Origin of the sequence: Rhodococcus sp. OK302 (assembly GCF_002245895.1) — a bacterium.
GTDB lineage: Bacteria > Actinomycetota > Actinomycetes > Mycobacteriales > Mycobacteriaceae > Rhodococcus_F.
Genome location: NZ_NPJZ01000001.1, coordinates 5205112 through 5262782, shown reverse-complemented (window position 1 = coordinate 5262782; position 57671 = coordinate 5205112). Strand labels below are relative to the sequence as shown.

The 57671-nt window shown below is 62.2% G+C and carries 45 protein-coding genes, 5 tRNA genes and 1 pseudogene (2 of these 51 only partly in view); 26 read left to right on the top strand and 25 right to left on the bottom strand.

Features of this window, described 5'->3' with window-relative positions:
- The 3 genes in view from BDB13_RS24125 to BDB13_RS24115 are tightly spaced (at most 9 nt apart) and all read right to left on the bottom strand, a layout consistent with a single transcriptional unit that may run on beyond the window.
- On the bottom strand, positions 1-1856 hold the 5' portion of the coding sequence (locus tag BDB13_RS24125; RefSeq protein ID WP_094274030.1) for an ATP-dependent DNA helicase. 193 nt of this gene lie to the left of the window's left edge; the window shows 1856 of its 2049 coding nt (coding positions 1-1856); the start codon lies at positions 1854-1856; its stop codon lies beyond the left edge, outside the window.
- Between the two features lie 9 nt (positions 1857-1865).
- Positions 1866-2480, bottom strand: coding sequence for a nicotinamidase (locus tag BDB13_RS24120; protein WP_094274029.1), 615 nt, complete (start codon positions 2478-2480; stop codon positions 1866-1868).
- Complete coding sequence (locus BDB13_RS24115) at positions 2480-3814, bottom strand: nicotinate phosphoribosyltransferase (RefSeq protein WP_176459660.1); 1335 nt, start codon at positions 3812-3814, stop codon at positions 2480-2482. Before BDB13_RS24115 ends, BDB13_RS24120 begins: the two co-directional genes overlap by 1 nt.
- Before the next feature lie 121 nt (positions 3815-3935).
- Here BDB13_RS24115 and clpS point away from each other — a divergent pair, with 121 nt between their 5' ends.
- The 7 genes from clpS to rdgB all read left to right on the top strand — a co-directional run bounded on the left by clpS (position 3936) and on the right by rdgB (position 8972).
- Positions 3936-4247 (top strand): ATP-dependent Clp protease adapter ClpS, encoded by a 312-nt coding sequence (gene clpS, locus BDB13_RS24110; protein ID WP_243619220.1) that lies wholly within the window; start codon positions 3936-3938, stop codon positions 4245-4247.
- Between the two features lie 53 nt (positions 4248-4300).
- Entirely contained in the window at positions 4301-4891 is a 591-nt protein-coding gene (gene aosR / locus BDB13_RS24105; RefSeq protein WP_094275163.1) for an oxidative stress transcriptional regulator AosR, read from the top strand.
- Positions 4888-5955, top strand: coding sequence for a P1 family peptidase (locus tag BDB13_RS24100; protein WP_094274026.1), 1068 nt, complete (start codon positions 4888-4890; stop codon positions 5953-5955). The genes aosR and BDB13_RS24100 overlap by 4 nt, the downstream gene beginning before the upstream one ends.
- Positions 5956-6024: 69 nt before the next feature.
- A complete protein-coding gene (locus tag BDB13_RS24095) occupies positions 6025-6669 on the top strand; it encodes a rhomboid family intramembrane serine protease (RefSeq protein ID WP_094274025.1) in 645 nt (214 codons plus the stop codon).
- Positions 6670-6781: 112 nt separating this feature from the next.
- A complete protein-coding gene (locus BDB13_RS24090; protein WP_169634653.1) occupies positions 6782-7540 on the top strand; it encodes a cyclic nucleotide-degrading phosphodiesterase in 759 nt (252 codons plus the stop codon).
- A gap of 34 nt (positions 7541-7574) precedes the next feature.
- Positions 7575-8360 carry a ribonuclease PH gene (gene rph / locus BDB13_RS24085; protein WP_094274023.1) on the top strand — a complete coding sequence of 262 codons (786 nt, stop codon included), beginning with the start codon at positions 7575-7577 and terminating at the stop codon, positions 8358-8360.
- Positions 8361-8363: 3 nt separating this feature from the next.
- On the top strand, positions 8364-8972 hold the full coding sequence (gene rdgB, locus BDB13_RS24080) for an RdgB/HAM1 family non-canonical purine NTP pyrophosphatase (RefSeq protein WP_094274022.1): 609 nt from the start codon (positions 8364-8366) through the stop codon (positions 8970-8972).
- 61 nt (positions 8973-9033) lie between these two features.
- On the opposite strand, the gene BDB13_RS24075 is transcribed toward rdgB, so the two are convergent.
- Together BDB13_RS24075 and BDB13_RS24070 are read right to left on the bottom strand one after the other, a co-directional pair.
- Positions 9034-9399, bottom strand: coding sequence for a DUF3817 domain-containing protein (locus BDB13_RS24075; RefSeq protein WP_094274021.1), 366 nt, complete (start codon positions 9397-9399; stop codon positions 9034-9036).
- Entirely contained in the window at positions 9396-9803 is a 408-nt protein-coding gene (locus tag BDB13_RS24070) for a transcriptional regulator (RefSeq protein ID WP_176459659.1), read from the bottom strand. Before BDB13_RS24070 ends, BDB13_RS24075 begins: the two co-directional genes overlap by 4 nt.
- 154 nt (positions 9804-9957) lie before the next feature.
- On the opposite strand from BDB13_RS24070, the gene ctaD reads away from it, so the two are divergent.
- On the top strand, positions 9958-11697 hold the full coding sequence (gene ctaD / locus BDB13_RS24065) for an aa3-type cytochrome oxidase subunit I (protein ID WP_094274020.1): 1740 nt from the start codon (positions 9958-9960) through the stop codon (positions 11695-11697).
- Between the two features lie 16 nt (positions 11698-11713).
- Here ctaD and BDB13_RS24060 read toward each other — a convergent pair.
- Positions 11714-11795 (bottom strand) — tRNA-Leu (locus BDB13_RS24060).
- A 93-nt stretch (positions 11796-11888) separates the two neighbouring features.
- Positions 11889-12590, bottom strand: coding sequence for a hypothetical protein (locus BDB13_RS24055; RefSeq protein WP_094274019.1), 702 nt, complete (start codon positions 12588-12590; stop codon positions 11889-11891).
- A gap of 421 nt (positions 12591-13011) precedes the next feature.
- Here BDB13_RS24055 and BDB13_RS24050 point away from each other — a divergent pair, with 421 nt between their 5' ends.
- Together BDB13_RS24050 and acpS are read left to right on the top strand one after the other, a co-directional pair.
- The gene (locus BDB13_RS24050; protein WP_094274018.1) at positions 13012-22317 is read left to right on the top strand and encodes a type I polyketide synthase; all 9306 of its coding nucleotides are present in this window, start codon (positions 13012-13014) and stop codon (positions 22315-22317) included.
- Between the two features lie 10 nt (positions 22318-22327).
- Entirely contained in the window at positions 22328-22720 is a 393-nt protein-coding gene (gene acpS / locus BDB13_RS24045) for a holo-ACP synthase AcpS (protein WP_094274017.1), read from the top strand.
- 8 nt (positions 22721-22728) lie between these two features.
- Here the strand turns inward: acpS and BDB13_RS24040 are convergent, their stop codons facing one another.
- Positions 22729-23448, bottom strand: coding sequence for a TetR family transcriptional regulator (locus tag BDB13_RS24040; protein ID WP_094274016.1), 720 nt, complete (start codon positions 23446-23448; stop codon positions 22729-22731).
- A gap of 235 nt (positions 23449-23683) precedes the next feature.
- Here BDB13_RS24040 and BDB13_RS24035 point away from each other — a divergent pair, with 235 nt between their 5' ends.
- Positions 23684-25033 carry a dipeptidase gene (locus BDB13_RS24035; RefSeq protein WP_094275161.1) on the top strand — a complete coding sequence of 450 codons (1350 nt, stop codon included), beginning with the start codon at positions 23684-23686 and terminating at the stop codon, positions 25031-25033.
- Here BDB13_RS24035 and bcp read toward each other — a convergent pair.
- On the bottom strand, positions 25030-25503 hold the full coding sequence (bcp, locus tag BDB13_RS24030; RefSeq protein ID WP_094274015.1) for a thioredoxin-dependent thiol peroxidase: 474 nt from the start codon (positions 25501-25503) through the stop codon (positions 25030-25032). The genes BDB13_RS24035 and bcp overlap by 4 nt on opposite strands.
- A gap of 137 nt (positions 25504-25640) precedes the next feature.
- Between bcp and BDB13_RS24025 the strand changes: the two genes are divergently transcribed.
- The gene (locus BDB13_RS24025; RefSeq protein ID WP_094274014.1) at positions 25641-25865 is read left to right on the top strand and encodes a DUF3618 domain-containing protein; all 225 of its coding nucleotides are present in this window, start codon (positions 25641-25643) and stop codon (positions 25863-25865) included.
- 57 nt (positions 25866-25922) lie between these two features.
- On the opposite strand, the gene BDB13_RS24020 is transcribed toward BDB13_RS24025, so the two are convergent.
- From BDB13_RS24020 to BDB13_RS24010, 3 genes are all read right to left on the bottom strand, one after another.
- Positions 25923-25995 (bottom strand) — tRNA-Lys (locus BDB13_RS24020).
- Positions 25996-26088: 93 nt separating this feature from the next.
- Positions 26089-27510 carry an amidase gene (locus tag BDB13_RS24015; protein WP_094274013.1) on the bottom strand — a complete coding sequence of 474 codons (1422 nt, stop codon included), beginning with the start codon at positions 27508-27510 and terminating at the stop codon, positions 26089-26091.
- Positions 27511-27605: 95 nt separating this feature from the next.
- Positions 27606-27678: transfer RNA gene (locus BDB13_RS24010), tRNA-Lys, on the bottom strand.
- 280 nt (positions 27679-27958) lie between these two features.
- Here BDB13_RS24010 and BDB13_RS24005 point away from each other — a divergent pair.
- Positions 27959-29194, top strand: coding sequence for a L,D-transpeptidase (locus BDB13_RS24005; protein WP_094274012.1), 1236 nt, complete (start codon positions 27959-27961; stop codon positions 29192-29194).
- A 234-nt stretch (positions 29195-29428) separates the two neighbouring features.
- Here the strand turns inward: BDB13_RS24005 and BDB13_RS24000 are convergent.
- Both BDB13_RS24000 and orn read right to left on the bottom strand, forming a co-directional pair.
- Positions 29429-29501 (bottom strand) — tRNA-His (locus BDB13_RS24000).
- A gap of 84 nt (positions 29502-29585) precedes the next feature.
- Positions 29586-30185: an oligoribonuclease gene (gene orn, locus BDB13_RS23995; RefSeq protein WP_094275160.1), complete on the bottom strand. Its 600-nt coding sequence runs from the start codon at positions 30183-30185 to the stop codon at positions 29586-29588.
- A gap of 121 nt (positions 30186-30306) precedes the next feature.
- Here orn and BDB13_RS23990 point away from each other — a divergent pair, with 121 nt between their 5' ends.
- Positions 30307-32022 carry a helicase HerA-like domain-containing protein gene (locus BDB13_RS23990; protein WP_094274011.1) on the top strand — a complete coding sequence of 572 codons (1716 nt, stop codon included), beginning with the start codon at positions 30307-30309 and terminating at the stop codon, positions 32020-32022.
- 19 nt (positions 32023-32041) lie between these two features.
- Here BDB13_RS23990 and BDB13_RS23985 read toward each other — a convergent pair whose 3' ends face one another.
- The 5 genes from BDB13_RS23985 to BDB13_RS23965 all read right to left on the bottom strand — a co-directional run bounded on the left by BDB13_RS23985 (position 32042) and on the right by BDB13_RS23965 (position 37323).
- The gene (locus BDB13_RS23985) at positions 32042-33175 is read right to left on the bottom strand and encodes a diaminopimelate decarboxylase family protein (RefSeq protein ID WP_094274010.1); all 1134 of its coding nucleotides are present in this window, start codon (positions 33173-33175) and stop codon (positions 32042-32044) included.
- A gap of 136 nt (positions 33176-33311) precedes the next feature.
- The gene (locus tag BDB13_RS23980; RefSeq protein WP_254922937.1) at positions 33312-33872 is read right to left on the bottom strand and encodes a hypothetical protein; all 561 of its coding nucleotides are present in this window, start codon (positions 33870-33872) and stop codon (positions 33312-33314) included.
- A gap of 49 nt (positions 33873-33921) precedes the next feature.
- Positions 33922-34725 carry a mycolate reductase gene (gene cmrA / locus BDB13_RS23975; RefSeq protein WP_094274008.1) on the bottom strand — a complete coding sequence of 268 codons (804 nt, stop codon included), beginning with the start codon at positions 34723-34725 and terminating at the stop codon, positions 33922-33924.
- A gap of 19 nt (positions 34726-34744) precedes the next feature.
- Positions 34745-36775 carry an NADPH-dependent 2,4-dienoyl-CoA reductase gene (locus BDB13_RS23970; protein WP_094274007.1) on the bottom strand — a complete coding sequence of 677 codons (2031 nt, stop codon included), beginning with the start codon at positions 36773-36775 and terminating at the stop codon, positions 34745-34747.
- Complete coding sequence (locus BDB13_RS23965; protein WP_094274006.1) at positions 36772-37323, bottom strand: PadR family transcriptional regulator; 552 nt, start codon at positions 37321-37323, stop codon at positions 36772-36774. The genes BDB13_RS23970 and BDB13_RS23965 overlap by 4 nt, the downstream gene beginning before the upstream one ends.
- Positions 37324-37417: 94 nt before the next feature.
- Here BDB13_RS23965 and BDB13_RS23960 point away from each other — a divergent pair, with 94 nt between their 5' ends.
- Both BDB13_RS23960 and BDB13_RS23955 read left to right on the top strand, forming a co-directional pair.
- Positions 37418-38773 carry an MFS transporter gene (locus tag BDB13_RS23960; RefSeq protein WP_094274005.1) on the top strand — a complete coding sequence of 452 codons (1356 nt, stop codon included), beginning with the start codon at positions 37418-37420 and terminating at the stop codon, positions 38771-38773.
- Between the two features lie 69 nt (positions 38774-38842).
- A pseudogene (locus BDB13_RS23955) lies at positions 38843-40863 on the top strand (CocE/NonD family hydrolase).
- A gap of 3 nt (positions 40864-40866) precedes the next feature.
- On the opposite strand, the gene BDB13_RS23950 reads toward BDB13_RS23955, so the two are convergent.
- The 3 genes from BDB13_RS23950 to BDB13_RS23940 all read right to left on the bottom strand — a co-directional run bounded on the left by BDB13_RS23950 (position 40867) and on the right by BDB13_RS23940 (position 43318).
- Positions 40867-41688: an acyl-CoA thioesterase gene (locus BDB13_RS23950; protein WP_094274004.1), complete on the bottom strand. Its 822-nt coding sequence runs from the start codon at positions 41686-41688 to the stop codon at positions 40867-40869.
- A gap of 74 nt (positions 41689-41762) precedes the next feature.
- On the bottom strand, positions 41763-42602 hold the full coding sequence (locus tag BDB13_RS23945; protein ID WP_094275159.1) for an alpha/beta fold hydrolase: 840 nt from the start codon (positions 42600-42602) through the stop codon (positions 41763-41765).
- Between the two features lie 35 nt (positions 42603-42637).
- Positions 42638-43318, bottom strand: a complete 681-nt coding sequence (locus tag BDB13_RS23940; RefSeq protein ID WP_094274003.1) for a TetR family transcriptional regulator — start codon at positions 43316-43318, stop codon at positions 42638-42640.
- 123 nt (positions 43319-43441) lie between these two features.
- Here BDB13_RS23940 and BDB13_RS23935 point away from each other — a divergent pair, with 123 nt between their 5' ends.
- The 3 genes from BDB13_RS23935 to BDB13_RS23925 are packed head-to-tail and all read left to right on the top strand — an operon-like array spanning position 43442 to position 45982.
- Positions 43442-44560 carry a ferredoxin reductase gene (locus BDB13_RS23935; RefSeq protein WP_094274002.1) on the top strand — a complete coding sequence of 373 codons (1119 nt, stop codon included), beginning with the start codon at positions 43442-43444 and terminating at the stop codon, positions 44558-44560.
- A gap of 27 nt (positions 44561-44587) precedes the next feature.
- On the top strand, positions 44588-45760 hold the full coding sequence (locus BDB13_RS23930) for a fatty acid desaturase family protein (protein WP_094274001.1): 1173 nt from the start codon (positions 44588-44590) through the stop codon (positions 45758-45760).
- A 12-nt stretch (positions 45761-45772) separates the two neighbouring features.
- Complete coding sequence (locus tag BDB13_RS23925; RefSeq protein ID WP_094274000.1) at positions 45773-45982, top strand: hypothetical protein; 210 nt, start codon at positions 45773-45775, stop codon at positions 45980-45982.
- Between the two features lie 63 nt (positions 45983-46045).
- Here BDB13_RS23925 and gdhA read toward each other — a convergent pair whose 3' ends face one another.
- Positions 46046-47389, bottom strand: a complete 1344-nt coding sequence (gdhA, locus tag BDB13_RS23920) for an NADP-specific glutamate dehydrogenase (protein WP_094273999.1) — start codon at positions 47387-47389, stop codon at positions 46046-46048.
- Between the two features lie 297 nt (positions 47390-47686).
- On the opposite strand from gdhA, the gene BDB13_RS23915 reads away from it, so the two are divergent.
- Entirely contained in the window at positions 47687-49027 is a 1341-nt protein-coding gene (locus tag BDB13_RS23915; RefSeq protein WP_094275158.1) for a DUF4185 domain-containing protein, read from the top strand.
- A 64-nt stretch (positions 49028-49091) separates the two neighbouring features.
- On the opposite strand, the gene BDB13_RS23910 is transcribed toward BDB13_RS23915, so the two are convergent.
- Complete coding sequence (locus tag BDB13_RS23910; protein ID WP_094273998.1) at positions 49092-51269, bottom strand: glutamine synthetase III family protein; 2178 nt, start codon at positions 51267-51269, stop codon at positions 49092-49094.
- Positions 51270-51411: 142 nt separating this feature from the next.
- Here BDB13_RS23910 and BDB13_RS23905 point away from each other — a divergent pair, with 142 nt between their 5' ends.
- On the top strand, positions 51412-51702 hold the full coding sequence (locus BDB13_RS23905; RefSeq protein ID WP_094275157.1) for a putative quinol monooxygenase: 291 nt from the start codon (positions 51412-51414) through the stop codon (positions 51700-51702).
- A 63-nt stretch (positions 51703-51765) separates the two neighbouring features.
- Positions 51766-53310 (top strand): HNH endonuclease signature motif containing protein, encoded by a 1545-nt coding sequence (locus BDB13_RS23900; RefSeq protein ID WP_094273997.1) that lies wholly within the window; start codon positions 51766-51768, stop codon positions 53308-53310.
- A gap of 383 nt (positions 53311-53693) precedes the next feature.
- Here the strand turns inward: BDB13_RS23900 and BDB13_RS23895 are convergent.
- Positions 53694-53766 (bottom strand) — tRNA-Arg (locus BDB13_RS23895).
- A 90-nt stretch (positions 53767-53856) separates the two neighbouring features.
- Between BDB13_RS23895 and BDB13_RS23890 the strand changes: the two genes are divergently transcribed.
- The 4 genes from BDB13_RS23890 to BDB13_RS23875 all read left to right on the top strand — a co-directional run.
- Positions 53857-54996, top strand: a complete 1140-nt coding sequence (locus BDB13_RS23890; protein ID WP_094273996.1) for an XdhC family protein — start codon at positions 53857-53859, stop codon at positions 54994-54996.
- Positions 54997-55074: 78 nt separating this feature from the next.
- The gene (locus BDB13_RS23885; protein WP_094273995.1) at positions 55075-55959 is read left to right on the top strand and encodes an FAD binding domain-containing protein; all 885 of its coding nucleotides are present in this window, start codon (positions 55075-55077) and stop codon (positions 55957-55959) included.
- A gap of 1 nt (position 55960) precedes the next feature.
- A complete protein-coding gene (locus tag BDB13_RS23880) occupies positions 55961-56431 on the top strand; it encodes a (2Fe-2S)-binding protein (RefSeq protein WP_094273994.1) in 471 nt (156 codons plus the stop codon).
- Positions 56431-57671: the 5' portion of an aerobic carbon-monoxide dehydrogenase large subunit gene (locus BDB13_RS23875; RefSeq protein ID WP_094275156.1), read on the top strand. The gene runs 1147 nt beyond the window's last position; only the first 1241 of its 2388 coding nucleotides appear in the window; the start codon lies at positions 56431-56433; its stop codon lies off the right edge, out of view. Before BDB13_RS23880 ends, BDB13_RS23875 begins: the two co-directional genes overlap by 1 nt.

The window sequence follows — 57671 nt, the reverse complement described above, 5'->3', positions numbered from 1 at the left end:
AGTGCCGCATGATTGGCCGAGACACTGAGAAAGCCGTTGCCGCCGTGGGACTCGATGGCCTGCTGGCGGGCCATCAGTAGTGGGTCGTCGGGACGCGGGAACGGAATCCGGTCCAGGATGACGAGACTCAGCGACGGACCGGGCACGTCGACGCCCTGCCACAGGGACAGTGTGCCGAACAGTGACGTTGCTTCGTCTTTGGCGAAGGCCTTGACGAGAGTGCCGGTGGAGTCGTCGCCCTGACACAGGATTGGGGTGTCGAGTCGCTCGCGCATCGCTTCGGACGCAGCTTTTGCGGCCCGCATCGAGGAGAACAGTCCGAGGGTGCGCCCACCCGCAGCTTCGACGAGTTCGGCGATCTCGTCGAGATAGACCGGAGCCAAGCCGTCGCGTCCGGGCGTCGGGAGGTGTCGGGCGATGTAAATGATTCCGGCCTTGGCGTGGTCGAACGGTGAACCGACGTCGAGGGAGTTCCAGCGGAATGTCGAAGCGTCCGAGGGTGCTTCGGTGCCGACGGCGGTTCCGGAATCGGGGCGAACCGACGACTGCGACGGTAGGCCCCAGTTGACGGCGAGACCGTCGAACGAACCGCCGACGGTGAGCGTTGCAGATGTCAAGACCACCGTTGACTCGGCGAACAAGCGCTGGCGCAGTAGGCCGCCCACGGACAGGGGAGCCATGCGGACCGATCGGCGGACGTTGCCCCGGAACTCGTCGGAGGACAGCCAGACAACGTCTTTGCGCTTCGCGGGGTCGGGTTCGTCGAAGGCGGTGAGGACGCGGACGGCGCTGTCGTGAATGTCGTCCACCGAGGAGAGTGCTGCGTTGCGGGCGGCAGCGGCTTCGGGGTCGGCGGCCATCATGCCGGGCTTGGCCGGACCGATGGCAGTGCGGAGCGACCAGGCGGCATCGCGGATTGCGGCCAGGGCCGGAGCGGCGCCGTCGGGCAGCGACTCCCAGCGTCCGGGGCGAAGCTCCTCGAGGAGGCCGGCCCAGCCTTCGCCGGCAGCTTCGAGGCGATCGGCATCCTGTTCCTCGACGATCTTTCCGCAACGACGCGCGGCAGCGCTGATTGAGGACGCAGTGAGTTCAGCGGTCGCGACGCCGGTGACGCGGTCGACTAATTCGTGGGCCTCGTCGATGACGACGACATCATGTTCCGGCAGGATCTGGATGCCGGAGATGGCGTCGATAGCGAGCATCGCGTGGTTGGTGACCACAACATCGGCCTTGGACGCTTCGACGCGAGCACGCTCGGCAAAGCAGTCTTCGCCCACCGGGCACTGGTTCTTTCCGATGCACTCACGGGACGTCACACTGACCTGTCGCCAAGCCTGATCGGAGACGCCGGGAACCAGTTCGTCGCGGTCGCCGGTATCGGTGTCGGACGACCACTCGGTGAGACGGACCACTTCACGGCCCAGACGCGAGACAGTGAACGGATCGAACAATTCGTCCTCGGGCGGCTGCTCGGACGCTCCGGTATGAATCTTGTTCATGCACAGGTAGTTGTTGCGGCCCTTCAGAATTGCGAACTCCGCGCGTCGCCCGAGCGGCTTCTTCAGTGCGTCGGCGAGGCGGGGGAGATCACGATCCACCAACTGCCGCTGCAGCGCGATGGTGGCCGTCGAGACAACGACGGTGCGCCCGGACTCGACGGCGTGACGCAAACTCGGCACCAGGTAAGCCAGCGACTTACCGGTGCCCGTGCCGGCCTGGACGGCCAGATGCTCGCCGGTATCGATCGAATGCGCTACCGCCGACGCCATAGTGAGCTGGCTGGTCCGCTCGGCGCCGCCCAGAGACTGCACCGCCGCTCGGAGCAGTTCGGGGACATTCGGAAGTTGATCGGCCACCCAAGCAGGTTAGTGGATCCCTACGTCAGAAATGCCGACGCTGTGGGAAGGAGCATTCTCGTCGCGGCCTGTGAGCTGCACTCCGGCGGCCTGCATCTGCGCTATCGCGGCCTCGATGGTGGCCGGTGCCACACCGGCGGTCAGGGGAAGGATCACTGTGGTGCCGAAGCCGGCACGCACTGAATCGAGCGCAGTGGCCTTCACACAATGATCTGTCGCGATACCGATCACGTCGACGTCGGTGATGTCGTGGGCGCGCAACCACTGCTCCAACGTGGTGCCGTCCTCGGCAAAACCTTCGAACCCCGAGTAGGCCGCGCTGTACGCGCCCTTGGAGAACACGGCAGAACCCGCAACAGTCGCATCGAACGCGGGGTGGAATTCCGCGCCGTCGGTACCCACCACGCAGTGCGCCGGCCACGTGTCGACGTAATCGGGATCCTCGGAGAAATGAGTGCCCGGATCGATGTGGAAATCCCGGGTCGCGGCGACGGCGTCGTACTCGTGAGAGTCGACAAAATCGTTGATCGCAGCGGCAACGCCAGCGCCGCCGTCGACTGCGAGTGTCCCGCCTTCACAGAAATCGTTCTGTACGTCGACGACGATCAAGGCACGCGCAGACATCACTGACCTCCGACAAATCGGACGGGTACCGCGGAGTCTCCGCGAGAGAGCTTCAAGCCCTCCCACGGGAGGCTGACGAGTCCGGCCTTCACAACAGCTCGACTGTCCTCGAGGGTCGGGACGCCGTCGACGGTCTTGCCGCCGCGTACGAGCGGAATCATCAGTTCCGTAGCGCCCTCGGCCGCCGAGACGGGAGACGGAGCGTCGGCGGGGTAGATGACTTCTTCGACGATCGTTCCGGTCGGTCGCGCGACGCGCAGGGCCTTCTTTGCGCCGCCGCGCGACGCCTTGTTGGTGCTGCGCTTCTCGACGGGGATTCCCTCGACCTCGACGAGCTTGTAGACCATGCCCGCAGTGGGAGCGCCCGAGCCGACAACGAGGGAGGTGCCGACGCCGTAGACGTCGACGGGTTCGGCGCGCAGGGCAGCGATCGCGTACTCGTCGAGATCGCCCGAGACGACGATGCGGGTTTTGGTGGCACCGAGGTCGTCGAGTTGGCGACGCACCTGACGGGCGATCACCCCGAGGTCGCCGGAGTCGATGCGCACTCCACCGAGTTCGGTGCCGGCCACGGCGATAGCGGTTTTCACGCCTTCGGTGATGTCGTAGGTGTCGACCAGCAGGGTGGTCGAGACACCGAGCGCATTGACCTGAGCGCGGAATGCCGCAGCCTCGTCGGTTCCGTTTTCGGTGGTGTGCAGGAGGGTGAACGCGTGAGCACTGGTGCCGGCGCCGGGAACACCGTGGCGGCGGACGGCCTCGAGGTTGGAGGTGGCGTCGAACCCTGCCAGGTACGCGGCGCGGGACGCTGCGACGGCAGCCTGCTCATGGGTGCGGCGTGAACCCATCTCGATCATCCGGCGATTGTCGGCGGCACTGACCATGCGTGCTGCGGCCGATGCGATGGCGCTGTCGTGGTTGAGGATCGAGAGGATCAGCGTTTCGAGCAATACGCATTCCGCGAACGTTCCGCGGACCGAGAGGATGGGTGAGCCGGGGAAGTAGAAGTCGCCTTCGCGGTAACCGTCGATGTCGCCCGAGAATCGGTAGTTGCGCAGCCACTCGACCGTCGCGTCGTCCAGGAACTTCGAGACGACCGCCAGTTCGGGTTCACCGAAGCGGAAATGCTCCAGCGCACCCAGCACACGCTCGGTGCCGGCAACAACACCGTAGCGGCGACCGTCGGGGAGTCTGCGAGCAAAGACCTCGAAACTGCAGGTACGGAATGCAGATCCGTCGGCAAGCGCGGCCGAGAGCATGGTGAGCTCGTACTGGTCGGTGAGCAGTGCGGTACTCGCCGCAGTGTCAGGACGATCGGAATTTTGCGTAGGCACGCACACAACTCTAAGCGGGAGAGTGTGTGGGTGGGTGTTGTCACCCGGTATCGCGTCGTACCCTGGAGACATGGTTTCCGGCGGCGCGACAGTTCCCACGACCGCCTCGGCGCGCGTCTCGATGAAGGGTGCGACGGTGTCTTCACCGCGTGCGGTGCCCGAGCAGTCGGAGGCTGTCGCGACTATAGAAGCCGTCGATCGGCCCTGGGTGACCATCGTCTGGGACGACCCGGTCAACCTGATGCATTACGTCGCCTACATTTTTCAGAAGCTGTTCGGCTACAGCAAGGCCAAGGCCAACGATCTGATGATGAAGGTCCATTCGGAGGGCAAGGCCGTCGTCTCCAGTGGTTCCCGCGACAAGATGGAAGCCGACGTTCGGCGCCTCCACGCGGCTGGTCTCTGGGCCACGATGCAACGCGAAGACACGTAAGTCTCGTTTACTTTCAATAAATTTCGACCCGATGACAGATGGGAGTCCGACGCGTGCGGACGTGGAGCAGGAAGAATTCACTTTCCGGAGTGAAGTTCAGATCCGAGATGGACGCTCACGAAGCAGCGGTCCTTCGTTCGCTGGTCGAGTCGGTGATCGGACTGTTGGACGAACGCGAATCGTCGGCTCCGCAGGACGAACTTGCCGCGCTCACCGGACTGCGAACCGGGAATTCGGAGTCCCCGGACAATCCGGTGCTGGCACGGTTGCTTCCCGATTTTCATCGGCCGGACCCCGACAAGGTCTCGCCCGATCCGGACGATCTCGACGACGCCGGCGCCAACGTCAACGGTGCCTTGCGGAGTTTGCACGAGCCCGAGATCATCGACGCCAAGAAAGCGTCGGGTCGCGCGCTGTTGGCTTCGCTGCCCGAAACGGGTGGCAAAATTCTGTTGACGCAGGAACAAGCCGACGCGTGGTTATCGGCGCTCAATGACGTACGCCTGGCTCTCGGAACCAATTTGGGGATCGATGCGGATACGCCGGAAAGTTTGGATCCCGACGATCCGCGGGCGCCTCATCTGGACGTGTATCACTGGTTGACGTGGATGCAGGATTCGCTCGTTCAGGCGCTCATGCCGTGACTGCGACGACCATCGGCCCCACGGATTCGTTGACCGACGTCGTCGGAATTTCGGTAGGTCACCATCACCGACTCGACGACAATGTAACCCTGGGAACCGGGTCCGCGACGGGTTGCACCGTAGTCCTCGCGCCGGCCGGAGTGGTTGCGGGCGTTGATGTTCGCGGCGGCGGACCCGGCACCCGGGAAACGGATCTGCTGGATCCGAGCCATTCGGTTCAGCAAGTCAACGCAGTGTTGCTGACCGGCGGTAGTGCCTACGGTTTGGCAGCCGCCGACGGCGTGATGCGGTGGCTCGAAGAACACGGCCACGGAATCGCGATGGGCGCGCCGGGTCAGGTGGTTCCCATCGTGCCGGGCGCTGTGATCTTCGATCTTCCGGTGGGGGACTGGACGATTCGGCCCGACGCCGATTTCGGTTTCCTGGCCGCGGATACGGCGTCGAGCGAATGTGCGACCGGCACTGTGGGCGCCGGCGTCGGGGCTCGCGCCGGCGCGATCAAAGGTGGAGTCGGCACTGCCAGCGTCGTGATTGCCGACGGACCGGCTGAGGGGACAACGGTTTCGGCGTTGATCGTCGCAAACCCGGTGGGGTCTGTGTTCGATCCGCGAACCGGCTTGCCGTGGGGCGTCGGATCCGACGGTGCCGAGTCTTTCGGACTACGTCTGCCGGTGCCGTCCGAACTTGACGCCGCCAATGCCGTCGCAGCCAAGGGGACGGTTCTCAACACCACTATCGGGGTTGTTGCTACCGATGCGGCGATTACCAAGGCCGGTTGCCGACGCGTCGCCGTCGCCGGACACGACGGTTTGGCTCGGGCCATCCGGCCGGCCCACTCGCCACTCGACGGTGACACGATTTTTGCCCTTGCGACCGGAACCCACGTCCCGGAATTCGAGATCGCGGTGCCGGCCGCTTTTCCGGCGGATCTGCCCATCCTCGACGCGGTGTGTGCGGCTGCCGCTCAGGTTGTGGAGCGGGCAATCGTCAAGGCAATTCTGGACGCGACCGCGGTTGCGGGCATTCCCAGTTATCGAGACTTGTTCCCGTCAGCGTTCGTTTAGCTCCTCCCTACGACCCAAGCCCGCGACGGTAATCTCGAAGTAGACACACCTACTGTGAGGACGCCCGCGATGACGATGGATTTCAACAGTCCGGATTTCGGTGCCCGGACACCCGTTCCCACATCGAAACCCCCGTCGGTGTGGAAGCAGTCGGCCGTGCTGATCGGCGGATTTGTCCTGGCGTTGTATGTCATCGAAATTGTGGACGCCATTTCCGGGCAGCACATCCAAAATGCCGGAGTCACACCTCGCACTTTGGACGGACTCTGGGGCATTCTCTTTGCACCGGTGCTTCACGACGACTGGGCGCACCTGATTGCGAACACAATTCCGGTGCTGATTCTCGGCTATCTCGTACTCGTCTCGGGGATTTCCCGTGGGCTGGAGGCAACCGGGATCATCTGGGTGGTCGGGGGCGTCGGAACGTGGCTTTTTGCCGGGGCGAATTCGAATCACGTCGGGGCATCCGTACTCATCTTCGGTTGGGTCACGTACCTCTTGGTTCGAGGATTCTTCACACGAAGTTTCACTCAGATCCTGATCGGGGTTGTTGTCTTCGTGATCTACGGCGGAGTGCTGTGGGGCGTGTTGCCCAGTGATCCGCAGGTTTCGTGGCAGGGGCACTTGTTCGGCGCGATTGGTGGCGTCGTGGCTGCGTGGGCACTTGCGTCAGGTGATCGAACCAAGCGGGCCGGCGCTGTAACTTCGGCCTGACCAGGCACTTTCGATACGGACGTGGGTCACACCCGTCGGCGGGTGTGACTTCGACTCGCAAAAACGGACGGGAGCTTTTTTGTTCGTGGGTAGACGTGGCAGCATGACCCGTATGCGCATGACCGTCCTGGGGTGTTCCGGCAGCGTCTCGGGGCCGGATTCACCGGCTTCGGGCTACTTGCTCACGGCGCCGGGTACCCCGCCGCTCGTCATAGATTTCGGCCCCGGAGTGCTGGGCGCTCTGCAACGTTACGCAGACCCCGGCGAGGCGACGATCCTGCTCTCGCATCTGCACGCCGATCATTGTCTCGACATGCCGAGCCTGCTCGTGTGGCGTCGCTACCATCCCAATCGGCCCGAAGGTCGCGCACTGGTTTACGGCCCGACTGATACCGCCTGCCGGATCGGGACTTCGTCCGCAGAATGTGCCGGAGAAATCGATGACATCTCCGACACCATCGACTTGAGATTGTGGGCCGAGAACGAGCCCGTCACCTTCGGTGAACTGACCGTCGTTCCGAGCCGGATGAACCATCCTCCCGAGGCCTACGGATTCCGAGTTACCGATGCTGCCGGGAAGGTTCTCGTCTACACCGGCGACACCGGAATGTGCGACAACGTCGTCGAACTTGCCCGAGGCGCCGACGTGTTGCTGTCCGAGGCGTCGTGGACCGACAGTCCTGATCGCCCCGCGGGCATTCATCTGTCGGGAAAGGAAGCCGGCCGCGTCGCCGCTCTGGCCGGTGTGAAGGAACTTCTCCTGACGCACATCCCGCCATGGACGTCCCGCGAGGACGTCATCGCCGAAGCGAAATCCGAATTCTCGGGACCGGTACACGCGGTCTCCGCAGGAAGTGTGTACGACATCTGACAGCTGGCCTGCGAGGGACGCTAGGCTCACGAAGGTGACTACACGAGAAGACGGCAGGGCGGACGACGAACTCCGCACGATCAAAATCACCCGCGGGTTCACCAGCCATCCGGCAGGCTCGGTATTGGTCGAGTTCGGGAACACCCGTGTGATGTGTACCGCAAGCGTTCAGGAAGGTGTTCCGCGGTGGCGCAAGGGGTCTGGGCTCGGCTGGCTCACCGCGGAATATGCAATGCTCCCCGCTGCGACACATACGCGCAGTGGACGTGAATCCGTCAAAGGCAAGGTCGGCGGCCGCACCCAGGAAATCAGCCGACTCATCGGTCGATCACTGCGCGCGTGCATCGACCTCGCGGCAATCGGTGAGAACACCATCGCCTTGGACTGCGACGTACTTCAGGCCGACGGCGGAACCCGTACCGCCGCAATCACGGGCGCGTACGTCGCACTGGTCGACGCGGTCACCTACCTGCGTGCCGCCGACCTCTTGAGCGATCCCCAACCGATCTCGTGTGGCATCGCGGCAGTCAGCGTCGGAGTTGTCGACGGGCGTGTGCGATTGGATCTGCCCTACGAGGAAGATTCGCGCGCCGAGGTCGATATGAATGTCGTCGCGACCGACACCGGAACTCTGGTCGAGATCCAGGGCACGGGTGAGGGTGCGACCTTCCCTCGTTCGACTCTCGACAAACTGCTGGACTCCGCACTGGCCGGATGCGAGCAGATATTCGAAATTCAGAAGCTCGCGTTGGCCGAGCCCTACCCGGGTGTACTGCCCGAACCCAAGAACCCGGAACCCAAGAAGAAATTCGGTGCCTGAGCTGTGACTGTCCGAGTGCTGGTTGCCAGCCGAAACGCAAAGAAATTGAAAGAACTCCACCGGGTGCTCGACGCCGCGGGAGTACGCGGCATCGACCTCGTCGGACTCGACGAAGTGCCGCCGTTCCCGGAAGCTCCGGAGACAGGTGCAACGTTCGAAGAGAACGCACTCGCGAAGGCTCGCGATGGTGCTGCCGCTACCGGAATGCCGTGCATTGCAGATGATTCCGGTGTCGAGATCGACGCACTCAACGCAATGCCGGGAGTGTTGTCGGCCCGCTGGTCGGGAACCCACGGTGACGACGGCGCCAACACCGCGCTCGTCCTCGCACAATTGGGCGACGTACCGGATGAGCGTCGCGGAGCGGCATTCGTTTCCGCCTGTGCGCTCGTGATTCCCGGCGGCGACGAGACGGTGGTGCGCGGTGAATGGCGCGGAGTCATCGGCCACGAACCTGCCGGCGACGGAGGGTTCGGTTACGACCCGATCTTCCGCCCCGACGGCGATACCCGCGCCGCTGCGGAATTGACGCCGGCCGAGAAGGACGCGGCTTCACACCGGGGAAGGGCCCTAGTTCAGTTGGTTCCGGCGTTAGCAGCGCTCGCAGGCTGAGCCCACGTACGACGAAGGCCCGTCAGCGCAATTGCGCTGACGGGCCTTCGTTTTGGTCGAGTCAGAGGTTGTAGTCGTTCTTGACCTGAACCGTCCGCTTGTGTTCGACGTAGAACGAAAGGAACGGAATCGTTCCGGCAAGGAGCGTACCCACAGTGCGCATGGCGGGCCATCGGACCTTGACTGCAAGATCGAGTGTGACGATCAGATAGACGAAGTACACCCAGCCGTGAACAACTGCGATCCACGTCGGCAGGTTTTCGACGCCGAAGATGTACTTGGCGACAACCTCAGCGGTAAGCACCAACAACCAGATGCCAGTCGCGTACGCGAGGACGCGGTACCGCAAAAGTGCGGAACGGACCTTCGTCTGCTTGGCTTCATCGACTGCAGGGACAGCGATGTTCGCTTCCTGACCGGTACTCACGTAGTGCTCCTATCGGGCTCGCGAGCGGCGAGCTGCGCAAGGTAGTCGTTGTATTCGAGCATTTGGCGAGCCTCGGGATCATCGACGTCACGTTCGACGTCGTCGAGCTCAGCCTTGGGGCGCTGCGGAAGCAGGTCAGCCGGGATCTCGCGAGGCTCGGCGGCCAACTCTTCGGCAGCAGCCTCTTCCGGATCGACATCCTCGAGTTGCACGAACTTGCGGTATGCGTACACCACAAATGCCGCGAACAGCGGCCACTGCAAGGCATAACCGAGGTTCTGGCCAGTACCGCCCACAGCCTCGAAACGCTCCCACTGCCACCAGCCGAGCGCCAAGCAGCCAGCGGCTGACACAAGAACCAGCGCAATCAGCGCAGGTCGGCGTTTCGTAGCGTTCTTAGGCACACTAAGACGGTACCTGACATGTATTGTGCCGCGCCCTGCGATCTCCGACACTGTGTCGTAGTTGCCGTGCCACGGCGTGTCGTAGAGGCGTGCAGGTTTCCGGTTTCGGAGCAACGGGAAACCCCACATCACCCCTACACAGTGACGGTGCGCAGTGACCCCAGTAGTTACAGAACTCGTTCCCTCGCGGCCCTATCCGAAGCGGCACGGGATCAAGGGTTCGTTCCTCTATTCCGCTGCCACCACCACCGACCCCAAGCAGTTGGGCGTGATGTACCTGGTCACGTCGTTCGCATTCTTCATGTTCGGCGGATTGATGGCTCTGTTGATCCGGACCGAACTCGCCGTTCCGGGCCTCCAGTTTCTCTCGACTGAGCAGTACAACCAGCTCTTCACCATGCATGGCACTATCATGCTGCTGCTGTACGCGACGCCGATCGTCTTCGGTTTCGCGAACTACATTCTGCCGCTGCAAATCGGTGCGCCGGACGTGGCGTTTCCGCGACTGAATGCGTTGAGCTACTGGCTCTACCTGTTCGGTGCGCTCATCACCGTCTCGGGTTTTCTCACACCGGGCGGGGCCGCCGATTTCGGCTGGACCGGATATTCCCCATTGACCAACGCGCTGCATTCGCCCGGCGTCGGTGCCGACCTGTGGATTATGGGGTTGGTGTTGGCCGGCGTCGGGACCATCCTCGGTGGGGTCAACATGATCACCACAGTCATCTGCCTGCGCGCACCCGGAATGACGATGTTCCGGATGCCGATCTTCACCTGGAATGTGTTCATGACAATGATCCTGGTGTTGCTGGCGTTCCCAATTCTGACCGCAGCGCTGATGGGACTGCTCGTGGACCGACACCTCGGCGGTCATATCTTCGATCCCGCAAATGGTGGTGCGATCTTGTGGCAGCACTTGTTCTGGTTCTTCGGGCATCCCGAGGTGTACATCGTGGCGATACCGTTCTTCGGCATCGTGTCGGAGATATTTCCGGTCTTCTCCCGCAAACCGATCTTCGGATACCTCGGGCTGATCTACGCGACCATCGCCATTACCGCTCTCTCGGCGGCGGTCTGGGCCCATCACATGTATGCCACGGGATCTGTTCTGCTGCCCTTCTTTTCGATGATGACCTTCCTCATCGCCGTGCCGACCGGAGTGAAATTTTTCAACTGGATCGGCACGATGTGGAAGGGGCAGTTGACCTTCGAATCGCCGATGCTGTTCTCGATCGGCTTTCTGGTCACCTTCCTCTTCGGTGGCCTTTCCGGCGTAATTCTGGCGAGTCCGCCACTCGACTTCCACGTCACCGATTCGTATTTTCTCGTAGCGCACTTCCACTACGTTCTCTTCGGAACCATCGTCTTCGCGAGCTACGCCGGGATCTACTTCTGGTTTCCGAAAATGACCGGACGATTCATGAACGAACGTCTCGGCAAATGGCATTTCTGGACGACCTTCGTCGGTTTCCATATGACGTTTCTGGTCCAACATTGGCTCGGCGCCGAAGGTATGCCGCGTCGGTATGCGGATTACCTGCCGTCGGATGGATTCACCACCCTGAACTCCATCTCCACGATCGGTTCGTTTGTCCTCGGGGCGTCGCTGTTGCCCTTTGTCTGGAACGTTTTCACGTCCTATCGATACGGGGAGGTTGTGACGGTCGACGACCCGTGGGGGTTCGGCAATTCACTCGAATGGGCAACCACCTGTCCGCCGCCGCGGCACAACTTCATCGAACTACCCCGAATTCGCAGCGAACGACCAGCGTTCGAACTGCACTACCCACATATGGTTGAACGGATGAGAGCAGAAGAGCACGCCGGTAGAAGGCCGCCGAGAAAAACAGGTGAACCCAACCTTTCGGCGGGCCCACCTGCTGTGAGTTCTTGAATCGAACTCTTTCTTGTGCGCGAGGGGGGACTTGAACCCCCACGTCCTGAGACACTGGAACCTAAATCCAGCGCGTCTGCCAATTCCGCCACTCGCGCGCGGAATTCAAAGGATACGCGACTGCAGTACCTGCCGCAGTCACCACCCTGGCATAGCGGACTCGGCACCCACTCGAATAGCGAAACCCCAGATCAAGCCGATTCGGCGAGGACGACCGCCACGACAGGTTTTGATTGTCGTCGAGGTTGCTCGGCAGTGCGTTGATACCGCCAGGCCGCGTGGGTCAGGGTTGAGATTGATACGCCCAGTTCGTGGGCCACTGCCGTCAGAAGTGCCGTCGCGTCCACGGTGCTCAGTTGTTCCTCGCTCCCGACTGCTTCGGTGGCGAACCGCGTCAGTAGGTCGAGTGAATCCGGTGTGAGTGTGCCGGAAAGGAACAGCAGCAGTTCGAAGGTGCGCACTCCCAGTCCGGGAACGGAAATGACGGCGTCTCGATGTGCGTCGGTGTCGCTGATGTCATTGCTGCCGGTGCATTCCGCTGTGATCAGTGCAGCAGCAGCGCGGGCAGCGCCCTCGGCTTTGGTGGAGTAATTGCCCGGCACTCGCTGACGGTTGCCGAGGATGGTCGCCAGTTCGTCTCCGCGGTCTGCGAAAGCTGCGAGTGCGGCTAGATCGTCGAGCGGCGTACTCGACTGGCGGTAGTCCCGCCATTTCGCAATGACGGCCCGGACGCCGGTGGAGGGCGTCCCGTAGGCGGCGCGAGCCGAGAAGATCGCGTCGAGAATTGCGGCTTCTGCTTCCTGTGGCCAGCCGTCGTTCCAATGTGGCCAGGCGGCGAGTGGTAGCTCGCTTTCGATGAAGCTGACGACTGTCTGTGTGTTGGTGATACCCATAATTTCTCCCCCCAGAGAATGTGGTCCGAATGGACGCGCTCAACGTAGCGAAGGGGTACGACAGGTTTTGCCGTAGAACGCACGGGACGCGCCAACCGTCAAGAGGGTCACGAATTGGTAACAATAAATATGAGGGGTTCCTCAGGTTTGTGGAAATGCAAGTAACAGTCCCTGGCAGGGGCTTTGTGACCTACTCGCGAGTCACTTTCTCGGCATGCGGTGAGGAAGATCACCGCCGGGAAAGTCCAGTAATCCGCCCCGCTGGCAAACGTGAGGAAATCCTCATGATCCTGTGCAAACCTTGTTGTGCACGGAGGCCTTGATCATGCCGATTTTTTCGGTGGATACGCGAGCAATTCGCCCCGGGCAGGACACTGCAAATCCCACCTCGCCGCAGAGGTGACCAGGAGAGGACGTACGCGTGACGATCGATGACACGACACCTACAGGAAACGGACGCGACTCGAAGGACGGACGCCGCGTTGGCGTCGACGGGGGAGTTTCTCGCACGACCAGCAAAGGTGCCCTCGTCGATTCACTGAACAACGGACTCCCGTACGCGGTTGCGTTCGGTGGGCAGGGTGCTCCGTGGCTCAGCACGCTCGAAGAACTCAGCCGCGACAACGGTCTCGAGCCGGTTCTGACCGATCTGGTCAACGATGCAGCTGCGCGCCTCGCTCCCGTTGCTCAGGATCTCGTGGTTGTGCGCCCGATCGGTTTCGATCCGATCGCGTGGATGCTCGAAGCCGAGATCGTGGACGAAGAAGAAGGTGAGAAGCCGGCAGGACCGTCTGCTGCAGCACTCACCGCGGCACCAGTTTCACTTCCCGGTGTGTTCCTCACGCAGCTTGCGGCGTTGCGTGCGCTCACTGCGCAGGGTCTCGATACCGCCGTTCATGCGCCCGTTTCTGTCATCGGCCACTCGCAGGGCGTTCTTGCGACCGCTGCCGTTGCCGCTCGTGGAAACGACGACGGGGAACTTCTGGCCGTCGCACAGCTCGTCGGTGCTGCAGCCAGCCTGGTCGGACGTCGCCGCGGAATCATCGCGAGTGCCGCCGGCAAGCCGATGGTTGCAGTATCCAACGTCGATCCCGAGCGACTGGCCGCTGTAGTTGCCGAACTGGCCGAGACCACGACGCCCGACCGCGCAGCTGTTCTCGCCATCCGTAACGGCCGCCGCCGCGTTGTCCTCGCCGGACCTCCCGCTCAGCTTGCGCGTGTTCAGGAACGCTGCGAGCAGATCGAAGCTGAAGAAGCGCGTGAACGCGAAGGCAAGAAGCGTGGCGGTTCGGTATTCGCGCCGTCCTTCGACCCGCTCGATACCGAGATCGGCTTCCACCACCCGGCACTTGCCGACGCCATCGACCTGGTCGGTAGCTGGGCAATCCGCTGCGGCCTGGACGCAGATCGCGCCCGCGCACTCGCGCAGGCAGTGCTCGTCGATCCGGTCGACTGGGTACAGGAAGTTGATGGCGCCATCGAGGCCGGCGCACAGTGGATCCTCGATCTCGGACCGAGTGACCAGCTGACCCGCATGACGGCGTCGTCGCTGCGCGGACAGGGCATCGGCATCATCGCTGCTGCCACTCGCGGCGGACACCGCAACCTGCTCACTCCCGGTGCTACGCCTGAGGTCTCACGTTCGTGGACCGAATTCGCGCCCAAGCCGGTTACGTTGCCCGGTGGACGCATCGGCGTCGAGACCGCCTTCACGAAGCTGACCGGTCGCTCGCCGATCCTGCTCGCCGGCATGACGCCGACGACAGTCGACGCCAAGATCGTTGCTGCCGCAGCAAACGCCGGCCACTGGGCCGAGCTCGCCGGTGGTGGCCAGGTCACCGAAGAAATCTTCGAAGACCGTGTCGCAGAACTGAAGATGCTGCTCGAACCGGGCCGCGCGATCCAGTTCAACTCCCTCTTCCTCGACCCGTACCTGTGGAAGCTGCAGCTCGGTGGCAAGCGCCTCGTGCAGCGCGCTCGCACCGCCGGTGCACCCATCGACGGTGTCATCGTCACCGCCGGAATCCCGGAACTCGAAGAGGCAGTTGCCCTTATCGACGAGCTCTCCGAAATCGGCATCACCAACATCGCGTTCAAGCCCGGCACCGTGGCGCAGATCCGCTCCGTGATCCGCATTGCCAACGAGGTTCCGAACTTCCCGGTCATCGTCCATATCGAAGGCGGCCGCGCCGGCGGACACCACTCGTGGGAAGACCTCGACGACCTGCTTCTCGACACCTACGCCGAACTGCGTGCGCGTCCGAACCTGGTCATCTGCGTCGGCGGCGGCATCGGAACACCCGAGCGCGCAGCTGATTACCTGACCGGCCGTTGGTCGGCCGCAGCCGGCTTCCCGGCAATGCCCGTCGACGGCATCCTCGTCGGAACCGCTGCCATGGCAACGCTCGAGGCAACCACCTCGCCCGAGGTCAAGCAGCTTCTGGTCGACACACCGGGTACCCCGGACTGGGTCGGCGCCGGCACTGCCGAAGGCGGAATGGCTTCGGGCCGTAGCCAACTCGGTGCCGACATTCACGAGATCGACAATGCCGCTTCGCGCACCGGACGCCTCCTCGACGAGGTCGCCGGTGATTCCGACGCCGTTGCCGAGCGTCGTGACGAAATCATTGCCGCGCTCAACGTCACGGCCAAGCCGTACTTCGGTGACGTCGAGACAATGACGTACGCGCAGTGGTTGCGTCGTTACCTCGAGCTGACCGTCGGCATCGATGCTGCCAAGGAATTCGACTGCGGCGCAGACCTGCAGGACGCAATTGCCGAGGCAACGTCGAGCCCGTGGCTCGATATCAGCTGGCGTGCACGCTTCGGCGAAATGCTGCAGCGCGCCGAGGCTCGTCTGCACCCGGTCGACCGTGGCCCCATCCCGACCCTGTTCGCTGACGCTGCAACGCTCGAGCGTCCCGAGGCTGCGATCTGCGCTCTGCAGGCGTCGTACCCGGACTACAACACCACGGTTCTGCACCCGGCCGACATCTCGTTCTTCATCTCCCTGTGCAAGACGCCGGGCAAGCCCGTCAACTTCGTACCGGTTGTCGACGGCGACGTACGTCGCTGGTGGCGTAGCGATTCCCTGTGGCAGGCACACGATCCGCGGTACACCGCCGATCAGGTCTGCGTCATCCCCGGAACTGTTGCCGTTGCCGGCATCACCGAGGTCGACGAGCCCGTCGGCGCCCTGCTCGATCGCTTCGAGAAGGCCACGTACGACGAGTTGGTCGCTGCCGGAACAACTCCGGTGACCCTCGCGAGCCGTCGTCACCAGGATGCCGCTCCCGGACTGCTCGACGCTGTTCTCTCGGCACCAGATCTCCAGTGGGCCGGTCGTCTGACCCAGAACCCGGTCCGTCGCCTCGGCGATCTCGATCAGTGGTCCGCTCAGTCGGCAGAAAAGGCTGTTCACGGCACTACCGGTGCGAGCCTGACCGTCGTCGACGAGGCGCACGTTCTGCTTTCGGTTCCGTTGGTGGCAGACAAGTCCGTTGACATCACCATCACCATCCCGGCATCCGTCGTCGACGGTGGCGCTCCGGTTGTCACCGAGGCCGATGCCGAAGCTGCGATGTCCGCACTCCTGGCAGTTGCTGCCGGACAGGAACTTCCGACCGTCAAGAACGGCACGGCGCGCGTCAATGTCGCGTGGGTTCCCGATCGCATCGCCGATCATGCCGGTGTCACCGGTTCCGGTCTGCCCGCGTCGCTGAGCGTCAGTGGTAAGGCTGTTCCGGACGTCGTCGTCGGAGCTTGCTGGCCTGCTGTCTTCGCCGTGCTCGGCGCAGCCAAGCTCGACAGTCTCTCCGTCATCGAAGGCATGCTCGATCTGGTTCACCTGGATCACACCGTCGAACTTGTCGGTGAGCTGCCCTCCGAGACAAGCATTCTTGTTGTCAACGCCGAGGTTGCTTCGGTTCTCGATACCGACCTCGGTCGTGTTGTCGAGGTCAAGGTCGAGGTTGGCGCCATGCTCGGTGAGGGCCTCGACGCCCCCGCCGTGGTCACCATGACCGAGCGCTTCGCCATCCGTGGACGCACCGGCGCCGGCGAACTCGCCGACCCGGCACGCGCCGGCGGATCGATCACCGACGCTGCCATCGACACCCCGCGTCGTCGTCGCCGTGACGCCAAGATCCTGGCTCCGGTCAGCATGGGCGCTTTCGCCCAGGTCTCCGGTGACCACAACCCGATCCACACGTCCGACAACGCCGCACTGTTGGCCGGCCTCGGAAGCCCGATCGTGCACGGCATGTGGCTTTCCGCTGCAGCCCAGCAGGTTGTCACCGCAGTCGATCCCAGCGAAACCCGCACTCCGCCGCGTCGTCTGACCGCGTGGACCGCTCGCTTCCTCGGCATGGTTCGCCCCGGCGCCACGATCGACGTTCGTGTCGATCGGGTCGGCATCGATCAGGGTGCCGAAATCGTCGAGGTCGGTTGCCGCATCGACGGCGAACTCGTCATGGTCGCCACGGGACGCACCGCCGCCCCGAAGACTGTCTACGCGTTCCCCGGTCAGGGCATCCAGCGTCCGGGCATGGGCCTCGACGCCCGTGCTCGCTCCAAGGCTGCTCGTGAGATCTGGGATCGTGCCGACAAGCACACCCGTAAGGCTCTCGGATTCTCCATTCTTGCTGTGGTGCGCGACAACCCGGTGATCGTCAAGGCTCGCGGTGTCGAGCACAAGCATCCCGACGGTGTTCTGCACCTGACGCAGTTCACTCAGGTCGCGATGGCGGTTCTCGGTGTTGCCCAGGTTGCAGAACTGCGTGAGTCGGGCGCCTTCGTCGAGGGTGCACTGCTGGCCGGTCACTCGGTCGGTGAGTACAACGCTCTCGCAGCCGTCGCCGGAGTTCTGCCTCTCGAGGCTGTGCTCGAAGTTGTGTTCCAGCGTGGTTCGGCCATGCATGCTCTGGTGCCGCGCGACGAGGCTGGTCGTTCCAACTACCGCCTTTCCGCAATCCGTCCCTCGCAGATCGGCGTTGCCGACGAGGATCTGAAGGACTTCGTCGATTCGGTTGCTGCCGCGTCGAGCGAATACCTCGAGATCGTCAACCTGAACCTGCGTGGCTCGCAGTACGCGATCGCCGGCACCATCGCCGGTCTCGAGGCTCTCGAGAAGGAAATCGACATCCGCCGTGCTGCTTTCGGTGGCAAGCGCGCCTACATCCAGATCCCGGGCATCGACGTTCCGTTCCACTCCACGGTTTTGCGTGGCGGTGTAGACGATTTCCGTCGCGTCCTTCTGGATCTGCTTCCGCAGGACATCGATCCGGCCATCCTGATCGGCCGCTACATCCCGAACCTGGTTCCCAAGCCGTTCTCGCTGCGACGTGAGTTCGTGCAGGAGATCGCCGATCTGGTTCCGTCCGAGCCACTTCAGGCGGTGCTCGCAGATTTCGACAATGCCGCGAAGCATCCTTCTGATCTGGCACGCACCATCCTCAGTGAATTGTTGGCCTGGCAGTTCGCCAGCCCGGTTCGCTGGATCGAGACGCAGGATCTGCTCTTCGCCGACGAAGCTGACGGCGGTCTCGGAGTCGAGCGCTTCATCGAAATCGGTTTGGGCGCAGTCCCGACCGTCGCGAACCTTGCGTCGCAGACCCTCAAGCTGCCGGGCCGCTTCGGTTACCCGGTCGAGGTCCTGAACATCGAGCGTGAAGCCGGAATCGTTTACGGCACGGACGTCGATCCGGCTGTCGACGACGATGACGACGTGGAAGCACCCGCTGCTGCTGCTCCGACTGCCGCCGCCGCTCCGGCTGCTGCTGCCGCTCCGGTCGCCACATCCAGCGGGCCGCGTCCGGACGATCTCACCTTCAAGGCGCCTGACGCCACCAAGGTTCTGATCAGCCTCTGGACCAAGCTGCGTCCCGATCAGGTCGGCCCTGCTGACACGATAGAGGCACTGTGCGACGGAGTTTCCTCACGTCGTAACCAGCTCCTCGTCGACCTCGGCTCCGAGCTTTCTCTCGGCGCCATCGACGGTGCGGCAGATGCGGACATGGGCTCGCTCGGCGCCACCGTCGACAAGTTGGCTCGTACGTACAAGCCGTTCGGACCGGTTCTTTCCGATTCGATCAACGATCACCTCCGCAAGGTCTTCGGACCTTCGGGCAAGCGCCCCGGCTACATTGCCGACCGTGTCAAGAAGGTTTGGGAGCTGGGCGACGGCTGGGCACATCACGTCACCGCAGCGGTTGCGCTCGGTACTCGTGACGGCGCCAGCATCCGCGGCGGCGACCTCGGTGGACTGAGCTCCGGCGCACTTGCCGACGCAGCAGCTGTGGACGCTGTCATCGACAGCGCTGTGGCTTCGGTCGGCGCGGCTCGCGGCGTCAGTGTTGCTCTGCCGGCTACCGGCGGCGGCAGCGGCGGAACCGTCGACGCAGCAGCCCTCGGCGAATTCACCGAGAACATCACAGGCCGTAACGGCGTTCTGGCTTCGGCTGCACGCCTCGTGCTCGAGCAGCTCGGCCTCAATGAAGAAGCTGCTGTCGCAACGGTCGAAGACACCGAACTGGTCGATCTCGTATCGGCTGAGCTCGGTTCCGACTGGCCGCGTCTGGTTGCTCCGGCATTCGACGCCCAGAAGGCAGTTCTGCTCGACGACCGTTGGGCAAGTGCGCGTGAGGATCTGGCCCGCATCTGGCTCGGCAGCGAAACACTGTCGGTCGAGAACTTCATCGGATCGGGTTCCACCGTTGCCGCCCAGGCGAAGTGGTGGGCTACCCGCGCAACCGACGAAGGCCGCACGACGCTGGCCGAGGTCTACACCCGCATCGCTGACGCCGCTGTCACCGCCGAGTCGGACGCACCCGAATGGGCCGGCGAGGTCGCAGTCGTGACCGGCGCCAGCAAGGGCTCCATCGCTGCATCGGTCACCGGCAAGCTCCTGGCCGGCGGCGCAACGGTATTCGTCACCACCTCACGTCTGGACGGCAAGCGTCTCGGCTTCTACCGCGACCTGTACCGCGAAAACGCTCGCGCCGGTGCTGCCCTCTGGGTGGTTCCCGCCAACATGGCGTCGTACACGGACGTCGATGCACTGATCGACTGGATCGGCAACGACGCCACCGAAAATGCCGGTGGCGCAAAGAAGCTGATCAAGCCGGCCATGACGCCGACGATGCTGTTCCCGTTCGCGGCTCCTCGCGTCGGCGGCGAGCTTTCCGACGCCGGTGCTCGCGCCGAAATGGAAATGCGCGTACTCCTGTGGTCGGTGGAGCGCCTGATCGGTGGTCTGTCGAAGATCGGCTACGACAGCGATGTCGACACGCACCTGCACGTAGTTCTGCCCGGTTCACCGAACCGCGGAACGTTCGGTGGCGACGGCGCTTACGGTGAGGCCAAGGCTTCACTGATCGCTGTGGTCAACCGTTGGAAGGCCGAGCGCAACTGGGCCGAGCGAGTCACGTTGGCACACGCCATCATCGGTTGGGTCCGCGGAACCGGCCTGATGGGCCACAACGACCCGATCGTCGACGCTGTCGAAGCTGCCGGTGTCCGCACCTGGTCCACCCAGGAAATGGCGACCGAACTGCTGAAGACGGCTACCGCCGAGTCGCGTCGTAGCGCTGCGAAGGCACCGCTCGAAATCGACTTGACCGGTGGACTTTCCGAGGCGAACCTCGATCTGGGTGCTTTGGCTCGCGAAGCTGCCGACGTTGCAGAACTGGCGGAGGCAGTGGACGAAGCCGTCGACGAGAGCAGCATCCTGGCACTGCCGGCGCCCGCTCGAATCGATGCCACGATCAAGGCTCCGAGCTGGCCCGAACTCGACACCAATCCTTCGGACCTCGTGGTCATCGTCGGCGCCGGCGAGCTCGGCCCCTACGGTTCCTCGCGTACCCGCTTCGAGATGGAGGTCGACGAGCAGCTTTCTGCCGCCGGCGTTCTGGAGCTTGCGTGGAACACCGGACTGATCGTCTGGGAGAACGACCCCAAGGCAGGTTGGTACGACGTCGAATCCGGTGACCTGGTGCCCGAGGCGGAAATCGCCGACAAGTACCACGACACCGTCGTCGAGCGTTGCGGCATCCGTCGCTACGTCGACGAAGGCCACATGATCGACAACACCGCGCCGCTGCTTACTTCTGTGTTCCTGGACAAGGATCTGAGCTTCGTGGTCGGCAGTGAGGCAGAGGCGCAGGCCTTCGTCGAGTCCGATCCCGAGAACACCGTGGCGTCGGTTTCTGCCGAGTCCGGTGACTGGACGGTCACGCGCCGCGCCGGCACCGAGATCCGCGTCCCGCGCAAGATGAAGCTGACCCGCAGTGTGGGCGGCCAGATTCCGACCAACTTCGACGTCACCAAGTGGGGCATCCCCGCTGACATGGCAGGTTCGGTCGACCGCGTCGGACTCTGGAACATCGTTGCAACGGTGGACGCATTCCTCACGGGCGGCTTCACTCCGAGTGAACTGCTCCGCTGGGTTCACCCGAGCTTGGTTGCCAACACGCAGGGCACCGGCATGGGCGGCATGACGTCCATGAGGAGTCTGTACATCGACACGTTGCTCGGCGAGAACCGCCCCAACGACATCCTGCAGGAAGCACTGCCGAATGTTATTGCGGCGCACGTCGTTCAGTCGTACGTCGGCGGCTACGGCTCGATGGTTCACCCCGTCGCAGCCTGCGCTACCGCTGCAGTGTCGGTCGAAGAAGGCGTCGACAAGATCCGTTTGGGCAAGGCCACGCTGGTTGTTGCCGGCGGCTTCGACGACTTGAGCGCGGAAGGCATCATCGGCTTCGGTGACATGTCGGCCACGGCCAAGACGTCCGACATGCACGCCAAGGGCATCGAGGATCGCCGCTTCTCGCGGGCCAACGATCGCCGACGTGGTGGCTTCGTCGAGTCTGCCGGTGGCGGCACGATCCTGCTCGCTCGTGGTGACCTGGCACTGGAAATGGGCTTGCCCGTTCTCGGCGTCGTCGCCTGGGCCGGTTCGTTTGCCGACGGTGTCCACACCTCGATCCCGGCTCCGGGAATCGGCGCGCTGGGTGCCGGACGCGGCGGTCCGGATTCGCAGCTCGCTCTGTCACTGAACGCTCTGGGTGTTACCGCAGACGACATCGCGGTCATCTCCAAGCACGACACCTCCACTGCCGCCAACGATCCCAACGAGGCGGAACTGCACGAGCGCCTCGCCGGAGCACTGGGACGCAGTGAAGGTGCCCCGATGTTCGTCGTCTCGCAGAAGAGCCTGACCGGACACGCCAAGGGTGGTGCCGCAGCCTTCCAGCTGATCGGTCTCTGCCAGGTGCTGGGCCAGGGCGTCATCCCGCCGAACCGCAGCCTCGACTGCGTCGACGACAAGATGGCCGAGTTCGAACACCTCGTGTGGGCACGTCAGCCGCTCAAGTTCGGTGAGCAGCTTCCGCTGCGCGCCGGCCTGCTGACCAGCCTCGGCTTCGGTCACGTCTCCGGACTGATCGCGGTTGTCCACCCGCAGGCATTTGTCGAGTCGGTACCGGTCGCCAAGCGTGAGGCGTACCTTGCCGCCGCGCAGCAGCGCACCATCGACGGTCAGCGTCGCCTCGCCAAGGCGATGTGCGGCGGCGACAGCCTCTACGAGCGTCCCGCAGATCGTCGCCTCGGCGCCGACGGAACGCCCGCGAAGGCATCGCGTCAGCTCGAAGCGGACATGCTCCTGAGTGAGGATGCACGCCTGGGCGCCGACGATCGTTACCGCTCGAACCTGCCCGGCTGCAAGTAGCAATAACGGCATGGGAGTTCTGGGTATCGGCTTCGACCTCGTCGCGGTGTCGGAGTTTGCCGAGCAGCTGAAACGGCCGGGAACGGCTATGCTCGACAACTTCACACCGGGCGAGCGTCGGGACGCCAATACCCGGAGTTCCGATCCGGCAAGACATTTCGCCGCCCGGTGGGCTGCGAAGGAAGCAGTGATCAAAGCTTGGTCCACTGCTCTCTTCGCCAGCCCACCGGTGCTGGGGGAGATGATTCACAATCAGATCGAAGTGGTCTCCGACGCGTGGGGGCGTCCCAGCATCAGGTTGCGCGGCGACGTCGCACAACACCTCACCGACGTGAAGATCCACATTTCACTGACGCACGACGGAGACATGGCCGGCGCATTCGCCGTCATCGAATCGCTCTGACGAGTGGATTAATCGTCGTCGTGGGTGCCAAGACCCTTCGTACGGGATTCCTTCTCCGCAACCTGTAGGTAGGCGCCCATGAGGCGTTTGAGTTCCACAACCGCGTCGGCGTGGCTCTGACCGTCCTGAACCGAGAAGTTCAACATCGAATACACCACGTGTACAAGCACTTCCGCCATCATCATGCGGCGGTCGCGAGGGGAGCGTGGTGTCAGTGGCCCGAGCATTTTGGCGACTGTCTCCGCGAACTGCTTCTCGTGGATGACTCCCGTTGCCCGGGTAGACGGCGTCGACTGCATTGCCAGCCACACCTCACGGCGCGAGGGATCCGACGTCCAGAGACCAGCCATGTGGTCGACGAAGCTGTTGAGGAAACGCAGCCAATCCAGTGACGGCACTTCGCCGCCGAACTGAGCCAGCTCGTGCTGGACGCCGACCAGGTCCTGACGGTTCAATTCGCACACGATGACGTACTTGTTGGCAAAGAACTGATACAGCGTCCCGATGGGGACGTCGGCGCGCGCCGCGACCTCTTCGCACGTGAACGATTCGAAACCGACATCGGTGAGCAGATCCCGAGACGCGGCGAGAAGAGCGTCGAATTTGCGTTGGCTTCGTTCCTGCGTCGGGCGCTTACGCGGAAGCAGTTCCTGAGGTTCCTCATGGTGCGAATTCTCGAGTGCTGGGTCCGGCCGTCGACGTACGCGACTGCGGGTGGATGGCTGCACGGCTTCGAGGCTATCGGGGTTTGTCGCAGAATTTGGTACTTGTGGAATATCCGAGGTCATCGAGTGATCACCTGCCCGACGGCAGACGCGAGAATTGCGCTGCGTCGCTGCGAGTGCTCGAAATCCCACGACGTTGCCACACTCCGATTCTAGGTGACCAAGTGTCCAACTGATGAGAGGGTTGCTGATCGGTGATTCGGGCACACTGAAAAGTGTCATGACGGAGAGGGAGAAGATGACCGAACATTTGCGCGCTGTGGTGTCCACGCTCATGCCCCGTGCCCGAGAAGACCTGACAACGCTGGTGGCTTTGCGATCCGTTGCTGACGCGCGGCAGTTCCCGCCGGAGGAATGCGCGAGTGCGGCGCAGTGGGTTCTGGAAGCTTTCCGAGAGCAAGGATTTGCCGACGTCGAATCGATCGAGACTTCGGACGGTTCCGCTGCGGTCATCGGCTTTCGGCCCGGCCCGGCGGATGCCCCGACGGTTCTCCTCTACTGCCACTACGACGTTCAGCCGCCGGGAAGCGAAGAACTTTGGGAATCGCCACCTTTCACGCTGACCGAGCGGGCGGGACGCTGGTATGGGCGCGGGGCGTCGGACTGCAAAGGCAACGTGGTGATGCATCTGACGGCCTTGCGGGCACTCGCTGCTGCCGGTCTCGAACCAACTGTCGGTGTGAGAATCGTCGCCGAAGGATCGGAAGAGATGGGCACCGGCGGCCTCGAGGATTTGCTCCGGGATCGGCCGGAACTCTTTGCTGCCGACATGATATTGATCGGGGATACGGGCAACACCGAGGTCGGGGCGCCGACGATCACGACGACCCTACGCGGCATGGCCAACGTCGTGGTGCACGTGTCGACGCTCGAGGGTGAGGTTCATTCCGGTGCGTATGGGGGTGCCGCCCCGGATGCCGTTACCGCGTTGGTGCAGATGCTCTCGACTCTCCACGACGAGTACGGAAACACCACCGTCGACGGATTGACCAACGATCAACGCTGGGATGGCGTCGAGTATGGCGAGGATCGGTTTCGGGCTGATGCCGGCGTGCTCGACGGTGTCGGCCTGAGCGGTTCGGGTTCGGTGGCCGAACAGGTGTGGGCTCGTCCAGCGCTCACGATTCTGGGGATCGACTGCCCGCCGGTAGTCGGTTCGGCCGCAGCGATCGCGCCCCGGGCGTCAGCGCGACTCAACTTGCGCGTCCCTCCCGGCACGGATCCCGTCGTCGCGCAGGACCTACTGATCGGACATCTGCTGGCTGCGGCGCCGTGGAATGTCCGAGTGTCGGTTGAACCCGAGTCGACGGGTAAGCCGTTCAGTGCGTCGACGGGCGGGCCGGGATACAAGCAGCTGAGAGCGGCGCTGAGCGGCGCGTACGGCGCTGAAGTCAGGTTTGCCGGACAGGGAGGCTCGATTCCCTTGTGTAACGCGCTCGCAGAGCAGTTCCCCGACGCCGAGATCGCGTTGATCGGCGTCGAGGAACCGCTGTGCCGCATTCACGCCCCGAACGAGAGCGTCGATCCTTCGGAGATCGAAAACCTCGCGCTGGCGGAAGCTCTATTTCTGAGTCGGTTCAGCAGTTAGACCGAAAGGTCGCGTCGTAGCTTTGCGACGTGGCCGGTTGCGCGCACGTTGTACTGGGCCACCTCGATCTTGCCGTCCTCGTCGACGAGGAAGGTGGAACGGATGACGCCCTGGACGGTTTTGCCGTACATCTTCTTCTCGCCGAACGCGCCCCACGCCAGAAGCGTCGTTTTCTCCGGATCGGAGAGAAGCGGGAAAGTCAGTTCCTCGTTGTCGCGGAACTTGGCAAGTTTCGCCGGCTTGTCGGGGGAGATGCCGATGACGTCGAGTCCGGCGCCGTTCAACTCCGCGAGGCTGTCCCGGAAGTCACAGGCCTGCTTGGTGCAGCCGGGGGTGCTGGCGGCGGGGTAGAAGTACACGATGACCTTGCGGCCGCGATAGTCGCTCAGTGAAACTTCGTTGCCATCGGCGTCGGGAAGCGTGAAATCCGGCGCAATGTCGCCGGGGGACAATCTACTGGTCTCGGTCACGAGAACCGAGGTTAGTCGACAAATTGTGCGGCAGGTGGGCGCGAAGGCATTCTGCTCCTCTACGGTAGAACCAAGCGTGGGCGCACGGCACCCACGGAGCAGTACACACAGACAAGATAAGACAAGTTGGAGGACACGTGCCCAGGGACACCGAGAGCATCGAGCGCGAGATCGAGAAGGCGCGCAACCAGCTCGCGAGCACACTCGACGAACTGACGGTCCGTACCAACCCGAAGCGGCTGGTCGAGAACACCAAGTCCGCGGTGCTTGCCAAGCTCAACGAGCCGGCTGTGAAGTACGCACTGATCGCGGTGGGATCCTTCGTCGGACTCCTCGTGGTGCGCAAGATCGTTCGCCGATAAGCGGATCGGAACATGAAGAAGGCCCCCACCTCGATGAGGTGGGGGCCTTCTTGCAAGTGCGCCCACAGGGACTCGAACCCCGGACCCAGTGATTAAGAGTCACTTGCTCTACCAACTGAGCTATAGGCGCTTGCTCTTGCGAGACAGAACATTAGCCGACAGGTTCAGAAGATTGCAAAACGCATGCTCGCAAAGGTGATCGCAATTACATTTCGCGGACCGGTCAGGCGTGCGGCGGACGGAAATTCGGCCAGCCGATCCGTTCCTCGAGTTGCTGTGCCAGCGCCAGAATCGTCAGCTCGCCGTTGGGCCTCGACACCAATTGGACGCTCAGAGGTAATCCGCTTGCGGAAAACCCCGCCGGCACTGCCGCAGCCGGATTTCCGCACACATTCCAGATCGAGCAGTATGCGGCGATGGGCAACGATTTGCGGGCAGCGGACACGAGTCCGGCGCCTTCCAGTTGACCGATCGCGCGGGGCAAGGCGGGAGTTGTCGGGGTCAGGACGACGTCGAAAGTGTCGAACACCTGATTGACGGTGTGCGCGATCCGTTCGCCGCGGCGGTACGCAGCCTTGCCGACGCGACCCGACGACGCGATCCGTCCGATCGAGGACAGGGCGCGGGTTCGTCGTTCGAGGAGGTCGGGTCGATCGACGCGCAACGCCTCATCCCGCACTCCACCGAGAACCTGCGGCAGGAATGATGCTGTCGCATCAGGGTATTCGGGGTCGAACTCCTCGACATGATGACCCAGGGCACTCAGTATTTCTGCGACGGCATGCACTCCGGCAACTACCTCCGGCGCGGGGCTGACGCCGCGGACGGGGCTGCGAGTGGACACGGCAATCCGCAGGGGACTGTGTGTCGACGACAAGGCTTCCGTGAAACTGAGGGGGAGAGGCTCAGCGCGGTAGTCGTCGACGGCGGTCGTGCCGAGGATGGCGTCGTACATCAGCGCGCTGTCGTAAACCGAGCGAGTCAGCGGACCGAGAGTGCCGAGCCCACGCCACAGATTCCGGTTGGGGGCAGTGCTTACGCGACCGCGTTGCGGCTTCAGTCCGAACAGTCCGCAGAACGCGGCCGGTAACCGGATGGAACCGCCGCCGTCGCCGCCAATTGCGCCGGCCACCATGCCCGACGCCACTGCAGCTGCCGATCCGCCGCTCGAACCTCCCGTCGAAATGCCGGTGTCCCAAGGGTTTCGGGTGTATCCATGGGCGGCTGTTTCGGTGAACGGCCAAATCCCGAACTCCGGCATCGTTGTTTTTCCGATGACCACAGCACCGGCGTCTCGTAGGCGTCGCACCACTTCGGAGTCGGCCTTCGCGATTCGAGTGACTGCTGCGCCGCCGTAGGTCGTGGGTGTTCCGGCGACGTCGTTCTCGTCTTTGATGGCGATCGGCACTCCGTGGAGGGGGCCCAATGCTGTTCCGTCGGCCTGATGCTGATCGCGTCGAGCGGCTTCGTTCATCGCCTCGTCGGCAAGTATGCGGGTGAACGCGTTGAGGCTCGGGTTGAGTCGCTCGATCCGTCGGAGAGTATTTTCCGTCAACTCACGTGCGGAGAGTTGGCCGGAGCGAATCAGCTCGGCTTGGCCGACAATGCCGGCAAACGCGAGTTCGGAATCAGGTAGATCAGACATGTTGCTCCAGCCTGTCGGGTTCGCTGGGGAGTGTATTCGACAGGGGCAGACAAAAAAGATCCCCACCTTGTTTCCAAGGTGGGGATCTTTGCAAGTGCGCCCACAGGGACTCGAACCCCGGACCCAGTGATTAAGAGTCACTTGCTCTACCAACTGAGCTATAGGCGCTCGCTCTTGCGAGACAGAACATTAGCCGAAGCGTTCGTCCGGGGGCAAATCGCCTGGTGGGGGAGCCTGATTGGGGTCGATTCCGCAGGGTCCTACGCCTCTGTAGCCGGGCCGAATTGTGTGATGTTGTCGGGATTCGTAACAAAACGTCCGGTTCGAAGCGATTGATACTCGAACGTTACTGTTGGGTGGGCATTTGATGACCGTTGGTAACGAAGTGCCTGGCATCATTGACTTGGCGCAAAATGCTGGTCGGAAATATGTGAAGCGGAGTCGAAGAATGAGTCGTCAGTGGTGGGGTCTGTCCGAACGTGGTGGGGCGGGTCGGGTCTCCAAGGGTGCTGCGTTGATCGCAGCCTCGCTCGGTGCATTGGTCCTCGTGACCGCGTGCACCGCCGGAGGGACGGCGGTCGACGACCAAGGTGCCGCACCGATCGACTCCAATCCGTTGACCGAACTGATCAAGCCGAAAGTCACTTCCTCCGCCGCCGACGGCGCGATCGGATTCTCACCCGGCGACCCGGTACGTATCGATGTTGCCGACGGCACTCTGTCCGAGGTTCGGATGGTCAACCCCAGCGGTGAGCGGGTGGCCGGGGCTATCGCCGCCGACGGTGCATCGTGGACGACTACCGAACCGCTCGGATACAACCGCAAGTACAAGATCGAAGCGCGCGCCTACGGATTGGGTGGAGCGAGCACCACGGTGTCGTCGTTCACCACCAGTGCTCCGGGCAATGTCACCAAGCCGTACGTGATGCCCGGCGAAGACTCCGTCGTCGGCATCGGTCAGCCCATCGCCGTGCAGTTCGACGAGAACATCCCGGACCGCAAGGCCGCCGAGGACGCTATCGCCGTCACCACGACGCCGGCCGTCGAAGGTGCCTTCTACTGGGTCAACAACCGTGAGGTGCGTTGGCGTCCGGAGGCGTACTGGGCCCCGGGCACCAAAGTCGACGTGAAGGTGAACGTCTACGGAAAAGATCTCGGCAAGGGCGTATTCGGTCAGGAAGACGCAACCACGTCCTTCACGATCGGCGATTCAGTCATTGCTATTGCCGACGACAACACCAAGCAGGTCACCTTCGAGGTGAACGGCAAGTCCGTCATGACGATGCCCACGTCCATGGGCAAGGACAGCACTCCCACGGACAACGGCGTCTACATCATCGGTGACCGTCTCGCAGACATGGTGATGGACTCCTCGACCTACGGCGTCCCGGTCACCTCGTCCGAGGGGTACAAGACTCCGGTCCAGTGGGCCACGCGGATGTCCTACAGCGGCATCTTCTTCCACTCGGCACCATGGTCCGTCGGGCAGCAGGGCTACTCCAACACCAGCCACGGCTGCCTCAACCTGAGTCCGTCCAACGCGAAGTGGGTGTACGACAACACCAAACGCGGCGACATCGTCATCGTCAAGAACACGGTGGGCGGCACGCTTTCCGGAACCGACGGCTTGGGTGACTGGAACATCCCGTGGGAGACGTGGAAGGCCGGTAACGCAGACGTCTGAGCGCGTCGTCAGGCCCTGAATGTGAGAAATGCCCCCAGCCGGTTGGCTGGGGGCATTTCGGTGTTCTGGGGGGGTGTGGCCCATGTTGATGGTGTGACGGTGAGCGTTCTGGTGCGAACGGTATGTTCATCGCCTTAGATCGACCGAAAGGTACGTTCGCTCAGGGCGGTGGGTGGTTTTGAAACCAAAAGAACCCCCGGAAATGTCTTTCAACATTTCCGGGGGTTCCCTTTGGGTGAGCGACGGGACTCGAACCCGCGACAGCCAGGATCACAACCTGGTGCTCTACCAACTGAACTACGCCCACCATTGCCTCCGCGACCGGTTTGACCCGGCTGCTTTGACGAAAGAGATACTAGCGCGAAAGTTGGTCAGGAAGCCAATCGGCTGGTCAGGCGGGTCCTAAACCCTCGACGACGGCTGCGATCTCAGCGCTGGACGGTCCGGGCGCGGGGACAAAGGCAGTGCCGCGGTAATACTTGAGTTCGCGAATGGATTCCTTGATGTCGGCCAGCGCGCGGTGCGCGAGACCCTTCTCGGGCTGGCCGAAGTAAATGCGGGGATACCAGCGACGGGAGAGTTCCTTGATGGAACTGACATCGATCATCCGGTAGTGGAGGTACGTGTCCAGGGCCGCCATGTCGCGGGAAATGAATCCGCGGTCGGTGGCGATGGAATTACCTGCCAGGGGAGCGGTTCCGGCGACGGGAACGTGCTTGCGGATGTAGGCGAGCACCTCTTTCTCCGCCTCGGCGAGGGTGACCGTCGACTTGCGCACTTCTTCGGTCAATCCCGATTTGGCGTGCATCTTCCTCACGACGTCGGGCATCGAGGCCAAAGCGTCGTCGTCGGCGTGGATGACGATGTCCACGCCTTCGCCCAAGATGTTCAATTCGCTGTCGGTTACCAGAGCCGCAATCTCGATGAGTTTGTCCGACTCCAGCCGCAGCCCGGTCATTTCACAATCGATCCATACCAATTTGTCCTGCACCAGGAACACAGTAGTGCGCGCGCTCGCGGGATAAGGTCGGCGGTGAAAACTCGACGCGCAAAGATCTTCTTTTCCTACCGCGCAAAGATCTTCTTTCCTACTGCACTGAGGAGGGGCCTGTATGACCGTGGATCCGAAGGACGGCACATTGACGCCGGCAGAGAAGGCGAAGGTGGCGAAGGTTGCTGCTGCCGAGGCTGCGCGTCTTGCCGCTGAAGCTGCTAAAGCGGCCGAGGAAGCCGAGCGGGAGGCTCTCGAGGCTGAAGGTGCAGTGCAGCCGTCGGCTCCGTCGGGTGCTGCCGCCGAGATCGCTGCGGGCTACGCGTCGGAAGGTCGGGCCCTGGAGCTCGGCTCGGTGGTGGTCGACGGTGTTGCCGATCCAGCCGCCCGAGTACGCATCCCGTTGGCCACGATCAATCGTCACGGTCTGATTGCCGGCGCGACCGGTACCGGCAAGACGAAGACTTTGCAGGGGATTGCGGAGCAACTGTCGGCCGCGGGCGTCCCCGTGGTGATGGCCGACGTGAAGGGTGACCTCTCGGGACTGTCGCGGGCGGGGGAGAGCAACGACAAGATCACCGCTCGTGCGGTCGAGACGGGCGACGACGCCTGGACGCCGGCCGGGATGCCGGTGGAATTTCTCTCGCTCGGTACGGGCGGCATCGGAATTCCGGTTCGCGCAACCATCACGAGCTTCGGCCCAATTCTGCTCAGCAAGGTTCTGGGGCTCAACGAGACCCAGGAGTCCACTCTGGGGCTGATCTTCCATTGGGCGGACACTCAGGGCCTCGCATTGCTGGACCTCAAGGACCTGCGCTCGGTTATCGCGCATCTCACCGGCGACGAGGGTAAAGCTGATCTCAAGGGAATCGGCGGAGTATCCACGGCAACCGCGGGCGTGATCCTGCGCGCGCTGGTCAACCTCGAGGCCGATGGCGGCGACACATTCTTCGGTGAGCCGGAACTGGAAACCGAGGATCTGCTGCGCGTCGTCGGCGGCGCCGGCGTGATCACGCTCTTCGAGCTCGGCGCGCAGGCTGCTCGGCCCGCGATGTTCTCCACATTCCTGATGTGGGTGTTGGCCGATCTCTTCCAGACTTTGCCGGAGGAGGGCGATCTGGACAAGCCCAAGCTCGTTTTCATCTTCGACGAAGCGCACCTGCTTTTTGCCGACGCGTCGAAAGCCTTTCTGCAGCAGGTAGAACAGACCGTCAAGCTCATTCGATCCAAGGGTGTCGGCGTGTTCTTCTGCACCCAATTGCCCACGGACATCCCCAATTCGGTTCTGTCGCAACTGGGTGCGCGCGTACAGCATGCGTTGCGTGCGTTCACGCCGGACGATCAGAAGGCGCTCAACAAGACAGTGCGCACGTATCCGAAGACGGAGCACTACGACCTCGAGAAGGCGCTCACCTCCCTCGGTATCGGTGAGGCGATCGTGACGGTGCTCTCGGAGAAGGGTGCGCCGACGCCGGTGGCCTGGACCAAGATTCGCCCGCCGCGTTCCTTGATGGACACCATCGGCAACGACGCCATCAAGGCTGCGGCCGCGTCGAGCCCACTGAATCAGAAGTACGGCCAGACGATTGATCGTGAATCGGCCTACGAAAGGCTGACTGCGAAGGTGGCCGGTGCTCCGACGGCAGATCCGTCGCTGGACCTGCCGCCGCTGCCGGATCTGCCTCCTCCTACGCCGGCGGAACCGGAGGGGCCCAACATGGCCGAGCAGATTCTCGGTAACTCGGCGGTGAAGAGTTTCCTTCGATCGGCGGCATCGGCTGCCGGGCGCGAGATTTCGCGGAGCATCTTCGGTACCGGAAGTCGACGCCGGCGCTGATGTCAGCTCGCTCGCGAGGTCACATTCCGACCTCGCGAGCGAGTAGGTCGTCCATCGACTCGCGCCGGATCAACGGACGTGCGACGCCGCCGAGCACCGCGATCACGGGTGGGCGGCACACGTTGTCGTTTGTCGACGTCATGCTGTGGTGATAGGCACCGGTACCAGGGACTCCCACCAGATCGCCTTCGCGCAGATCTGCGGGGAGCCGGGCGCCGACGGATACGAATGATCTTCCGTCGCTGATGGTTTTGGTGCTCTGTGCCCGATGCAGGGTCACGCCGGCGCGCGCAGCGATGGCCCGTCCGGGCTCGAGTACGATCTTCGGGCGGGGAAACCTGTTGCGTATGCAGGCGTCGTCGAGGGACTCGTCGATGACTCGGGCCAATCGGGTGAGATCGAGCTGCGCGTCGCCGGGTAAGTATGCAATGCCGTGTCCGCCACCGAGATCGAGTTCGGTGAGGATCATGGTGTGAGCGCGGCGGATGTCGGCCATCTGTCCGATCATGGTGCCTATGGCGCTGCGGAAGCGTTCGGGATCGGTGATGTGAGAACCGAGTTGACAGTGCAGACCGATCAAGTGGAGATGCGTTGCGTTTTTTACTGTCGCAACGGTGTCCTCGAATTCCGTGTCTGCGCCGGGAGTTACGTGGATCAGTACTTTCTGCGAACGAGTACACACGGATGCGAGTAGTGCAGCTTCGCTGGGTGAGTCGATGACGATCCGGCCCACGCCGGCGTTGGCGGCAGTTCTGAGCTCCGAGGCAGTTTTTGTATTGCTGTGCAAGATAATTCGGGATGGTTGGACACCCGCAGCGATGGCAATGGACAGCTCGCCGGCAGAGCAGACGCCTACGCCGAGCCCCTCCTCGGACACCCACTTGGCCATCGCTCGAATCATCAGGGCCTTGCCGGCGTACACGATCTCGGAGTCGGGGAAGATTTCCCGATAAGTACGGCAACGGTGCCGCACATCGGACTCGTCGATGACGTAGGTGGGAGTGCCGTATTGGTCGGCGATATCTTCGAGGGCTACGTCGCCGATGCAGATGCGGCCGCTCTGATCGTGGCGAGTGCTGATGGGCCACAACGCAGGATCCAAGCGAGGCGTCATGGCGCCGCGTAAGGACGGGAAGATTTCGAGCAGCGTCACGTCGATCTCCTGAAGGTGACCCGCTGTACTGCGGGGCTAGTTCAGATCTACTCTCGATTCGAAGTGGTCGAGACCCGTCTTGACGGATAGTTGACGCACTACCGAGATAGGTTGACGCGTTCCTGATACAGAGGGTTCAGCTCGATCGCCGCCGCCTCCAGTAGAGCCCGCCTCCGATGGTGAGGAGCGCAACGGCCCCGACTGCGCCGATCACAACGGGTTTGTCGACCCGCACACCAACCGATACCGTTCCACCCGTATCCGGAACATATCCATCGCCGTAGACGGACTCGACGGTTGCCTGGACGTCGAAATCGCTCCGGCTACCCGGAACGCAACCGGATCCCTGGAACTCGGCGTCGACGTCGTAGGGCTTCGAGACGAACATGAGTTGTTCGGTTCCGAGTACGTATCCGGTTCCGCAGGCAGCTGTGCTGGACATGGTCCCCACCGAGGTCACGGAATCGACGTCACCCTTGTAGACGCGGCTGACATCGAACAGATAGGTGTCTTCGAACCCGTCCGAGGATTTCTCGGTCGGAGTTCCGAGGAAGACAGTGCTGGAAACACTCACTGCTTCTTCCGGGGATTCGAAGGAGACACACGAGCAGGCATTCGCCGTCGTAGGTAGCAGTAAGGGCAACCCTCCGGTCAAGAGAAGGATTGCCCCTGCTGCACAGATGCGCCGTATGGCCATTAACCGACTATACGGTCCGTATTGGTCTGAATTAAGAAGTTTGGGTGAATCAGCCGCCAAGCTTCTTGTAGAAGGTGCCCACGATGGGCGCAACTACCGCGCGGGGCGTGTAGCCGCCGGCGACGGACATCGCCTTGCTCAAGATGCCGGGTACGACGCGCATCTTGTTCTCGGCCAGGCCGTCGAGCGACACCTTGGCCGTGTACTCGCTCGAGATCCAGAAGAAGTCCGGAACGAGCTTGTCGACGATGGAGGCTTCGGCCGGGTCCGGAATCTCGGTACGGACGGGGCCGGGGGCGAGGAGCGTGACGTTCACGCCGGTGCCGTTGAGTTCGCCGCGCAGGGATTCCGAGAAGGTGTTTACAAACGCCTTGGTGGCGGCGTAGGTCGCATTGTTGGGGATCGGCATGTTGCCGGCTGCGGATCCGACCATCAGGATGCCACCGGACTTGCGCTCGAGCATGCCGGGCAGCACGGCCAGGGTGAGGTCGTGAACTGCGACGGCGTTGAGTTCGACCTGGGCGCGCTCGTAGGTCGGATCGAGTTCTGCGACCGGCCCGAAGGTGGCGATACCGGCGTTGTTGCACAGGATGCTGATCTCGCGCTTACCGAGCTCTTCGACCAGTACGGCGCGGGCCGCGCTGTCCGAGAGATCGCAGGCGCGGACCTCGACGTCGACGCCGTGCTTGGCGCGAAGCGTCTCGGCGAGACCCTCCATGACATCGCCGCGGCGGGCGACGAGGATCAAGGAGTGTCCGCGGGATGCCAGATCAGTGGCCAGTGCCTCTCCGATGCCGGAGGAGGCGCCGGTCACGACGGCGCGGGCTGTGGTGGTGGGTGTCGGCAGGCTCACGATCAGTCAGCGTAGTCGGTCAGATCTTCGCGGCCAGCCGTGTGCCCTGTTCGATGGCACGCTTCGCGTCGAGTTCACCGGCCACGTCGGCGCCGCCGATGACGTGGGTGGCGACTCCGGCGACGGTCAGTTCGTCGACCAGATCGCGTACCGATTCCTGGCCGGCGCAGATGACGATGGTGTCGACCTCGAGGAGTCGGGGCTTCTCGTGCTTCTCACCGAAGGTGATGTGCAGACCGGCGTCGTCGATGCGCTCGTAGTTGACGCCCGAGAGTTCGTGGACACCCTTGTTCTTGAGGGCGGCGCGGTGCACCCAGCCGGTTGTCTTACCCAGTCCGGCACCGATGCGTCCGGGCTTGCGTTGGAGGAGGTACACCTCCCGCTCGGAGAGTTCGGGGACGGGTGTGGTGAGTGCGCCCGGAGCCATCTCGGGTTCGGTGACGCCCCATTCCTGCTTCCACTCCTTGAGGTGCAGGGTGGGAGAGGTTGGGTGAGTAAGGAATTCGCTCACGTCGACGCCGATGCCGCCGGCACCGATCACTGCAACGGTCTTGCCGACGGGCTTGCCTTCGCGAACCACCTCGGCGTAGGTGAGGACCTTGGGGTTGTCGATGCCGGGGATGCCCGGAACACGTGGTGTGACGCCGGTGGCGACTACCACCTCGTCGAACGATCCGATGAGATCAGCCGGGGTAACACGTGTTTCGAGCTTGACGTCGACGCCGGCGAGTTCGAGTTGGCGCGTGTAGTAGCGGATGGTCTCGGCAAACTCTTCTTTCCCAGGGATCAACTGCGCGATCCCGAACTGGCCGCCGATCTTGTCCGAACCTTCGAACAGTGTGACCGAGTGGCCGCGTTGGGCGAGGTTCAGTGCGGCCGAGAGTCCAGCCGGCCCCGCTCCGACTACAGCCAGGTACTTGGTGCGACGGGTCGGGGAAAGGATGAGCGTCGTTTCACGCCCGGCACGCGGATTGAGCAGGCAGGAAACATGTTTGCGCACAAAAGCGTGGTCGAGGCAGGCCTGATTGCAGGCGATGCAGGTATTGATTTCGTCGGACGCGTCTCGCTGTGCCTTGTTCACCCAGTTGGGGTCGGCGAGCATCGGGCGGGCCATGGAGATCAGTTGTGCGTCGCCGCGGGTGAGAATTTCCTCGGCGGTTTCGGGCATGTTGATGCGGTTGGACGCGACAACCGGAATGCTGACGTGCTTTTCGAGTTTGCCGGTGATGTCGACAAACGCGGCCCGGGGCACCGACGTCACGATGGTGGGCACACGTGACTCGTGCCAGCCGATGTCGGTATTGATGATAGTGGCGCCGGCAGATTCGATTTCCTGTGCCAGAGTGACGATTTCATCCCACGTCTGACCGCCTTCGACCAGATCAGCCATCGACAGGCGGAATATGATGATGAAATTCGGGCCGACGGCGCTACGAGTGCGTCGAACGATTTCGACGGCCATCCGTCGACGGTTCTCGGAGCTACCGCCCCACTGATCCTTGCGTTTGTTGGTGCGCTCACACAGGAACTGGTTGATGAAATAACCTTCGCCGCCCATGATTTCGACGCCATCGTATCCGGCGGACTGGGCAAGGCGGGCGCAGCGAACGTAGTTGCGGATCTGCCAGCGCACTCCGCGATCGGTCAGCTTGCGCGGGCGGAACGGATTGATAGGGGCCTTGATCGACGACGCCGAGACGCTGAACGGTTGGTAGCTGTACCGGCCGGCGTGCAGGATCTGCATCGCGATCTTTCCGCCGGCATCGTGCACTGCCTTGGTAATCCGTCGATGTCGACGTGCCTCGACGCGGTTGGTGAGCTTTGCTCCGAAGGGGAGCAGCCAGCCGGTGCGGTTGGGGGCGTAGCCGCCGGTGATGATCAATCCCGTTCCGCCGCGCGCACGTTCGGCAAAATACTCGGCCAAGCGATCCGTGTCCTTCGCTCGGTCTTCGAGGCCGGTGTGCATGGAACCCATGACGACGCGGTTCTTCAACGTCGTGAACCCGAGGTCGAGGGGTTCGAACAGGAGTGGAAATTGGGTGCTCGTCATCGCTGGGGGTGTCCTTTGCTCGGGAGTGCATCCAGAATTTCCTGGCACCAGTCCGTGAAGCCTTCTTCGACGCGGATGCCGCCACGAAGAACCAGATACTGGCGCAGGGGAGAGCCGGAAAGGGCTGCCGGATTGGGGAAGTCGCGCTTCTCGATCAGTCGGTAGACGTCGAGTCGAGCGGCGTGGCCGTCGCGGTAGCGGATGACCTCATCTCTCAGTGCCGGAATATCAGGGTCGGTTGCGGCGCGGATTTTGACCGCCAACTCGCTGCGCAGGTGGCTGGGTTCGGACGGTTCGGCAATCCAGCGCGTCAACTCGGCGCGGCCGGCCTCCGAGGCTCGATACACCTTCTTGTCGGGGCGACCGTCTTGCGTCACGGTCTCGACATCGACCCAGCCGGCCTCGTCCATTCGTTTGAGGACTCGGTAGATCTGCTGGTGCGACGCGCTGTGGAAGAAGCCGATGGATTTGTCGAACCTGCGCGTGAGGTCGTATCCCGACGCGTCCTGCTCGGTCAATGAGGCGAGGATCGCGTGTTCGAGGGCCATGCACAAAAGTATGTATGCAACGAGGTGCGTATGCAACTAGGTGAGTAGAAACTTCGGCCTGTGCGGTGGCTCACGCTCGCATAGGCTCGCGTCCATGAGCGCAGAACCGGCTGTGGGACCCGCCGATCAGTTGCCCGCCGGAATCGGCGGCGCGGCAAAACGGAGTCAGGTGTTTGCGTGGGGCCTGTGGGACTGGGGGTCGGCGGCCTTCAATGCGGTCATCCTGACGTTTGTCTTCTCGGTGTACCTGACCGATGCGGTCGGCGACGATCTGCCCGGTTCGATCTCGGCGAGTTCGTGGCTCGGCTGGTCGCTCGGTATCGCCGGTTTCTTCATCGCTGTTCTGGCACCGATATCGGGCCAGAGATTCGACGCCACGGGCCGCCGAAAACTATCGCTGGCAGTTCTCACCGGGCTGACGGTTCTGTCGATGGCCGGACTGTACTTCGTGCAGGACTCGTATCACTACCTGTGGCTGGGACTGGTGCTGCTGGCCGTTGGTTCGGTCATCTTCGAGTTGGCCGGAGTTCCGTACAACGCGATGATGCGTCAGGTGTCCACTCCCGAAAATATCGGTCGGGTTTCCGGCTTCGGTTGGGCTATGGGTTATTTCGGTGGCATCGTGCTGCTACTCCTGTGCTACTTCGGGTTCATAGTCGGCGACGGTGATACTCGCGGTTTCCTGGGCTTGACGACGGACGGCGGACTCAACATCCGCCTGGTGGCGCTGCTCGCGGCAGTGTGGTTTGCAGTCTTCGCCATCCCCGTTTTCCTCAAGGTTCCCGAACTCCCCACCCCGGATGCGGACCCCGGCGCTGCGAAGGCTGGATTCCGGGACTCCTATCGAGTGCTGTGGCGGGACTTGCGGGAACTGTGGACGGTAGACCGCCGCACCATTTACTTCCTGATCGCGAGTGCGCTGTTCCGCGACGGGTTGGCCGGTGTATTCACTTTCGGCGCTGTTCTGGCAGTGAACGTCTACGGGATTGCGGCAGCGGATGTCCTGCTGTTCGGTGTGGCCGCCAACGTGATCGCGGCCGTGGGCGCTTTGGTTGCCGGCCGGTTCGACGACAGGATCGGACCTAAGACGGTGATCACGGTGTCGCTGGCGTCGATGATCGTGGTCGGATCGGTACTGATCGCCGTATCGGGGCCGTTGATGTTCTGGATCTTCGGTCTCGCGCTGTGTCTCTTTGTCGGACCGGCACAATCGTCGTCCCGTACGTTTCTGGCCCGCATCACGCCGCCGGGACGCGAAGGTCAACTATTCGGTCTCTATGCGACGACGGGGCGTGCGGTGTCCTTCCTGGCGCCGACGCTGTTCGGATTCTTCGCCTGGGCCTTTGGCGCTGATCGAGCCGGAATCGTCGGGTTGGTTCTTGTACTGGCGCTCGGATTGGCGGCGCTGATGGCGGTGAAGTCGCCGGAACAGGACGTGTCGAACAGCTGAATATCCCCCTTATCGCCGTGCTCGGCTGCTATTAGTAGTTGTTGTCGGGCAAACCAGGGGGAGTGGCGAATGTCTGTACGTAGCCTGATCACAGTGGTGCTCGGGACTGTGATAGCAGTAGGCCTTGTTGCTCCCAGCGCTTCAGCGTTGCCACCCGGCGGTGGGCCACTCGGCGTCGAGTGGACAGCCGATGCGGATGGTCCCCAACAGTATCCGGGCGTCAACGTTCAATGGGATGTGCCGATCACCATGAGCGACGGAGTGGTGCTCAAGGCGAATGTCTACCGGCCGGCCGACGCGTCGGGTGCGGCCGTCGATACCAAGACGCCCACCATTGTGAACATGACGCCGTACACGAAATTGGTGTCGGCATTGGCCAACGCGGCGTTTTCTCTTCCGGAAATCGAAGCTCCGCTGATGAAATTCGTGGATGAGTTGAACCTGTCCGGTACGCCGGTTACCGGACTGCAAGATTTGGCCGAAGTAGTTACCGGAGGCGGCCTGCGCACCTTCACGGTTGATCAGAGCCTGATCCGGAGCGGTTACAGCCAGGTGGTTGTCGACGTCCGCGGTACGGGCTTCTCCCAAGGCACATGGCAGGTGCTGCAGCAGCGTGAGCAGCAGGACACAGTGGAGGTCATCGACTGGGCGAGCAGTCAGAGCTGGTCCGACGGCGATGTCGGCATGAGTGGCGTGTCGTACTCGGGGATCAATCAAATTTATGCGGCAAGTGAACAACCGCCCGCGCTCAAGGCGATTTTCCCGGTGGAACCAGGCGGAGACGTTCTCCGTGACGTCGTCGCTCCCGGGGAGGTATCGGAATCGGGTTCATGCCCGTGTGGCTCGCGGCGGTGAACGGAACCAAATGGCTGCCGAATGTGCAGTCGATGCTCGACGGGACTTTCGACTGGACCTGGCTCGCGGACCGGCAGGCCGATCCGATGACATTTGTGGGATTGCTCCTCAACGCGCTGACCGTCCCGAGTATTGCGGACATCACTCCGGACCTGAAAGACCTTCTGGAGAGCAATAGTTCATTGCGGCAAGACTTGATTTCGCATCCGGAGAACATCAACGTGCCGACGATGGTTTACGGCGGCTGGCATGACATCTTCACCAACAGCGAGCCCAAGATCTACAACGCAATTCCGTTGCCGCCCGGTCAGAAGCAACTCATCATGGGCGATACCTACCACCTGAATTTCGGATCCGGGTTCGGCGGGGAGGGCGCTCCGCCTCGCCTGGATGTGCTGCAGCGGGCCTGGTTCGATCACTGGCTCAAGGGAATCGACAACGGAATCAACACCTTCGGTCCGGTAACCCTCTACCAGCAGGGCGGCGGATGGACCACGACAGATCAGTTCCCGCGCGCCGGAATGAGTTACCAGCGTGTGTATCTCGGCGCGCAATCGAGCGGAACGAGTCCGGGGAGTGCGCACGACGGCAGTCTTACAGCGCAGGCGCCCGGGGACTCCGCCACGCTGACGGTTGCGCCGGGCATGGCGACGGTATGTTCACGCGATTCAGCGCAGGAATCGATGGGTATCGTGGCGATTCTGGATATGTGTGCCAAAGATGCCCGTTTCAGCGAACGTGACGCGCTCAGCTTCACCAGTGCGCCCGTCGATGAACCGACCGAGATCTCGGGAGCAGTGAACCTGCATCTCAATACCTCGTTGGACACGACCGACGGATATTGGACCGCGACGCTCAACGACGTGGCGCCCGACGGAACTTCGCGCGTGATCACCAGCGGTCAACTCACGTCGTCGCTACGCGCCGTGGATGATTCGAAAAGCGTGAAATCGGCCAACGGTGACTACATCGATCCGTACTACATCCTCGATCTGGATTCGCGTCAGCCGATCGTCCCCGGCCGGCCCACAGCTCTCGACGTGGGCCTGGCCGCGACGGACGCGATACTTCAATCGGGTCACCGGGTGCGAATTGACGTGTACGCGAGCAACTTCCCCAAAGGGATGCTGCTGCGTCCACTGCTCAACGAGAGCCAACTGGCACCCCAGCACCTCGTGCTCGACCCCACTGCGCCGAGCTTCGTGAATATCCCGGTCAGCCGGCCGATTCGATGATCGTCAGTCCTTGAAGTAGACGAGCTGGTGGGTGGTGGCGAGCAATTCGCCGTCACTGCCCCACAATTCGCCGCTCTGATCGAAATAGCCCTTGCCGAAACGCTGGGTGCGCGCCGTTCCGAGAACTGCGCGATCACCTTGCGTCGTCAAGGCAGCGGCGTCGGCGTGGAAGTAGATGGTCAGCGACACCGTTCCGGCCGGTGCCATCTTTCCGCGGCGCAAGAAGACTCGCGGAAAGAACACGTCGCACAACGAGGTCAAAGACGTGAAGTCCAGCGGCCGGGACAGAGCGTCGCGTACCCACAGCGTCGACACCGAATCGGGATGTTCGACGGCGTCCAGTTCGGGGATCGCGCCCTCGACAAATCGCATCTCGTAGTTTTGTGCCCAGGCGATGAACTCAGGGAAGGGTTGCACGGCAACATCTTCTGCGGCCGGAACGGCGGGCATCGCGATCTCCGTGGAATCCCACGTCTCGCGGCGGAGTCCGAATACAGCGGTGGCCGTGGTCGCGACCGTGCCATCCTGGGTGAGTTCGATGGACCAGTGCTGAGTTGCTCGATTGGTTCGCACCGGCCGCGCGGTGATCTCGAAGGCACCTTCGGTGATGGGGCCGGCAAAGTTGACGGTCAGAGACAGCGGTTGGCCCAAGCATTCGGGGTGGCGTTGCACCGACTCGAGAAGCGTGGCGGAGGTAATGCCGCCGAACGGACCCACCATGTTGTTGTATGCGGGGCTGGTGTGCCCGGTGGACAACCCCGGTGTCAGCGATTCCAGCTCAACGGCGGCGTCGAAGGGATGTAGAGATGTAGCTGTCTCGGTCACGACAAACTCCTGACGATGAAATCAACACGGTTTTATGTATGACAACCTACATAGAGTTAGAGGTAGGGCCTAGTTCAGGATCCCGCTCGTCGAATAATTGCGGCAGACAATTCCTCGGCGCGTTCTTCGGGAATCCAATGACTGCCGCCGTCCAGAACAACAAACTCGTACGGGGCGTCCACGAACTCGCCGCACCGCTGCGCGCCGGCTCGGCCCAGTGCGGAATCGCCCGTGCTCCAGACATAGGTGGTCGGCACAGTCGTCGGCTTGATGTCGCCGAAATCGCGGGTCATGGCGCGGTACCAGTTCAGCGCGCCGGTCAGGGCGCCCTCCCCGCTGAGAACATCGATGTGCGCCTCCGCGAACTCCGGATCGATCTGACCGTCGAACATTGCACGTAGCCGTCGGAAGTTGTCCTCCGACAACACTTCCTCCGCTTTGCCTTCCTGGCGTAGCAGTCCGATGTATGACGAGCGCTGCTTCTGATCGGCGTCCTCGCGCAGCGCCCATCCGAAAGCCGTCGGGTGTGGAACGGACACGGCAGTGAGGCTGCGGATCCGGCCCGGATGGCGGCCGGCCACCTGCCAGGCGACTGCAGAACCCCAGTCGTGACCCACCAGATGGGCGTCGGGAATCGCCAGGGCGTCGAGAAGTCCGACGACGTCCGCGACCAAGTGTTCGATCCGATACGCATCTACGCCCTCAGGACGAGCACCGGATGAGTATCCGCGTTGATTCGGAGCGATGACACGGTATCCGGCGGCTGTCAGCAATGGTGTGACCTTTCCCCACGACGCTGCGCTCTCGGGGAAACCATGCAGTGCTACCAGCGGAATTCCGTCGTCCGGACCGGAAATCAGGACGTCGAAAGTGAGATCGCCGACGGGAATCTGAAACGTATTCGTGGAGGACATGCTGCCCACGGTACGGCGAAAGCCTGCACCTGACGTCAACTTCGAGATGGATTCCAGGTAGCCATTCCGAGCATGATCAAGCGCAGCTGCTTTTCGGCGCGGCCGATCACCGCGTCCTCGCTGCGGTGTCCTGCCGAACCGGCATCCAGGAGTTCGACGATGGTGGTGAACATGGCCCCGACTATCAAATCGGCTGCCATCTCGAGGTCCGGATCTTGCCAACCTTCCAGACCGACGATACGAGAGAGGTCGACGGTCAGTTCGCTGACGAACAATCGCATCTCGGTGTTGATGGCGCGTCGTACTTCGCTGACACCTCCGTACCGTTCGCGGCAGAGGAATCGGAATTGCCGTTCGTGGGTATGCACCTGGCGCACAAGGATATCGAGTGAAGCTGCCGCGTCCTGTGCGCTGTGGTTGCGTCTCGCGTCGCGCAGCATCTGGCGGAGCATCCGCATGCTTTCTTCGACCAGTGCAACGCCGAGGTCCTCCATCGACGCAAAATGCCGATAGAACGCGGTGGGGACGATTCCGGCTTCGCGAGCTACCTCGCGCAAGCTGATTCCGGAGAAGCCACGATCGGCGAGGAGGTCCATCGCTGTATCGAGAAGGGCTTGGCGGGTGCGTTCCTTCTTTGCCGCTCTGCTTTCCGGTGCTTCGTGTGGCGATGGTGCCGCTCCGGCCTTGGTCACGATGTCGAGTCTAGGTATCGGCATTCGACATCCTCTCAGTGACTGGAGTGACGCGAGTCACATTGTTGTTGACATGTTCCTGTGTCTACCTGTCACACTATAGTCAGTGAACAATCGTGCACTGAAATCTTCTACTCGAGGAGCGTCATGACGATCGCATCAGCTCCGAAGGCTATTGCCAAGCGTGGATTGTCTTTGATCGGACTCGTCGAGGCTATGGCGGCGCCACATCAGATCGACCGCTACCTCGAGCTGGTCAATCCCATGGCAACGGTGCGGGACCTACGCGCTCAGGTGGTGGCCGTCGACTATCCGGTTGCTGACTCCGTCACCCTGACCTTGCGCCCGACCCGGCAGTGGAGAGGTTTCAGCGCCGGACAGTTTGTGCAGGTAGGCGTCGTGATTGACGGAGTCCGTCATACCCGCTGCTACTCGCCCGCCGGCAGCGCATCCACGCGCAATGGGCTGATTGAACTGACCGTCAAGGCTCAGCCGGACGGCCTGGTCTCGCAGCATCTACATCGGAATGCTCAACCCGGATTGGTCGTCAGCCTTTCGCAGGCCGACGGCGTATTTCAGCTCCCGACGCCAAGGCCGGACCGGGTACTTCTCATCAGCGGTGGCAGCGGAATCACTCCCGTGATGTCGATGCTGCGGACGCTGGTCGACGACGGGCATGCCGGTGAAATTGTGTTCGTGCACTACGTGAACACCGACAAGGATGTGGCCTACCTACCTCAGTTGAAGTCACTGGCCGCTAAGAATTCCAGCGTCAAACTGGTACTCGTGTACACCGAAACCGGCGGGGGAGACCTCGAAGGATTCTTCGATCGCGGGCACCTCGACGCCGTAGCCCCCTGGATTGTCGATCCGAAGGTAAACGATGCCCAGGCTTTTCTGTGCGGTCCGCCCGGACTCATGCGCGGCGTGCGCGAGGTATTCCGCGACGTCGGCGTCGAGCATCTGCTCAATACCGAGGAGTTCGCCCCAGCTGTAGTCGAACCCGGAGAGGTTGGCGGCCAGGTGTCTTTTACCAAAAGTGCTGTCGCAGCCGAGAACTCCGGAAGAACTCTCCTCGAGCAGGCCGAAGCGGCAGGTCTGACGCCGGAATACGGCTGCCGGATGGGAATCTGCTTCTCCTGCACTTCTGTCAAGAAGGCGGGCCGCACACGAAACATTCGCACCGGTGAGACCGACGACGAGCCGGACAAGAAGATCCAGCTCTGCGTCAGTGCTCCCGTCGGCGATGTCACCGTCGAAATCTGAACGCACTACAACTCTTTGGAGACTGTCATGTTTGGACTGTCACTTTCCACCTTCCCTCTTCTCGGTAACCGTTCCGAAGTGAAGGTCGAGGCGCCCGTCGTCCTGACTTACGACCAGGTCGAGGAACTCGGCCGCGAACTCGATGCGCTTCGCGCGCGTACCGTCGCCTCCCTCGGCGCGGAGGACCGTGAGTACATTTACAAAGTCATCAAGGCGCAGCGAGGTTTTGAGGTCGCCGGACGAGGCCTGATGTACTTGGGCTTCCTGCCGCCGGTCTGGCTCGCAGCGGTGGGCGCACTGAGTGTCTCGAAGATCCTCGACAACATGGAGATCGGCCACAACGTCATGCACGGTCAATACGACTGGATGCGTGAACCGGGCCTCAATTCCGAAGTGTTCGAATGGGATACGGTCTGCCCGGCCGATCAGTGGCGGCACTCGCACAACTATATGCATCACACGTACACCAATATTCTCGGCAAAGATCGAGACGTCGGATACGGCATCCTTCGGATTGACGAAGCCCAGAAATGGAATCCCTACTACCTCGGTAATCCGTTGTGGGCGTTCACGTTGATGATTCTTTTCGAGTGGGGCGTCATGATGCACGATCTCGAGATCGAGAACGTCATTCAACGCAAGCGGAAGTGGCACGACGTCAAGCCTTTGCTCAAAGGCTGGTGGAACAAGGCCGGCAAACAGGTACTCAAGGACTACGTCATCTTCCCCGCACTCACCGGACCGCTGTTCGTCACCACGCTCGCCGGCAATGTCACTGCCAACCTGGTTCGGAACGTGTGGACGTACTCGATCATCTTCTGTGGCCATTTCCCTACTGGCGTACAGAGTTTCACCGAGGACGAGACAGTCGACGAGACTCGCGGCCAGTGGTATGTCCGTCAGATGCTCGGCAGTGCCAACATCGAGGGCAGTCCGCTCTTCCACATCATGTCCGGCAACCTGTCCCACCAGATCGAACATCATCTGTTTCCTGATCTGCCGGCGCACCGTTATCCGGAACTTGCACCCGAGGTCAAGGCGTTGTGTGTGAAGTACGGTTTGCCGTACAACACCGGTGGGTTCTTCAAGCAGATCGGTTCGGTGTGGGGCAAGATCTTCAAGTTTGCCCTGCCACCCGCATTGGTCAAGTCTCAGAGCCCCGCCGGTGTTATCGTCGAACGCCAGCGCACTGCATCCTGAGAGGCACAACTGATGGTCGGGAAATTCGAACGACGCAAGGACACCGTCCAGGAACTGACCGAATCTGCGGCGACCCATGTCGGTTCCATCGCGATGATCATCGCTGGTGCTGTCCGAGACGTGACACGCGAGATCGGTGACTGGGTGTCCGACGGTATCGAGATGCGAGAGGCTGCAAAGAAGGCAGCAGCCGACGACGAATCCGGACCTCCGGCAAGCTGATGCTGAACGACTATGGGCGCCTCCGCAATTGCGGAGGCGCCCATAGTGATGTGCAGATACTTTTTAGATAACGCCCAGGGAAATCATGGCGTCGGCAACCTTGACGAAGCCGGCGATGTTCGCGCCGTGCACGTAGTCGCCCGGCTTGCCGTACTCGGCAGCCGTGGTGATGGTGCGCTCGTGGATGCCACGCATGATGCGGGCGAGACGCTCATCGGTGTACTCGAAGCTCCAGGAATCGCGCGAAGCGTTCTGCTGCATTTCGAGGGCGGAAGTAGCAACGCCACCGGCGTTGGCTGCCTTGCCCGGAGCGAAAGCGACATCGGCGTCGCGGAAGAGCTGGACGCCACCGGGGGTGGTGGGCATGTTCGCGCCTTCGGCAACGGCCTGAACACCGTTGGTGATCAACGTCTTTGCTGCGGCTTCGTCCAGCTCGTTCTGCGTCGCGCAGGGGAGTGCGACATCGCACGGCACGTCCCAGATGGAACCTCCGGCGATGAACTCTGCGTGGGGGACAGCGTCGGCGTACTCGCTGATGCGGCCACGGCGAACTTCCTTGATCTCCTTGAGGAGGTCGAGGTCGATACCCTTCTTGTCCACGATGTAACCGGAGGAATCCGAGCACGCGATGGCGACGCCACCGAGCTGGTGGATCTTCTGGATGGCGTAGATGGCGACGTTGCCGGATCCGGAGATCACGACGTTCTTGCCCTCGAGGTCTGTGCCCCTGGCCTTGAGCATTTCAGCGACGAAGTATGCGACGCCGTAGCCGGTGGCCTCGGTGCGAACCTGCGAACCGCCCCAAGTGATGCCCTTGCCGGTGAGAACGCCGGACTCGTAGGTGTTGGTCAGTCGCTTGTACTGGCCGAACAGGTAGCCGATTTCGCGGCCGCCGACACCGATGTCACCGGCGGGCACGTCGGTGTACTCACCGATGTGGCGCTGGAGCTCGGTCATGAAGGACTGGCAGAAACGCATGACCTCTGCGTCGGTACGACCCTTGGGATCGAAGTCCGAGCCACCCTTGCCGCCGCCGATGGGCAGGCCGGTGAGGGAGTTCTTGAAGATCTGCTCGAAGCCGAGGAACTTCACAATGCCCAGGTTGACGCTGGGGTGGAAGCGCAGGCCGCCCTTGTACGGGCCGAGTGCACTGTTGTACTGGACGCGGAAGCCACGGTTGACGTGGACGTTGCCGTTGTCGTCAGTCCACGGCACACGGAAGATGATCTGGCGTTCCGGCTCGCACAGGCGCTCGATCAGTCCGCCGTCGGCGTAGCGCGGGTGGCGCTCGAGCACGACGTGCAGGGACTCGAAAACTTCGGCGGCAGCCTGGTGGAACTCGGGCTCACCTGCATTGCGAACCAACACCTGATCGTAAATCTGCGCTACGCGGTCACGTACGGACACCGCTCACCTACCTGACATTGTGAGTACTTTCTTACATTTCCGTTACATAGTAGGCGCATTTGATGCGCAATCGATCATCCGTGAACGAACGTGAAATCAGACACAGTGACTTTTACTCGGAAATCGAGTGACTGTTTTATAACGATTTGCTCAGCTTTCACTTGCTTAACAGGGCGCCGGTGATTTGCTGGGCGGGACGATAGTCCCCAGGGCAGGGCGACCGGTCGTTCTCTATCATCTGGAACGTCGTATCGAACTCATTAATCAGAGAGGCTGCGTGTGCGTACAAAACGGTCCATGTCAGCGTTGTTGTCCATTGGCGTAGTCACTATCGCGGCCACAATCGTTTCAGCGCCGGCGGCGTCTGCCGTTGGTGGCCCGTGTGGGCAAGGTGGCAACGGTTCGCTGGGTTCGATGACGGGTTCGCTCGGTTCGCTGACGGGATCACTGAGCGGTTCTGCCGCTACGGGTTCGCTCATGAACGGATTGCCCTGGATCACGGGTGCGCCCAATGGTGCGCTGCCCGTCCTCCGGGGTCGAACCAAGGCCATCGAAATGGTGACCGGTCCGGGTAGTCCCAATGACACGATCAATCGCTTCAGTGTTTCCGGTACCGACCTCGGAATCATGTGGGACGCCGGCAACGACCGCGACGTCTTGATGGCATTCGGCGACACAGTCGGGGACTGTGATAGCCCCGGCGACGACTGGCGCAGCAATGTGCTCTTCCGCAGCAGCAATACTGATATCGCGAACAAGTTTCGGATCGAGACTTCCCCCAAGGATGGTCCGAACCACTCGAAGGAAATCATCCCCGAACCCCAGATTGCCCCGGGGCTCGAGTTCACCACTATCCCGACGGCCGGAATCTCTTATGACGGAGTGCAATACATCCGGTTCATGTCCGTCCGTTCCTGGGATGTGCCGGGGGAGTGGACAACCAACTACTCGGGCCTCGCTTATTCCACCGACAACGGTGAGAACTGGGAAGTCGATCCGGCCACGGTGCGCGTGAACACCGGCGATTTCGATATCAACGTCCCGGGAATCCCCGCGATATCGCCGATCAACAAGAACTTCCAGCAGAGTGCCTTCCTCGATGGCGGTGACGGGTTCATCTACGAATACGGCACCCCGTCCGGACGTTCCGGTGGCGCACTATTGTCCCGGGTTCCGGGAGCGGAACTTCGCAATCCCCTTGCCTACGAGTACTGGAACGGGTCCACATGGAGTGCGGACTCAGACGGCGCAGTGACGGTAATCAAGTCACCGGTCAGTGAACTCTCGGTTCAGTGGAACGACTACCTCCACAAGTACGTCGCTATGTACACCAGTCCGATGGGGCTCGTGATGAGCCAGGCCGATCATCCGGAAGGTCCCTGGAGTGGATCGCAGGTCTTGGTCAGCGGAGCTACTTTGCCGGGCATCTACGGCGGATTCATGCATCCCTGGACCTCCCGAGACGGCAGCCATACCCTCGAATTTGTCGCGACTACGTGGGATCGATACAACGTGATCTACATGCAGACGAACCTAGAGGGCATGGATATGTCGCCGTGGGATTCTCGCGACCGGCCAGACCCCGCGACAACCGGTGAGGCGGAACTCCTCGAGATGAGGATGCCCGAAGAGCAGTAAGAGGTTTTGACAGAACTATGGCCTGCAACCGGAATTCGGTTGCAGGCCATAGTTCTTTTTGTCGTCAGAGAATGTAGAGCATTTCCTGGTACGTCGGAAGCGGCCAGTGATCGTCCGCGACCATGGTTTCGAGGAGATCCGCAGCAGTCCGAACTTCCGCCATTGCCGGCATCAGTACTTCCTGCGCATGCTTGGCCTGCTCGAGCGGAGACTCGTCGGGAATTGCCTTGATGCCGGCACGCAATGCGGCGAGGGCGCCGCGGAGCGCCGTGACCGGCTCCGAAACCTCATTCAGCGGTGCCAGATCCGGTTCGATCCCGGCAGCCTTGAGTGCCACGAAGTTCTGGGCGATTTCCGTCTGGTGACGCACTGCCGCCGGAAGGATAAGCGTCGTACCGATTTCGACTGCCAGACGTGCTTCGACGCCGATGCTCAATGCGTACTGCTCGAGGCCGACCTCGTAGCGGCTGTGCATTTCGCGATGATTGAAGACGTTGTACTTGTCGAACAACTCCAACGCGGATTCGGAAATGAGCTCAGGCAGAGCGTCCAGCGTGGTGCGCAGGTTGGGTAGTCCGCGAGCCGCGGCCTCGATCTGCCAGTTCTCCGAGTAGCCGTCACCGTTGAAGACAACAGCACCGTGGTTGGTGATGATGTCTGTCAGCAGGTTCTGTACGGCGGTGTCGAAGTCGGCGCCGTCGGCAACTGCCGTTTCGAGTTCGGTGGCCATGTAGTCGAGTGCTTCGGCCATGATGGTGTTGATCGTGACCATCGGACCGTTGACGGTCTGCATGGAACCGGGTGCGCGGAACTCGAACCTGTTGCCGGTGAAGGCAAATGGGCTGGTGCGGTTGCGATCGCCGGGATCGGTGGGCAGTACAGGGAGTGTATCGGCACCGATCATCATGGTGCCCTTGTCCTTCGACGACGTCGCGGCGCCCTTGGCGATCTGCTCGAAGACGTCGGCAAGCTGGTCGCCGAGGAAGATCGAGATGATGGCCGGCGGAGCCTCGTTGGCGCCGAGGCGATGATCGTTGGTTGCCGACGCCACCGAAGCGCGGAGCAGACCCGCGTACTTGTGGACAGCGCGAATAACAGCAGCACAGAACACCAGGAACTGAGCGTTGTCATGCGGATTGTCTCCGGGCACAAGCAAACTGCCCAGTTCCGAGTTGCCCAACGAGAAGTTGACGTGCTTGCCGGAGCCGTTGACACCGTCGAAAGGCTTCTCGTGGAACAGGCACTCCATACCGTGCTTCTTGGCGACGGTCTTGAACGTGGTCATCAGGAGTTGCTGGTGGTCGGCAGCGATGTTGCCGCGCTCGAACATCGGCGCGATCTCGAACTGGCCGGGAGCAACCTCGTTGTGACGGGTCTTCGCGGGAATACCGAGTTTGAACAGTTCACGCTCGGTGTCCATCATGAATCCGAGGACACGCTCGGGGATGGCACCGAAGTAGTGGTCGTCGAATTCCTGGCCCTTGGGTGGCTTGGTGCCGAAGAGTGTGCGGCCGGCGTTGAGCAGATCGGGGCGCGCCAGGAAGAAGTGGCGATCGATCAGGAAGTACTCCTGCTCCGGGCCACAGAAGGACACAATGTGCTCGGGATCGGTGTGGCCGAACAGCTTCAAGATGCGTTCGGCGTGCAGGCCCATGACCTGCTGTGACCGGAGCAGGGGAGTCTTGTGGTCGAGGGCTTCGCCGGTCATCGACACAAATACCGTCGGGATGCACAGTGTGTTGCCGTTGGGGTTCTCGAGAACGTAGGCCGGACTGGTGACATCCCAGCCGGTGTATCCGCGGGCTTCGAACGTATTTCGCAGGCCGCCGTTGGGGAAGCTCGACGCATCCGGCTCACCCTGGATGAGTGTCTTGCCGGCAAATTCGGCCATGGCAGAACCGTCGCCGACGGGCTCGAAGAAGCTGTCATGCTTCTCGGCGGTCAGGCCGGTGAGGGGGTAGAAGACGTGCGCGTAGTGGGTGGCGCCCTTCTCGAGTGCCCAGTCCTTCATCGCCGAAGCGACGGCGTCGGCGACTGCCGGATCCAGGGGCGCGCCCTGCTCGATCGTGGCGATCACAGACTTGTAGATCTGCTTGGGTAGGCGCTTCTGCATCACTACCTTGTTGAAGACGTTAGCGCCGAACACCTCACCCGGTGCTTCGTCGGTTGTGAAACTGACGACGGGAGGTACGTAGGCCTCAACATCTTTGATCGCTTGCAGACGGACTGCGTTTCCACTCATCTTTACTGACCTCTCACCCGGGCCCAGGGCAGCTGGTTGCGAGCCCGATTGCGGTCACCATACGAAACTTGTGTATCGGGAATGTTTCGTAAATATTTCGGCCGTCCACAATTGTGTCGGTGGGGTGGTGCACGATCGTCCGATGTCGACGATCCGGGTGTTGGTAGGAAGCACAGTCAAATCCGAGAATCTTGCCGAGGTGCTCGATCTTTACGACGAGCTTGTTCGCGAGACGCGACGAGAGGACGGCTGCATCAGCTACGAGTTGCTGCAGCGGACGGACGAACCGGGCGAGCTGATGTTGGTCGAGGAATGGCAATCGCAGGCGCATTTGGATGCCCATACGCATACCGAGCATTTTGTGCGTTTGGTTGCTGCTCTCGATAGGCTCGAGCAAGCGGCGCCCGCGATGATTTTGTCAAAAGTGTTGTGACAGAGGGCTTCCCTTTGGTTATTGGTGCAGGTAGGCTTGGGTGAATATTCGAATGGGGGTTCGATGAGCGATACGGCGGGGGCATTCGCGGATGCGTTGGTGGATGCGTTGGTGGAACAGCATGCGTCCATCGCGCGCGCTCAGTTCCTCGAGGTCGATGCGGTCACGTCGTTGTATTTCCGGCGGTGCGACGAGGATGAGCGGGCCGGGCGCAACGCAGCAGTTCAGGGTGAGTTCGTCAATGTCGAGGTCGCGTTTGTTCTGAGTATCACCGAGTATGCGGCGACGCGGATGATCACGTTGGGGTGCGATCTTCGTCTGCGGTTACATCGGGTGTCGTCGGTGTTCGCGTCGGGGGAGATCGATCTCGGTCAGGCGACGGCGTTGTCGGAGGCACTATCGAATGTGTCCGAGGATGCGCTGGATCTGATCGAAAAGTTGTTGGTCGAGGGTGCGGCGGGGTGCAGTAGTAGTCGACTCAAGGCGAGGGCACGCGCTCTGATTGCCCGTCACGATCCGGAGGGTGCGGTGGCCCGTCGTCGCCGGGCTCAGGAGGATCGGGATGTGCGGATCTGTGCGGGCGTAGACGGGATGTCGACGTTGGATGGGGTGTTGCCGGCCGTGGGGGCGCAGACTGTGGCGGCGAAGCTGCGGGCGATGTCGTTGCAGGTGTGTGCGCGTGATCCTCGTACGTTGGCGCAGCGTCGCGCGGATGCGTTGGTGGCGTTGTCGGAGGGGCGGTCGATACTCGAATGTTCTTGTGGGAGTGAGTGTGCGCGGGCCGGTTCGCCGGAACCTTCGACTGCCCCGTCGGCGACGATTCTGGTGGGTGTCAGTGCGTCGACGTTGCTGGGATTCGATGATCTGCCGGCGTTTCTGCATGGTTACGGGGCTATTGATGCGGAGTTGGCGCGTGAGATCGCGGCGGACAGTACGTGGCGGCGGGTGCTCACGCTTTCGGAGGAGGATCGGCTGACGTTGTGCGCCACCAGTGCTCGGGGTGGACCTATTCTCGGGGTGGGTAAACGGGTTGCGGCTCCGCTGATTTCGCCGGCTGCGGTTGCGGCTCGGAAGAAGTTTCGGGAGGAGTGGACGTATCGGCCGACTGTTGCGTTGGCGCAGGCGGTTCGTACGCGGGACGGTACGTGTCGGTTCCCGAATTGTGTTGTGCGGGCGGAGAGTTGCGATCTCGATCATACGGTTGCATTCGATCACGAGGATCCTGATGGTGGCGGGTTGACGACTGAGCTCAATTTGGCATGTTTGTGCCGGAAACATCATCGGCTCAAGACGTTCGGGTATTGGTCGGTGCGTCAAGTTGGGGGCGCGCGGTTGGAGTGGACTGATCCGCGGGGCGTGGTGGTGGTGACGAAGCCGCGTGGCGCGTTCTGTGATGTCGATGTCGCGCCGGATGTCGGGGAGCGGTTCCGTTTGACGGACAGTCATGTGGTCGAGAGGTTGTTTCGGTGTCATGGTCGCGGGGTCGAGGCGGATTTGGAGTATCTGCTTGATTCGACGGTGGCGGGGTGGCGGAGGATTCGTCCGCGGGCGGCTGGCAGGCCGCAGTTCAGTGTTCCGTCGGGGCTCGGCGATCCGCCACCGTTCTGAGTGGGCCAGTTGATCGAAAATCGACGGGTCCGACCCATCGGCTCTGGCCAATTGAAGTGCCGATGGGTCGAACCACTGTCATTCGCGTTGAGCACACAACGCGGTGACCCTCTATCCGTGCCGAGCTGACCCCTCATGTCTGACCCTGCCCCGGTCACGGTAGATCTGTGCCCGAGTTTGGTCCAGGGTTTCGCTCAGAATTTCTCGAGTGGGGACTAAAGTCCCGACCTGAGAGGGTGGCGGAATGTCCGAAGTTAATGCTGGCGGCCGCCCCACGTGAAACACCACCGCCCCGGCCTCATTCGAGGGTCGGGGCGGTGGTGCCTGTTCGCACGTACAGTGCACGTCGTCCTGATTTTGCGGTATAACCGCTGGTCAGAGAGTGCCCCCGGCAGGATTCGAACCTGCGACCAAGAGATTAGAAGGCTCTTGCTCTATCCCCTGAGCTACGGAGGCGCGCACCAGATATTACCTTCCCCAGATAATGGGTTCGACACCCCTCTGCGGAATAGGCTCGTACTCGAGTGTGCACCGAATGGGAGCCGAATGATGCGCGATGTTCTGAAGGAACTGCTGACGGTCTGGCGTGCAGGCGGGACGGCCGGCGTCGGGACGGTCGTGCGCACCTACCGTTCGGCACCCAGATTGCCGGGCGCATCGATGATGGTGGCCCCCGACGGCGCTGTCACAGGCTCGGTATCGGGTGGGTGCGTCGAAGGTGCTGTGTATGAAACTGCCACGGAGGTAATCGAATCCGGGGTTCCAGTATTGGAGAAGTACGGCGTCACCGATGATGATGCCTTTGCGGTCGGGCTGACCTGTGGGGGAACGATCGAGGTATTTGTCGAGTCGATTTCTCGGCAGAATTTTGACAGTCTCGAGAGTGTTGCCGCGGACGTGGAGGAGCATCGACCCGTGGCGGTGGCGACGGTCATTGCCCATCTGGATCCGTCGTGGGTGGGTCGGCGGTTGGTGATCCGACCGAACAGTGCGGACGGATCGATCGGATCCGCACGCGCGGATGCGGCCGTGATCGATGATGCGCGGGGACTACTGGCCGCGGGGCGCACCGAGGTTCTGACGTACGGCCCGGATGGTGAGCGTCGAGGAGAGGGAATGCGCGTATTTGTTGCGAGTTACGCTCCGCGAGCGCGGATGCTGGTGTTCGGCGCTATCGATTTTGCTGCTGCGGTAGCGCGTCAAGGTTCGTTTCTCGGGTATCGGGTGACGGTGTGTGATGCGCGTGAGGTCTTTGCCACCCCGTCGCGATTTCCGACGGCCGATGAGGTGGTGATCGATTGGCCCCATCGATATCTGGCAGCGCAGGCCGAAGCAGGAGAGATCGACTCGCGCACCGTTATTTGTGTCCTGACCCACGATCCGAAGTTCGATGTCCCCCTTCTCGAGGTTGCACTCCGACTGCCGGCGGTGGCATTTGTCGGTGCAATGGGTTCACGTCGAACACATGAGGACCGGCTCGAGCGCCTGCGCGCTGCCGGCGTCACGGACATCGAGCTGGCGCGATTATCCAGTCCGATCGGATTGGATCTCGGTGCGCGAACCCCGGAGGAGACTGCCGTCTCGATCGCTGCGGAGATCATCGCGACGAGATGGGGTGGGGAAGGTACGTCGCTGAGTGGACTGGACGGACCGATCCATCGAAGAGGCTCTGACCTGGGGAGTTGAACCTTCAGGCACAGTGCCCTTGACTCGCTGTGGTACTCGGCCGAAGCTGGGAGGGCAGGCGAATATGGGGTGCATCACATGCAGGTTCCAGGTCCGTTCGAATACGAACGCGCAACCGGTATCGACCACGCCATCGGATTGCTCGACAGGTTGGGCGACCAAGCGCGGGTGCTTGCGGGTGGCCACAGCCTGCTTCCGATGATGAAGATTCGACTGGCGAACCCGGAGTATCTGATCGACATCAACGGATTGGCGGACCAACTGGGCTACGTCACCGTCGAGGAGACGCAGGTTCGAATCGGAGCAATGGCACGTCACCGTCAACTGCTCGAATCCGACGCACTCGCTGATGTCTTCCCGATCTTTCGCGACGCAGAAAAAGTGATCGCTGATCCGGTTGTGCGCAATCGTGGCACCATCGGAGGGTCGTTGTGTCAGGCCGATCCAGCCGAAGATCTGACCACGGTGTGTTCGGTTCTCGGTGCAACCTGCGTTGTACGAGGACCGTCCGGAACCCGCGAGATCCCGATGGCCGAATTTCATCTCGGACCGTACGAGACCGCAGTGAGCGGCAACGAAATACTTCTGGAGATCAGGATTCCGCGTCGGCGTCATAGTTCGAGCGCTTACGCGAAGGTGGAACGGCGAGTGGGGGATTGGGCGATCACGGCCGCCGGGGCAGCGGTGTGGATGGACGGTGGAGTTGTCGCCGGCGCGCGAGTCGGACTTACTGCCGTCAATCCTGATCCGCTGGCACTGGCAGCGATTGCTCTGTACCTGGAAGGACTGACGCCGTCGGAAGAGGTGTATCGCCGCGCCGGAGAGATGGCCGCGCAGGCCTGTGAACCTGTCACCGATCCGCGCGGAACCGCTGACTACAAACGCCATCTCGCAGCGGAACTCACGGTGCGAACCTTGCGAACTGCTGTAACTCGGATCGGCGAACAAGACACCGGAGGCTGATGTGCGGGTAACGATGACGGTGAACGGCGAACCCGTCTCGGAAGAGGTGGAACCACGGATGCTGTTGGTGCACTTCCTTCGAGATCAATTGCGGCTTACCGGAACACATTGGGGATGCGACACCAGTAATTGTGGAACGTGTGTGGTTGCGGTGGACGGAGAGCCCGTGAAGTCGTGCACCATGCTCGCGGCAATGGCCGACGGTCACGAGATCAGGACCGTCGAGGGCCTCGAACGTGACGGCGTGCTCGATCCGATCCAAGAAGGATTCATGCAATGCCACGGGCTGCAGTGCGGATTCTGCACGCCCGGAATGATGATTACCGCGCGGGCGCTCCTCGATCGAAATCCCGACCCGGACGAACCCACGATTCGTGAAGCGATCTCCGGTCAGATTTGCCGATGCACCGGCTATACGACGATTGTGCGTTCGGTTCAGTGGGCGGCGGCGCATCCGGTAGGAGGTGCGTGATGACGGCGGTTGATGTTGGTCCCGAACCTGAGGTGAACGACGGAAAGCCGTGTGGGCATGGCCGGATGCTCCGGAAGGAGGATCCACGCTTCATTCGGGGGCAGGGTCATTACCTTGACGACGTGCAACTTCCCGGCATGCTGCATTTGGCGATCTTGCGGTCACCGGTCGCGCACGCGCGGTTGGTGAGTATCGATACCAGTGCAGCGCAGGCACATCCGAAGGTCAAAGCTGTGATTACCGGTGAGGACCTTGCGGCCCAAGGTCTCGCGTGGATGCCGACGCTGTCCAATGACGTTCAAGCGGTCTTGGCGACGGACAAGGTGCGGTTCCAAGGTCAGGAAGTTGCGTTTGTTGTTGCCGAGGATCGATATTCGGCCCGCGACGCCTTGGAATTGATCGACGTCGAGTACGACATCCTCGACCCGGTGATCGATGCTCGGACGGCATTGTCTCCGGACGCTCCGGTGATTCGCACGGATCTCGACGGTAAGACCGACAATCACTGTTTCGACTGGGAAACCGGGGACAAGGCCGCCACCGATGCGGTGTTCGCCGCTGCCGAGGTGGTAACCAAGCAGGAGATCGTCTATCCGCGGGTCCATCCAGCGCCGATGGAAACCTGTGGGTCCGTAGCTGATTACGATCGCGTCACCGGAAAGCTGACGCTGTGGTCGACCAGTCAGGCGCCGCACGCGCACCGCACTCTTTACGCCCTGGTGGCGGGTCTTCCCGAGCACAAGATCCGCGTGATCTCCCCGGACATCGGCGGTGGATTCGGAAACAAGGTGCCGATCTATCCGGGATATGTGTGCTCCATCGTCGCTTCCCTGGTGACCGGAAAGCCGGTCAAATGGATGGAGGATCGCAGCGAAAACCTCACCAGCACAGGGTTTGCGCGTGACTACATCATGGTCGGTGAGATTGCGGCAACCAAGGAAGGCAAGATCCAGGCCATCCGCACGCATGTATTGGCTGACCATGGTGCATTCAACGGAACTGCAGCGCCTACCAAGTATCCGGCTGGGTTTTTCGGTGTGTTCACCGGTAGCTACGACCTCGAGGCTGCTTATTGCTCGATGACTGCCGTCTACACGAACAAGGCTCCGGGTGGTGTGGCGTACGCGTGCTCTTTCCGCATCACCGAGGCGGTGTATCTGGTGGAGCGGTTGGTCGACTGCCTTGCATTTGATCTGGAGATGGATCCTGCGCAGTTGCGGCTCAAGAACTTGTTGAAGCC

Excerpts from the sequence above, each read along its gene's own strand:
- BDB13_RS24120 (WP_094274029.1), bottom strand. The coding sequence starts at position 2,480 with ATGTCTGCGCGTGCCTTGATCGTCGTCGACGTACAGAACGATTTCTGT.
- clpS (WP_243619220.1), top strand. The coding sequence starts at position 3,936 with ATGAAGGGTGCGACGGTGTCTTCACCGCGTGCGGTGCCCGAGCAGTCG.
- BDB13_RS24095 (WP_094274025.1), top strand. The coding sequence starts at position 6,025 with ATGACGATGGATTTCAACAGTCCGGATTTCGGTGCCCGGACACCCGTT.
- BDB13_RS24090 (WP_169634653.1), top strand. The coding sequence starts at position 6,782 with ATGCGCATGACCGTCCTGGGGTGTTCCGGCAGCGTCTCGGGGCCGGAT.
- BDB13_RS24055 (WP_094274019.1), bottom strand. The coding sequence starts at position 12,590 with ATGGGTATCACCAACACACAGACAGTCGTCAGCTTCATCGAAAGCGAG.
- acpS (WP_094274017.1), top strand. The coding sequence starts at position 22,328 with ATGGGAGTTCTGGGTATCGGCTTCGACCTCGTCGCGGTGTCGGAGTTT.
- BDB13_RS24035 (WP_094275161.1), top strand. The coding sequence starts at position 23,684 with ATGACCGAACATTTGCGCGCTGTGGTGTCCACGCTCATGCCCCGTGCC.
- BDB13_RS24015 (WP_094274013.1), bottom strand. The coding sequence starts at position 27,510 with ATGTCTGATCTACCTGATTCCGAACTCGCGTTTGCCGGCATTGTCGGC.
- BDB13_RS24005 (WP_094274012.1), top strand. The coding sequence starts at position 27,959 with ATGAGTCGTCAGTGGTGGGGTCTGTCCGAACGTGGTGGGGCGGGTCGG.
- BDB13_RS23990 (WP_094274011.1), top strand. The coding sequence starts at position 30,307 with ATGACCGTGGATCCGAAGGACGGCACATTGACGCCGGCAGAGAAGGCG.
- BDB13_RS23980 (WP_254922937.1), bottom strand. The coding sequence starts at position 33,872 with ATGGCCATACGGCGCATCTGTGCAGCAGGGGCAATCCTTCTCTTGACC.
- BDB13_RS23970 (WP_094274007.1), bottom strand. The coding sequence starts at position 36,775 with ATGACGAGCACCCAATTTCCACTCCTGTTCGAACCCCTCGACCTCGGG.
- BDB13_RS23965 (WP_094274006.1), bottom strand. The coding sequence starts at position 37,323 with ATGGCCCTCGAACACGCGATCCTCGCCTCATTGACCGAGCAGGACGCG.
- BDB13_RS23960 (WP_094274005.1), top strand. The coding sequence starts at position 37,418 with ATGAGCGCAGAACCGGCTGTGGGACCCGCCGATCAGTTGCCCGCCGGA.
- BDB13_RS23945 (WP_094275159.1), bottom strand. The coding sequence starts at position 42,602 with ATGTCCTCCACGAATACGTTTCAGATTCCCGTCGGCGATCTCACTTTC.
- BDB13_RS23940 (WP_094274003.1), bottom strand. The coding sequence starts at position 43,318 with ATGCCGATACCTAGACTCGACATCGTGACCAAGGCCGGAGCGGCACCA.
- BDB13_RS23935 (WP_094274002.1), top strand. The coding sequence starts at position 43,442 with ATGACGATCGCATCAGCTCCGAAGGCTATTGCCAAGCGTGGATTGTCT.
- BDB13_RS23930 (WP_094274001.1), top strand. The coding sequence starts at position 44,588 with ATGTTTGGACTGTCACTTTCCACCTTCCCTCTTCTCGGTAACCGTTCC.
- BDB13_RS23925 (WP_094274000.1), top strand. The coding sequence starts at position 45,773 with ATGGTCGGGAAATTCGAACGACGCAAGGACACCGTCCAGGAACTGACC.
- BDB13_RS23915 (WP_094275158.1), top strand. The coding sequence starts at position 47,687 with ATGTCAGCGTTGTTGTCCATTGGCGTAGTCACTATCGCGGCCACAATC.
- BDB13_RS23910 (WP_094273998.1), bottom strand. The coding sequence starts at position 51,269 with ATGAGTGGAAACGCAGTCCGTCTGCAAGCGATCAAAGATGTTGAGGCC.
- BDB13_RS23905 (WP_094275157.1), top strand. The coding sequence starts at position 51,412 with ATGTCGACGATCCGGGTGTTGGTAGGAAGCACAGTCAAATCCGAGAAT.
- BDB13_RS23900 (WP_094273997.1), top strand. The coding sequence starts at position 51,766 with ATGAGCGATACGGCGGGGGCATTCGCGGATGCGTTGGTGGATGCGTTG.
- BDB13_RS23890 (WP_094273996.1), top strand. The coding sequence starts at position 53,857 with ATGATGCGCGATGTTCTGAAGGAACTGCTGACGGTCTGGCGTGCAGGC.
- BDB13_RS23885 (WP_094273995.1), top strand. The coding sequence starts at position 55,075 with ATGCAGGTTCCAGGTCCGTTCGAATACGAACGCGCAACCGGTATCGAC.